Raw genomic sequence first — 56,469 nt, 5'->3', positions numbered from 1 at the left:
GTCGGTGCAGGTCGGTGTGCCGAGCAGGTCGTTCGACTCGGATCCGCGCTCGGCGCAGTACTCCGCGGCGAGGGCGACGGCACCGTCGGGGTCGTCGTGCACCTGCGTCACGTCGGGGTTGTAGAACGGGCTCTCGGGGATGAACATCTGCTCGGCCGGCCGGTTGACGCCCAGGCCGATCAGGTCGTTGTACAGGTCGACCGGCGTGGCCCGGGCGAGGGCTTCGCGGGCGCGAATGTCGTCGAAGGGAGGAGCCGCCGAGTTCATCATCGCGAACGACTCCTCGGACGCGTCGATCTCGACCCGCTGCAGCGACTCGTCGTCGCGCAGATCGAGGATCGATGCCTGGTTGGTCGTGTGCAGCGCGTCGAGCTCGTCGCCGAACAGCAGCTCGTTGCGGGCGTCGGGGTCGGGGACCGGGAAGAACTCGACGGCGTCGAGATAGACGTCGCCGCCCCACCAGCTCTCGTTGCGGACGAACCGGGTGACCGAGTCCTCGCTGCGGCTGTCGAACATGAACGGCCCGGTGCCGACCGGCGCCTGGTTGAGCGAGCCGTCCTCCGCCGCGGCGGTCAGCCACGCCGGCGAGGCCACCATGCCGAGCTGCGCGGTCTGGGCCGTCGGGAACTTGGCGTCGGGCTCGAGCAGGTTGAACTGCACGGTCAGGTCGTCGACGACCGTCGTCGCTCCCTCCTCGGGGAAGAACGGCTTGACGGCGAGGCCGACCAGCGGGTGCGCCCGCTGCGCCTCGAAGTTCACGACGACCGCATCGGCGTCGAGCGGCGTGCCGTCATGGAACGTGACGCCCTCGCGGAGCTTCATCGTCCACGAGGTGAAGTCCTCGTTCGGCGTGTACGACTCGGCGAGGTACGGCACCCACTGGCCGTCAGGCGTGAGGGCGGCGAGCGTGTCGAACACCGCGTTGCCCATCATGAGGCCCGACACCGCGAGGCTCGACTCGGCCGGGTTGAGGCCGTTGACGTCGGCTTCGAGGCCGTAGCGGAGCGTGCCGCCGAACACCGGATCGTCGGTCTCGGGCGGCAGCGTCTCCTCGGTCGGCGTGCCGTCGGACGGGTCCTCGTCGGTGGTGGCGGCGTCGTCGCCGGTGTCGCCGCCGTCGCCGCTCTCGGTGGTGTCACCGGTGTCGCCGTCGACCTCGTCGCCACCGCCCTCGTCCTCGGCGGCCTGATCGGTGTCGTCGTCGGATTCGGCGACGCTGTCGTCATCGTCGCCGCCGCAGCCGGCGGCGATCAGGCCGAAGAGCACCGGAATGGCGAGCCGTCGCATGGTTCGACGCGTGTGGGCTCGGCGTTGGGCAGTCATGTCGGAAGGGTCCCCCTTGGCAGGTGCGGCGACGGTCGCCGGTCAATTTGTGACGGACGTTACATGATGCTCGCGCGGAGCGTTGACTCATCCTCACGGTCTGTCGTCAGACTGTCACACCCGCGAGTACGGTCCCGATCATGGGAAACACGAGCACCGACCCCGTCGTCAAGCGCTGCCTCGCTCGGCACGACGTCGACCTCGACGACCACGATCCTCGCGAGACGTTCGGCTGGGAGAAGGATGCCGCGAGGGGAGCGTTCGAGGACGAGATCGCGATCGTCTCCGACCTGCAGAAGCGGCTCTTCGCCGAGGAGCGGACGGCGCTGCTCGTCGTGCTGCAGGCGATGGACGCCGGCGGCAAGGACGGCACGATCCGGTCGGTGCTCACCGGTGTCAACCCGGCGGGCGTCGACGTGAACTCCTTCGGGGTGCCGTCCGACGAGGAGCGCAAGCACGACTACCTCTGGCGCGTGCACGCCCATGCGCCCGAGAGGGGTCTGATCGGCATCTTCAACCGCAGCCACTACGAGGACGTGCTCGTCGTGCGCGTGAAGGGGCTCGTACCGCAGAAGGTCTGGAAGAAGCGGTACAGCCACATCCGCGACTTCGAGCGCATGCTCGGCGACGAAGGCACCCACATCGTCAAGATCTTCCTGAACGTCTCGAGCGCCGAGCAGCGCGAACGGCTGCAGGACCGGGTCGACGACCCCGACGAGCGCTGGAAGTTCAGGCTCGGCGACCTCGACGACCGTGCCCTGTGGGAGGACTACATGAAGGCGTTCCGGGACGCCATGCGGGAGACGACGACCGACGACGCGCCGTGGTACGTCGTGCCCGCCGACCGGAAGTGGGTGCGGAACCTGGTGGTGGCGAAGATCCTGCATCACCACCTCGAAGCGATCGACCCCCGGTACCCGCCTGCGGAGGAGGGGCTCGAGGGCGTCGTCGTGCCGTGATCGGTGGTGCCGGGGCACGGCACGGCCTCTTCTCCCGGTCGACGGTGCGCGGGTAGCGTGCACGCCCATGTCCGAAGAGCGCGAGATCTTGACCTGGGACCTGTTCGGCGAAGCGTCGCGAGCGCTCGCGCAGATGATCGCCGACGACGACTACGAACCCGACATGATCCTCTCGATCGCCCGCGGTGGTCTGTTGATCGGCGGTGCCATGGGCTACGCGCTCTCGGTCAAGAACACCTACACGATGAACGTCGAGTTCTACACCGGCGTGCACGAACGGCTCGAGGTGCCGCGCATCCTGCCGCCGGCACCCGACTTCGTCGACCTGCACGAAGCCAAGATCCTCATCGTCGACGACGTCGCGGACACCGGGCACACGCTCAAGAGCGTCGAGCAGTTCTGCGAGGGCAAGGTCGGCGAGGTCCGCACCGCGGTGATCTACGAGAAGTCGCACTCGGTGGTGAAGTGCGACTACGTCTGGAAGCGGACCGACCTGTGGATCAACTTCCCGTGGAGTGACAAGCCGCCGGTCGCCAAGCGCGACTGGAGCGTCGCCGATGCCTGATGGCGGGCTCGTCGTCCGCTGCGGGTCGAGGATCTAGAGGCCTGCGGCGCTGAGCTGTTCGCGGAGGCGCCTCGGCGGGACCATGCCGATCAGGCGGTCGTTCTCCCACACCGTGACGACCGGGCGTGCCGGGTTGAGACGGGGGAGCACGGTCGACAGGTCCTCGTCGGGCGAGGCCTTCGCGGTTCGGTCGAACGGCACCATCATCTGGGTGAGCATGACCCAGGGGCGCTCGTCGGCCGGGATCGACCAGAGCTCGTCTTCGAGCACGAGACCCTGCGGCCTGCCGCGTTCGTCGGTGACGGCGACGCCGCCCGCCAGGCCGAGGCGCGTGCGCTGCCACAGCATCGAATCGGCGTCCATGTCGGTGCCGGCCTCGGCGACACCGAACCAGGTCAGGTCACGCACCTTGATGCCGTCGAAGCGGCGGGCGATGCCGGCAGCCGTGATCTCGACGCGGGCGTTGACGGCGATGAAGGCACCGGTGATCATCAGCCAGATGCCCGACTGCTCGCGGAGGATCAGGCCCATGCCGAGCGCGGCGATCATCCAGCCGAGGACCATGCCGGCCCGTCCGGCCTCTTGTGCCGCCCGGTGACGGTCGCCGTGGCGGGCCCAGCGGACCGCCTTCAGGATGCGGCCACCGTCGAGGGGCGCGCCGGGCAGGAGGTTGAACACGGCCAGGAGTGCGTTGATGAGGCCGAGCCAGCCGAGCATCGCGCCGATCTCGCCGCCGGCGCCGTCGAGCAGCCACCAGGCGCCGAGCGCGAGGACCGAGACGGCCACGCTTCCGAGCGGGCCGGCGGCGGCGATCCACCCCTCGGCCTTGGCGGTCGGCGACTCGCGGCTGAGGCGGGCGACCCCGCCGAGCGCCCAGAGCTGGATCGACTCGGTGTCGACGCCGAATCGGCGAGCGGTCAACGCATGTGCGAACTCGTGGACGAGGATCGACGCGAGGAACGCCACGAGGCCGAGCGCTCCGGCGAACCAGCCGATGGCCTGCGCCAGGCTGGCGCCGAGGAGCACGGCGATCAGCCCCACGCTCCAGTGGATGTTGACGTCGATGCCGAGGATCTTGCCGAGCTTCAGTGAGCCGGTGTTCATGATGGGGTGGGTCTTTCTGGCACCGAACGGCCGGTGCCGTCATGAAGTTCAACCCCCGCTCACCAGCCGCTATTCCGGGGCCGTCGCCCGTGGCTACTGTCTCGGCTCGTGACCGACATCCCGGAGCTCCGCATCGACGCCGACCGCCTGGTCGCGCGGATCGAGGCGCTCGGCGAGATCGGAGCCGTGCTGGGCCCGAACGGCGAACGCGGTTCGTCGCGGCTGGCGCTCACCGACGACGACCGGCAGGGGCGCGACCTGGTGGTCACCTGGATGCGCGACCTCGGCCTGCGCGTCGAGATCGATCGGATCGGCAACGTGTTCGCGACTCGCGAGGGGAGCGATCCCACGCTCGCCCCCGTGATGACGGGATCGCACATCGACACCGTCGCCACCGGGGGCAGGTTCGACGGCAACCTCGGCGTGATCGCCGGCCTCGAGGTGATCGAGACGCTCATCACGCACGACGTCACCACCGAACGTGGGGTGACCGTGGCGTTCTTCACCGACGAGGAAGGCGCCCGCTTCCCGCCGGACATGCTCGGCAGCCTGGTGTACGTCGGCGGTCTCGGGGTCGAGGACGCGCTCGACGTGCGAGCCGTCGACGACGGCGCACGGCTCGGGGACGAGCTCGAGCGCATCGGCTACGCAGGCCCGCGCCCGGCGCCGGCGGCGGCGTTCCCGCACTGCTTCGTCGAGCTCCACATCGAGCAGGGCCCGATCCTCGAGGACGCCGGCGTCACGATCGGCGTCGTCACCGGCGTGCAGGGGATCTCCTGGACCGAGCTCATGATCTCGGGCCGCTCGGCACACGCCGGGACCACGCCGATGCGGCTGCGGCGCGACCCGATGCTGGTCGCAGCGCAGATCACGTCGTTCGTGCGCGATCTCACCGGCGAGCTGGGTGCGGACCAGGTCGGCACGGTCGGCCGGCTGGACGCCCATCCGAACCTGGTCAACGTCGTGCCGGCGTCGGTCACGCTGACCGTCGATCTCCGCAACACCGACGAGGAGGCGCTCCAGCTCGCCGAGGAACGGACCCGGGAGTTCGTCGCAGCCGCAGCCGGCGACGAAGTCGTCGAGGTCTCGCAGCGGAGCCTCGCTCGCTTCGCGCCGGTGGAGTTCGATCCGTCGATGGTCGACGCCGTCGAGCGCGTGGCACGGAGATTGGGCCACTCGACGCAGCGGCTGCCGAGTGGTGCAGGACACGACGCGCAGATGCTCGCCCGGGTCTGTCCCACGGCGATGATCTTCACGCCGAGCGTCGAGGGTCTGAGCCACAACATCGCCGAGCTGACGCACCCCGCCGACCTCGCGGCCGGCGCCGACGTCCTGCTGCACGTCCTGCTCGAACGCGCCGGCGCGTGAGCCGACTCGGCACAACGGGTGAGCCCCCCGATCCGGGCTCCACTACCGTCCGGGTCCGGAGGTGGGCATGACGGACGCGACGGTGCTGGTGGTGGGTGGTGGGCACAACGGCCTGATCTGCGGCGCCTATCTCGCGAGGGCCGGCGTCGACACCGTCCTGGTCGAGGCCCGCCCCGACGTCGGCGGTTGCGCATCGACTGTTCACGACCTCGACGCACGGTTCAACATCTGCAACTGCGACCACACGATGGTGCGCGGCATGCCGATCATCGACGAGCTCGATCTCACGGCGTACGGCCTGCGCTACCTCGAGTCCGAGGTGAGCGCCGTCCACCAGTTCCACGACGGGACCGAACCGTGGCTGTTCTTCCACGACGTCGAGCGCCACCTCGACGCGCTGCACCAGACCCATCCATCGCAGGTCGCCGGGTACCGCCGCTACCTCGACGACGCGCTGCCGGTCGCCCGCCTCGCGCTCGAGATGGCGAGGACGACGCCCTCGACGGGGCGGATGCTGCGTCGGGTGGCCGCCCACCGTGCCGCCGGCGCGGCACGCCTGCTCGATTGGAGCCGGCGCAGCGTCATCGACGTCATGGCGGAGTACTTCGACGACTGGCACCTCCCACTCCCCGGCATCAGTACCGGGCCGACGGTCTGGGGCGCGCCGCCAACCGCGCCCGGCACCGGCACCGCCGCGGCGCTGTACGCGACGCGCCACCTCCTCAAGACCGGGCGACCGGCCGGCGGGAGCGGCGCCCTCACCGATGCGACGCGTGCGAGCTTCGAGGCGGCGGGCGGGCGTGTCCGCTGCGACAGCCGCGTGTCGGCGCTCATGGTCAGCGACGGGGCCGTCCTCGGCGTGCAGCTCGAGAGTGGGGAACGTCTGACCGCCGACGTCGTCGTCGCCGCCTGCGACCCGCATCGGGTGTTCGTCGACTGGATCGACGACCCGCCACCAGCCGCGCGGCGACTGGTCGACGACTGGCGGGCGCGGCCCGTGCAGGACGGCTACGAGTCGAAGATCGACGCGGTGCTCACCCGGTTGCCGCGGTTCGCGGTGGCCGATCGACTCGACGCCGTTGCCCCGGGCGCCGACCTGCTCGCCCCGACGAGCGTCATCTCGCCCTCGCTGGAGCAGCTGGCCGAGGCCCACGAGCTGCGCGCTGCCGGTCGCGTCGCGCCGGCTCCGACGATGCTCGTCAACGTGCCGACCGTGCTCGACGCCGACATGCAGGTTCGCGAGGGGGAGCACGTGCTGTCGCTCGAAGTGCTGTTCACGCCGTATGCGCTCGAAGGCGGTTGGGCCGGGTCGAGCGAGCCCGAGCGCTGGCTCGCAGTGCTCGACACGTTCTACGAGCCCGGCACGCTGGAGATCGACCGGTGGCGGGCGATGACGCCCGATCGATACGAACGGGAGTTCTCGATGCACCGTGGTCACACGCCGTCCTTCGCGGCGGCACCGCTCGTGACGCTGCTCGGGCGCCAGCGCGAGACGACGCGGCACCGCACACCCATCGACGGCCTCTACCTGTCGGGTGCCGGCACCTTCCCCGGGGCCGGCGTCTTCGGAGCGCCGGGCCGCAACGCAGCCGACGCGGTGCTCGCTGACCTCCGGCGGTCCGGTCGGCCGGGCTCGTCCATCCGTCGACCGGGGAGGAGGGCGTCCTGATGCGGATGACGCTGAGCGCATCGGTGCAGGCCCGGTGGGGCCACCGCGTCGACGGCTTGATCCACACGCACGCCTGGACCGTGTCCGCCACCCTCGCCGGGGACCCCGGCGGCGACAAGGTGTACCCGGCCGACGACCTCGAGCATCTCCTGCTCCGGACCGTCGAACCGTGGCGCCACCACTACCTCACGAGCGAGGACGTGGGGGAGTGGAAGGGCTACACGCCGCTGTTGTGGGACCGCGAGCCGACCGTCGAAGAGATCGTCCGCCGGCTGTGGGACGCCCTCGTCGTCGAGCTCCCGACGCTGCACTCGGTCTCGCTCGAGGAGGCCAGCGAGTTCGACCGGTGCCGCATCGTCGAGCTGACCCGCGACTGAGTTGATCGGGCTTCGCCGTCCGGCCGAGCCGGATCGGCTCCACCTCCCGAGCTCACCGTCTCCGCAGCGGCGCCTCGGCCCCGCCGCTTCGACGCTCGCCCGAGTACACCCGCGACTGAGTTGATCTTGCTTCGCCGTCCGGCCGAGCCGGATCGGCCGAGTCGATACGCGAGCGGTTCAGTCGGCGGGCTGCTCGAGCGTGTGTGCGAGGGGGATCGTCGACAGGTCGGTCTCGGGGCCGACGATGTAGTTGCCGGCGATCACCGACTGCACGGCACGGGACTCGTCGAACTCCACCCCGGCCGGGTCGAGTCCGTCGGCCACACGTCGAACCTGCTCCTTGAACTGGCGGCGGACCATCGACACGCCGCGGTCGCTCGACGACAGTCGCTCCTCGGAGTGCAGCGTGATCGCGCCCTGTCCCACCTGCGCCTCGTAGTCGCCGGGGTAGCGCTGGTGCTCGTCGTCGGTCAGGTCGAACCAACTCTTGCCGTCGCCGTACACCGGAAGGCCCTGCGGCGGGCGGCCCCTCGGCTTGCGCACCATCGCGTACACCCGCGTGTTGGTGTCGTCGATCGGCAGGGCCCACGAGAGGTTGTTGGTCGTGCCGAGCACCGTCAGCGTCGGGGTCGGGATCACACGCATCGTCGGCATGCGGACTTCGGTGATGCGGTGCAGCGTCGTGCCGTCGGGGAGCTCGCGGTCCTGTGTCGCCGTGACCCCGATGTCGTTGCGCTGCCAGTCGATCTGCGGCCAGATCTCGAGCCTCGGGTCGAACTGCGGCCCGCTGATCGCGTTGTGCAGGATGAACACGTGATACGGGTCCATCGCGTTCTCGTGCGTCTGGAACCAGTTGCACGGCGCATCGGAGGGGCCGCCGAACGCGAAGTGATCGACGATCACGATCTCCTCCGTGTCGGGGTCGAGGCCCTCGAAGATGTCGTAGCGGGGGAACACCGGCTGCTTGTCGGCCGGCCCGAGGTAGGCGAAGACCAACCCGTGGTACTCGACGACCGGATACCAGGGCTGGCGGTACGAGTCACGGTTGCGGCCGCGGTCGGGTTCGCACGGCTGATCGAGACAGCGGCCGTCCTCGGCGAACAGCCAACCGTGGTACGGGCAGCGGATCCCTTCCGCTTCGACCTTGCCGTAGTACAGCGTCGTGCCGCGATGACAGCACCGCGGCGTGACCAGGCCGGGCGCGCCGTCGAGGGTGCGGAACAGGACGAGATCCTCGCCGAGCACCCGGACCTCCCGGGGCACCGCCGTGGCCTCACTCGACCGTGCAAACGGGTGCCAGTACCGCCGCAGCAGCTCGCCCGACGGGGTGCCGGCGCCGACCTCGACGAGCTCGCTGTCCCAGGACCCGGTGGCTCGCCCGTACGCCCGGCCGTCCCCGCTCGAGTTGCCCATCGGTGCAGTCTCCCAAATCGGCGATCGACCACATCACGCGGACCGGGGACCGGCGCGTGAGCGCCGGCCCCCGGTGCGGCACGGGATCGTGGTCAGGTCGCCGTCAGAATCCGATGCTGTCGTCGATGAACTCGTTGGTGATCAGGTCGTCGACGCCGAGGTCGTCGGGGATGTCGAGGCCGGCGTCGCGGACCTGGTCGATGACGGTCTGGACGCGGGCTTCTTCCATGTTGCCGACCGTCGAGTCGGGACCGTTGCCGACCAGGCCGAGCTCGGTCTGCTTGGCGATCGAGAAGTCGGCCAGCTCGGGGCTGTACACCCAGAAGTCGGCGTACTGCTCGACCGCGTCGACGATGATCGCGTTCGCCCGATCAGGCGACGCCGAGTAATCGACCACGGCCTGCTGCATGATCGGCACCACCTGCTCCAGACAGGGCCGCAGCGTCTCGAGGTCGGCGGGACGCACCCCGATCGTCTGTGAGTACACCTGGAACCCGGCATCGTGCAGGGTCTGGAACGCAACCGGCTTACCCCACTCCTCGAACTCGAACTCGTAGGTGTACACCTCCGCTGACGCGAAGCCCTGCTGGGCGATCGCGCCGCCCTCTGAGATGAACCGCGCCGGCGAACCGTCATAGGACGGATCGATCTGATCCTCCGACCAGATCCCCTGGGCGACGAACACGTCCGCGAACGTGCCACCCGCGAACAAGTTGATCGTCACCCCGGCCTCACCGAGATCCGCGATCGTCTCGACATCGGGGTACGTCTCGGGATCCCACATGATGATCTGCGGGTTCTGCTCCAACGGCGCCAACACCGACAACAACGGCGTCTCCTCGAACCGCAGGATCTGCCCATCGGTCGTCGCATAGCCGAGATGGATCGAATCATCGGTCGCCATGTACGACGCCACCGGCGCGAACCCGATCGCCGGACCACCCGTGCGGACCTCGAAATCGATCCCCAGATCCTGACCACCCAACACCATCGAACCCGACACGATCTTGTTGTCCGTATCGACCGTGTAATCGTCACCGATCAACTCGTACAGCATCCCGTGCTCAGCCTCGGGGAACCAATCCGTCTGCACCACCAACGGACTCGGACACACACCCGACAGATCAACACCCACCGCCGACTCACCACCACCATCACCGGCGTCCGCGTCGGCGTCTGCGTCGGTGCCGTCGGTGGTGTCGCCGTCCGCTCCGTCGTCGGCGTCGGTGGTCTCGGCTTCGGTCGTGTCGGTCGCGTCGTCGTCATCGTCGCCACATGCGGCGGCGATGACACCGAAGGCCAGCACGGTTGCAACGATCCGTGATCGTCTGTTCCTCTTCATGACCCCTCCCCAGGGTTCGTTCGATGCAGTGGGTGGTTGAGAATGTCGTGGCTCACGCGCCGGCCGCGTCGTACCACTTGCCGATCACACGGTTCTGGATCCAGCCGAAGAGCAGGAAGACGGCCACACCGAGCACCGAGGACATGATCACCGAGGCCAGCAGCTGCTCGCCGTCGAGGTTGTTGGCGTAGCGGCGGAGCAGCTGGCCGATGCCCACGTCGCCGCGGCCGAAGAAGAAGTCGCCGACGATCGCACCGATCACCGACAGGCCGGCCGAGATGCGGAGGCCGGCGAAGATGGCCGGCAGTGCGGCGGGGAACATGAGCTTGCGCAGCCGTGTGAGCCGCGACGCGCGGTGGAGGGTGAACAGGTCGTGCATGCCCCGCTCGGCCGACTGCAGCCCGAACAGCGTGTTCACGATGATCGGGAAGAGCGAGATGATGATGCACACCACGACGCGTGAGCGTTGCCCCGTGCCCCACCAGAAGCTGATCAGCGGCACGATCGCGAGGATCGGGATCGCTTGGAGCGTCACCATGTACGGGAAGATCGCCCGCTCGAACAGCTTCGACTGGCTCATGATGATCGCAAGCGAGAACCCGATCGCGATCGAGATGGTGAGGCCGATGACGGCGACCCTGGTGCTCGACCACAGGCCCTGGAGGATCTCGGAGAAGTTGTCCCAGTCGAGGAACCCGACCTCGAGCACGAGATGCGGCGGCTCGAGCAGGAAGCGGCGGGTGTCGTCGAGCATGACATACGAGACGAAGTACCAGCCCGCCAGCACCAGGATGCCGAGCACGACGGGCGGCAGGACGTTGAGCGCGATCGTCTTCGCGCGGCTGGGCCCGGCGGGGACGACGGGCACGTCGTCGAGCGACACGTTGGTGGGCGTCGCGCCGGTGCCGGCCTGCTGATCGGTGACCGTCATGCGTGGGATCCTCGCAGCTCGTGGGAGATCTCGCCGCTCAGCCGGGCGAAGTCGGCGTCGAACCGCAGCTCGGGCGATCGCGGGTACTCGAACGGCACCTCGAACTCGGCCACGATCCGGCCGGGCCGTGCCGACATCACCAGCACCCGGGTGCTCATGAACACCGCCTCGCTGATGCTGTGGGTGATGAACAGGCCGGCGAACCCCTCGCTCTGGAAGAGCTGCTGCGTCTCCTCGTTCAGGTGCTCTCGGGTGATCTCGTCCACCGCGCCGAACGGCTCGTCGAACAGGAACACCGGGGGGCTGAGCGTCAGCGTGCGGGCGAGCGATGCCCGCATCTTCATGCCGCCCGAGAGCGACTTCGGGTAGTGGTTCTCGAACCCCGACAGCCCGACGAGCTGGATCGCCTCGTGCGCCTTCCGTCGGCGCTCGTCCTTGGGGACGTCGTGGAGCTCGCCGAACAGCTCGACGTTGCCGAGCACGGTGCGCCAGTGGAGCAGCGTCGCGTCCTGGAACACGTAGCCGATCCGTTGTCGATCGACCTCGACGGTGCCGGAGGTCGGCTCGAGGAGACCCGAGGCGATCTTCAGCAGCGTCGACTTGCCGCAGCCGGAGGGGCCGACGATGGTGACGAACTCGCCCTTGCTGACGTCGAACGAGACGTCGCGCACGGCCTCGGTGCCGTCGGGGAAGACCATCCCGATGCCCTGGAACGACAGGGACTCGGTGCCCACGGCGCTGGTCACCGACACCGATCCCGACCCGTTCGCTCGCCCCTGTACCGCATCGCAGATGCACCGTAGCCCGCGCGATCCGGCGCCTCACCACGAAGCCCCGTCGCGGCGCGACGGTTCACGGGCCGTTCACACAACCGGAACATGCTCGCTCCAGCTCGGGATCCATCGGTCGTGGCCGCCCACCTCGACCGCGTGCGAACGGAGACCAGATCGCGCGTCCCAATCGTGGAGCGCGAACGCAGGCGGCGCATCGGTGTAGGCGACCGGCCCGTCGTCGAGCCCGAGGTGGAGCTGGGCCGCCGTCGCCGGCCAGCAACTCGCCACGGTGCCGCCGAATCGGGTGTGGATCGTCCGGTGCAGATGGCCGCACACGACCGCTTCGACGTGTGGGTGGCGCTGCACGACCGCCGCCTCCTCGGCGGATCCGGTCAGCCCGTACGCATCCATCCGTTCGAGGCCCGTGCGGAACGGCGGGTGGTGCTGGGCGATGATCGTCGGGTGGTCAGGTCGATCGGCGAGCGTGTCGTCGAGCCATGACAGCTGGTCGTCGCTGAGCATGCCCCGGTGCTCGCCCGGAATCGTGGTGTCGAGGACCACGATGCGCAGCGGGTGCTCGTCCACGGTGAAGTCGATCGGGTCCGCCGGGGTGCCGGCGGGAAGCACGTCGGGATGGCGAGCGCGCAGCTCGGATCGATCGTCGTGGTTGCCCATCACCGGCACCGCCGGCGGGTGCAGCCGGCCGAGGATCGTGTCCAGCCGGTCGTACTGGCTGCTCGTGCCGTCGTTCACGAGGTCACCGGTCAGCAGCACGAGATCGACCGCTGGGCGGAACGCGTTCACCACATCGACGACGTGCGTCAACCGATCGGCCGAGTCGACGCGATCCGCCATGAGCGCACCCTCGTCGACGATGTGGCAGTCGGTGATCTGTGCGATCCGCATCCCGGTCACAGTAGGAGATCCGTCCGGGAGGGTGGCACGGTGCCTCCGACTAGCGTCGCAGGCCATGGTGGTCGAGTTCCTCACGTTCAGCGTGCCGCCCGAGAGCCGCGACGAGTGGCTCCGCGTCGAGGAGCACCACTGGACCCGCTTCCTCGAACGCCAACCCGGGTTTGTGCGGAAGGAAGTGTGGTGCTGCCTCGACGATGTCCATCGTGTGCAGGCCGTCATCTGGTGGGAGTCGATGGAGGCCTGGAAGTCGATCCCACAGCACGAGCTCGACGAGGTGGCCAGGGCGATGGGGCCGTTCGAACGGATCGCGAGCTGCACGGCGTTCGAGCGGGTGCGCATCACCGAGCACGACAGGAGCGACTGACGACGTCGAGTCGACCGCGCATCGGGCGCCTTCTACAGTAGCGAGATGCGCACTGGGGTGTTCCTCTTCGGCGGTGTCGAGATGCCCGATGCGGGTGCCGGCCCGCCGGCGCCGACCGACCGCCGCTACGACCAGCACGAGGTGTGGCGGGCGACCGAGCAGATCCTCGACGTCGGCGTGCTCGCAGATCGCCTCGGGTTCGACTCGTTCTGGCTGACCGAGCACCACTTCCAGTACGAGGGCTACGAGGTGATCCCGAACGGCCTGCTGATCGGCGCGATCCTCGCCGAACGCACCGAGCGGCTTCGCATCGGCATGGCGTTCAACATCGTGCCGCAGTGGCACCCACTCAAGCTGGCCGAGGACTTCGCGACCCTCCACAACATCTCCGGCGGGCGGGGCATCCTCGGTGTGGGGCGAGGGACCGTGCCGCGCGAGGCCGAATCCCTCGGCACGAAGATCGGCAGCTTCGACAACCCCGACCAGGTCGCAGCCGACGAGCTGAACCGGAAGATGTTCGACGAGGCGATGGAGGTCATCACCCGGGCGCTGGACAACGAGTCGTTCTCGTTCCACGGCGAGGTGTTCGACTTCCCGCCGCCCGGCATCCCCGATCGTGGCGGCTTCGTCGAGACGCTCTCGTTGGTGCCGCGCCCGCTGTACCCGTACGAGATCTGGCAGGCGATCACGTCCCCGCCGACGCTCGAGCAGGTACCGGTGTCGGGATGGGGCGGTGTGTTCTGGAACAACCACCACTCGTTCGTGAAGATGCGATGGGAGCGCTTCGCCGAGATCTACGCCGACAAGCACGGGCGCGAGCTCGAGCGAGGGGAGAAGCGGATGCTGGTGCTGTGCACGTGCGTCGAGGACACGCGCGAGCAGGCGATCGAGTCGGTGCGCAACGGTCACGACGAGTTCTGGAAGTTCCTCGGCCCCTACGGCTGGAGCAAGGGCTACATGGGCGACGACGGCAAGCCGGCCAAGCCGGGCCTGATCCCGACGCTCGACGACTCGATGGACCGCCAGCGCACGTGGGTGGTCGGGTCTCCCGACGACGTTGCCGAGACCATCGCCTGGTACCGCGACGAGCTCGGCATCGAGAACCTGGCGCTGTTCCCTGCCATGCCCGGCGACCCCTACCGCAAGGTCGAGACGCAGCTCCACCGCCTCGCCGAGGAAGTCCTCCCGCAACTGGCCTGACCTCCACACCGGCCGCGTGCCATGGTGGCGCCATGCGCGACCCGCTCGAAGGGGTGACCACCGGTGGTCTGATCACGACCGGCACGGCGCGGTCGAACGTGCCGCCGGCGTTCGAGCCGGTCCTGGCGGCGGCAACGGACTGGGTGCTCGGGCGGTGCCCGTCAGCGATGCTCTACCTCTACGGATCGGTCGCGACCGGACAAGCCATCCTCCGGACCTCGGACGTCGATCTGCTGGCGATCGACCTCGGTGCCGACCTCGCCCGTGAGCTCTCCGACGGGCTGACGGTCCGGTTCGAATCGGTGTGCAGGTCGGTCGAGGTCGGCGCTGCCGAAGCGAGCGACCTCACAGGTGATGGCGACGAGGCGTACGGCTTCCGTGTTTTCCTCCGCCACTACTGCGTGCCGCTCGTCGGCGAGACGACGCATGCGGCGACGCCCGGCTATCCAGGCGACAGACGGGCGGCGCGGGGGTTCAACGGCGACATCGAACAGCACCTGGGCCGCTGGAGGGCGCGCCATCGGGCCGGCGACGACGCCGCGGTGCTCGGCACGCGGATCGCACGCAAGACCTTGCTGGCCGTGGCCGGCCTGGTGAGCGTGCACGACGGTACGTGGACGACCGATCGGGATCGAGCTGCGGTGCGGTGGGGCGAGATCGACCCGAACCTCGACGATGAGCTTCGAACGCTGGGCAGGTGGGCGCGGCGCGAGGAGCTGACCGACCGGGCCGACGTCGCCTGGGCGCTCGACGCCGTCGTGCCGCCGCTGGTGGACCGCTTCGAGCGCGAGATCGGACTCTGGCGATGACCGGCACCGGGTGCAGCGAGCACCTCGACCGCTGACCCCGAAGCGGCTCGGTGTTCAGCGGTCGCGTTCGATGTCCAACGCGAGGACGATGAACTGGGTGAACTGGCCGGCGTTGAAGTTGTTGTCGCTGACGATCACCAGCGTGTGACGGCCGTCGTCCAACTGCGGACCGAACGTCATGCCCTCGATGTTGTCGATCGGGATGCCGAGATCGTCGAAGGCGAACACCTCACGTTGCGAGACCGGTGTCAGCGGGATCGGTGCGCCACCGTCGTAGAGCGCGTCGACGCCGAGCACGTCGGTCGCTCCCGCCGTCGAGATCTCGTTGATCACCACGACGTTCCCGGTGCCGCCGCCCAGGATCCCGCCGACGGAGAACGAGCGCTCCATCACCAGCATCGTGCCGGCGTCGTCGATCGGGAGCACCTCGACGATCCCGTTGACGCCGAAGATGGTGGACGGTTCGGCCCACGGCCCGACCTCGTACACGTACTCGGTAACCGGCTCACGACCGCGGAGGTCGTAGACGAGGACCCGCGCCAGGCTCCCGTTGGTGAACGTCGACGCCGGGCCGTCCTGGAAGAGCGCACCCTCACCCGCCGTGACGAGCTCGCGCCGGTTCGGCGTGGGGTTCAGGCTCTCGAACGAGAGGTTGAACCTGACCCCGCGGTCGACGCCATTCGAGAAGTAGTAGTCGGGGATCGGCAACTCGGCCGTGACCTTGCCGCGACGGTTGTAGCGGCGGACGAACGGGTCGATGATCGGATCGGCGAGCGAGTTGCCCTCCGACGACAGGTAGAGCTGTCCGCCGCGGGCGAGTGCGAAGCCCTCGGGGTCGACACCGCCCGGGGCGAACGGCACCTTCCCCCGATCGAAGAGCTGCGTGACGTCCTCGAACTCGAGCTCCAGACCGGCGTCAGGGGTGCCACCGTCGCTGCTGTCGTCGTCGCTGCTGTCGTCGTCACTGCTCGCGTCGTCGCTGCGATCGTCGCCGCGACTGCTACTCACGTCGTCGATGTCCAGCTCGACGGTGTAGTAGCGGACCGGATCGCCGGTGGGGCGGTTGCCCTGGTCGTCGGAGACGACGTAGTAGACGTCACGGCCCCGGTCGTAGGTGATGCTGGACAGACCACCGATCTCGGTGCCGTCGAACAGCGTGCCGGTGGGCACCACCACCTCGCCGAGGAACTCGACGCCGACGACGGTCCGTGCCTCGGCGTGGTGTCCGCCGGATGCCGCCGACGACGGTGAGACGAGCGGAACCCCCACCGCCAGCGAAGCGCTGACCGCGACGAGAACTCGAGTACGTGGGCGCATGGTCGTCCCCTCTCAGGTACGGAGTGTCGCCGCCCAACGTACTCCAGTCGCAGGTAGCGGCACCGAAGAGCGGACTCACGAGCACCGCTGCGCCACCTCGAGGAACTCGTCGCCACCCTCCTCGAAGTCGAGGAGGTTCGCCAGGCCCGTCGAGACCCGCTCGATGAAGCCCCACTCCCAGACGGCTTGCTCGTCGGCACCGCATCGTTCGGCGAGCTCGTTCGCACGTGCCCGCGTCAGTGCGACGGTGTCGCCCTGCAGCAGTGGCTCGTTGTACTCGCGCATCGGGACACCGAGGTCGTGGGCACGATCGGAGATGAGACCCTCGGGGTCCACGAGCTTGTACCCGTGCTCGTCCGCCTGCAGTGTGTTCCAACCGTGGGCGTCACCGTGGACGAGCACGGCATCCGACCGCTCGAACGCGTCGATCCGTGACTGGCAGAGGTCGAGCGCACGGTCGACCACGATGCGCGGGCACGGGCGGCCGAGCTCGTCCCAGGCCGAGGTGATGAACTCACCGAGCGCCCTCGCCTGATCGGCGCCGGTCGGCAGGGGAGCGTCCGACGCGACCGGCCGCCAGAACTCGCGCAGCGTGTCGGCAACGGTGGTCAGGATGTCGGGGACCCCGAAGCCGAGCCGGTCGAGGTTCGGGCCGAGCCGTTCGAGGAGCAGCGCGCGCGGCTCGACGTCGTGGCGCAACAGCCGAGGGCAGCCCCTCCCGTCGGCCACCTGGTGGACGTAGACGGCTCGATCGAACGTGTCGAACGCGGCGTCGTCGAACGGCATCGCGACCTTGAGCACGCACGCCGTGTCGTCCGAGGCGTTCGCCGCGACGACCAGCGACGCCGTGCCTCCCTCGTACACGTCGCCGATCCGGAGGTCCCAGCGTTCGGCCACCGCTCGCACGATCTCGGGCAGCTCGGCGAGCCAGGTCGTCCCGAGGTCGCCCATCGAGGCCGCTCGCTGGCGTACGAGGTCGGGGACGACGACCGGGTCCACGTGCAGCTGATCAGCGGCCGAAGTCGAACGTCTTGATCTCTGCGAGCTGCTCGCAGAGGTGAGCGACGTTCGCCTCGAAGAGCTCCTGACCGAGCTCGGCGGTGGCACCGGTCGGGTCGCCGATGTAGCCCTCGGGATCGAAGTCGTTCGACAGCCAACCGAACATCACCGAGCCACCGAACTTCACGAAGCGGTTCTGCGCCAGCGCCTCGGGCACCTTGCGTTCGACCGCCGACAGGTCGACCTGATCGGGGCGCAGGTGCATGAACACCGACGTCTCGTGGAGGCCGCCGTGGATCCCCATGCCGAGCTCGGACTCGGTCGACGTGCCGCCGTACGCGGGCGGAACCGACGGGTGGACGAGGAACGTCTTGAAGCCGAACTCCAGCCGGAGCTCGCGGAGCGCCGTGTTGAGCAAGGTCGTGTTGCCACCGTGGCCGTTGAGGAGCACGAGCCGCTCGGCGCCGGTAGTCGCGAGGCACCGGCCGAGGTCGCGGAGCACGGCCAGCAGCGTCTCGGCCCTCAGCCAGAGCGTGCCGGCAGCCCAGGCGTGCTCGTTCGACTTGCTGACCGACAGTGTCGGCAGCTGCCAGACGTCGAGCTCGTCGCCGACCCGCTCGACGACGGCGGTCGCAGTCTCGTGGGCGATCACGTGGTCGACGGACATCGGCAGGTGCGGCCCGTGCTGCTCGACGGCACCGACGGGCAGCAGCAGGATCGACTCGGGGCCGATCACCTCGGCGACCTGCGGCCCGGTGAGATCCTCGTAGCGACGCGACATGCAGCGATCGTAGGTGGAGTCAGCGGCCGAGCACGCGGCCGATCCGCTCGAAGAAGCGCGCAAACGTGCCGACCGCTTGCTGGGACGTCGGCCGCTCGGCGCGGTGCGCCTCCACGCACGCCGAGTGGAACCGGCGGCCGCCCACGGTCACGACCGTGTCGTCGTACGCGATCTCGTGTCGGCACGCCGAACACACCAGCGACCGCATCTCCGCCACGCGCCGAGCGTACGCCTCGGCGAAGGCGCCTGCGCTCTCGGGGTGTGCCTACGCTGCTGTCGATGTCGACGATCCGGAACGCCCGCCTCACAGACGGTCGCAGGGTCGACATTCGCATCGAGGCCGGCCGTATCGCCGAGATCGTCGACCATCGACCGGTCGAACCTGCGGCATCCGGCGGCGCAGCCGGTTCGGAGGCGGTCGACGTCGATGGTTGGCTGCTGCTCCCGGCGATGGTCGAACCGCACGCCCACCTCGACAAGGCCCTGACCGCCGAACGGGTGCCGAATCCGACCGGTGACCTGCCGGGTGCGATCGACGCGTGGATCGCAGCCGCACAGACCGGCATGTTCACGCACGACGACATGGTGATGCGGATCCGGGCGGCCCTCGAGAAGCTGCTGGTCAGCGGCGTCACGGCGGTCCGCAGCCACGTCAACACGGGGGCGACGGCCGGCATCGCGCACCTCGTCGCCGCGCAGGAGGCGGTCGAGCCGTTCGCCGGGTTGGTGGACGTGCAGCTCGTGGCGCTCACGAACTCGCCGATCGTGGGCCCGGGCTCGGAGGCCAACGCCTCGGCGATGACCGCCGCCATCGAAGCGGGCGTCGACCTCGTCGGCGGGTGCCCTGCGCTCGAGCCGGCCGGCGCCGCATCGATCGCCGACGCGCTGGCGCGGGCCGACGCCGCCGGCATCGGGGTCGACCTGCACGTCGACGAGACGCTCGACATCACGTCGCTGACCCTGCGCGAGCTCGCCCGCCAGGTCACCGACTCCGGCTTCGGCGGCCGCGTCGCGGCGAGCCACTGCGTCAGCCTCGGCATGCAGCCGCCCGAGGTGCAGGCCGAGGTGGCCCGCGAGGTGGCCGGCGCCGGCATCGCCGTCATCCCGCTCCCGCAGACGAACCTCTTCCTCCAGGGGCGCGATCACCCCGTGGCCCCGCCCCGTGGGCTGACTGCGCTGCACGCGCTCGGTGACGCCGGCGTGCTGCTGGCAGCGGGCGCCGACAACGTGCAGGACCCGTTCAACCTGGTCGGCCGGTCGGACCCGCTGGAGACGGCGGCGCTGATGGTGATGGCCGGTCACGTGCTGCCCGACGAGGCCTACGACATGGTCAGCAACAACGGGCGCCGAGCGCTCGGTCTCGACCCCGTGCGCTTCGAGCGCGGCGACCCGGCCGACTTCGTCGCGATCGATGCGCCGTCCATCCGAGGCGCCATCGCCGACGCACCGGCGAACCGCAAGACGTTCAGGGGCGGGCGCCTGGTCGCCGAGTCATCGACGTCGGCGACCGTTCACACACAGGCTTCGTCGGGATAGCGGAACCAGCGCAGGTGCTCGAAGTCCTCGGTGGTGCCGGGCACTCCGATCGGCTCGGGCACCGAGGTGGTCAACTCGCCGATCAGCGCCTTCGCCTGGTCGAGGTACTCGCTCAGTCCGCCGGCCGGCAGCGGGTGCGGGCGGCGCTGGTAGTGCATCGAACCAGCCAGGTAGTCCACGTCGTGGAGCGAGAGAGGTGGCTCGCCGAGGCCGTCCCGGTGGCGCCACAACCCGGTGTCGGGCTCGAACCGGTAGTAGGGGAGCAGCGCACGTCCCTCGTCGGCCACCAGGGCGACGGCGCCGACGATGTAGTCGAAGGTCTCGTCGTCGATGAAGTAGTTGAAGTTGACGCGGACCCAGCCCGGCTTGATCCCCTCGCAGCCGCGGTTGACCTCGCGCTCGAACTCGTGTGAGCGATCGATGTCGATGCCGAGGAGGCGGTGACCGTACGGGCCGGCACACGAGCAGCCGCCGCGTGACTGGATGCCGAAGAGGTCGTTGAGCACGGCGACCACGAAGTTGTGGTGCAGGAAGCGGGCGGCGCCCGCCTCGGTCGGGTGATCGCGCACCACGAACGAGACGATCGAGAGCCGGTCGGCCTCGCGGCTGCCGAGGATCGACAGGTTGTCGTGTCGGCTCCACGCATCGATCGCCCGTCGCACGAACCGCTCCTCGCGACGCACGATCGTGTCGATGCCCACGGCCTCCTTGAGCTGGAAGATCAGCCCGGCGCGGATCGACCCGACGATGTCGGGCGTGCCGCCCTCCTCACGGTGCTCGACCTCGGGTAGGTAGTCGTGCTCGGTGGGGTTGACGTAGGCCACCGTGCCGCCACCCGGGACGTCGGGCACACGGTTTCGGAACAGATCACGGCGGGCGACCAGGAGTCCGGGCGTGCCAGGCCCGCCGATCATCTTGTGCGGCGACACGAAGATCGCGTCGAGGTAGCCGTCGCCGTCGGCCGGTGACCCCATCCCGATGCCCACGTACGGCGCGGCCGCGGCGTAGTCCCAGAGCGCGATGGCGCCGTACCGGTGCAGCAGGCTCGAGACGGCGCGGACGTCGGTCATGATGCCGGTGACGTTCGAGGCCGCCGAGAACGAGCCGATCAGCTGCGGCCGGTCGCGGTGCCGTTCGAGCTCGGCCTCGAGGTGCATCAGGTCGACGTGGCCGTCCTCGTCCTCGTCGATCGTCACGACGTCGGCGATCGACTCACGCCACGGCAGCTCGTTCGAGTGGTGCTCGAACGGTCCGATGAAGACGACCGGTCGTTCGTCGGGCGGGATGTGCGACGTGAGGTGGTGCCGATCCTCGAGCACCGAGGGCACGCGCAGCCCGAGGACGCCGACCATCTTCGCGATGGCCGCCGTCGAGCCACTGCCGCAGAAGATCACCGCATGCTCGTCACCCGCACCGACGCATCGCCCGATGATCTCGCGTGCGTCCTCCCGGAACCGGCTGGTCTGCAGCCCGGTGCCCGACGACTCGGTGTGGGTGTTGGCGTAGAGCGGCAGGACGACGTCGCAGATGTAGTCCTCGATGAACGACAGCGACCGGCCCGAGGCCGTGTAGTCGGCGTACACGACGGGCCGCGGCCCGAACGGCCCGGTCACCATCTCGTCGCGCCCGATCACCGACGACCGGATCAGGTCGATCAATCCCTCGCCAGCCACGTACAGCAGCGTACCGATCGGCGCTCCTCGGGCCGGGCTCGGTCGCGGCCGCAAGTCCCGGCGGTCGTGTGTTCCGCGCCCAGGTCGGTTCGATGCCACGGTGGCGCACGACCGGACGGGCCGGTTGCCGGCGTCTCCGATGCCATAGTCTCCGATGCCATGGCGCAGCGGATGGCCCTGTACCTGCAGGACAAGCATCCGATCGCGTACGAGATCGAGATGGCGAAGTACGCCGAGTCGCGGGGCTTCTCCGAGATCTGGCAGGCCGACACCCGTCTCGCTCGCGACTGCGTCGTGCTGATGTCGGCACTGCTGACCGAGACGAGCCAGCTGCGGATCGGGTCGGGCGTGCTGCCGATCTGGACCCGCAACCCTGCCGTGATCGCCGCCACGTGGAGCACGATGTGGGAGCTCGGTGGGCTCACCGAGGCCGGCGAGAGCCGCGTGATGTGCGGGATCGGCGCCTGGTGGGAACCGATCGCATCGAGGGTCGGCGCCGACCGTCGCACGCCGCTGCGGGCGATGCGAGAGCACGTCGAGGCCCTGCGGGCGCTGTTCACGATGGAGGAGGTCAGCTACGACGGCGAGTTCGTCCGCCTCGATCGGGTCCGCCTCGACGTCGCCTACGGCGACACGGGCCCACGCGACATCCCGATCTACATCGGTGCGACGGGGCCGAAGATGCTCGAGCTGACCGGCGAGATCTGCGACGGCGTCGTGCTCAACTACGTCGTCTCGGTCGACTACATCCGCGACGCCGTCACCAAGGTCGAGGCCGGCGCCAGCCGGGGTGGCAAGAAGATCGACGACGTCGACCGGCCCGAACTGCTCGTGTGCTCGCTGAGCGACGACGACCCGGCCGAAGCGGTGATGACCGGCAAGTCGCTGGTCGCCTACTACCTGGGCACCGAGCCGCACATCATGGAGGCGAGCGGCGCCGATCCGGAGCTGGTGGATCGGGTGCAGGCGGTCGTCGGTTGGCCGGCCACCGAGGCGGACTACCGCAAGGCCGCCCATCTCATCCCCGACGACCTCGTCCGCTCGCTGATGGCGGTCGGCACCTCCGACGAATGCCGTCGCAAGGTCGCCGAGTACGTCGAGGCCGGGGTGACATGCCCGGTCCTCTACCCGATGATGGACGACATCAAGCCGGTCATCGACGCGTTCGCGCACTGGGAGCCGTCGTGAGCGGCGCGTCATGATGGTTCCATGAACGACGCCGCCACAACCCTGGTCACCGGTGGGGCCGTCGTCACGGTCGACGACGAGTTCACCATCCACGACCCTGGCTGGGTGGCGATCGACGGCCGCCGCATCGCCGCAGTCGGCGCCGGTGAGCCTCCGCCCGAGCTCGCCGCCACCGCCGGCGAGGTGGTCGACGCCACCGGCTGCGCGGTCATGCCCGGCATGGTCAACGCCCACACGCACCTGTTCCAGACGTTCTTCCGCGGGCTCGGCGACGACAAGCCGCTGCTCGACTGGCTGCGCGACTACATCTGGCCGGGCGCCCAGCACTTCGACCCCGAGATCGCCTACCACGCGGCGAAGGTCGGCATCGTCGAGAACCTGCGCGGTGGTGCGACGACGGTCATCGATCACCAGTACGTGCACACCGGCGAGCGGGCCGGTGAGATCGACGATGCCGTGTGCCGGGCCGCCGACGAGCTCGGCGTGCGCTTCCTGCTCGCGCACGGCTGGGCCGACAGCCGCTATCCCGATGCGATGATCGAGTCGGCAGACGTCGCGATCGAGCGGGCCGGCGAGATGCACGCCAAGTGGGACGGTCACGACGACGGCCGGATGCGGGTCGAGATGGCGCCGCTGATCCCGTGGGGCTGCTCCGACGATGCCATGCGGGCGACGGTGGCCGCCTCGAGATCGTGGGGGAGGGGGACGCACATCCACTGTGCCGAGACCAAGGCCGAGGTCGACATGAGCCTCGAGGATCGTGGGTTGCGTCACATCCCGTGGCTGTACGGGCTCGGCGTGCTCGGCCCCGACATGCAGCTCGCCCACAGCATCTGGCTCGACGACGACGAGCTCGACGTCATCGCCGAGACCGGCTCGATCGTCGTGCACTGCCCGGTGTCGAACATGTACCTCGCTTCCGGCGTCGCACGCATCGTCGAGATGCGCGAGCGGGGGATCACGATCGCGCTCGCGAGCGACGGCCCGGGCTCGAACAACCGCCAGGACATGTTCGAGGTGCTCAAGTCGACGGTGCTGCTGCAGAAGGTGCACCGGCTCGACGCGATGGCACTTCAGCCCGAGGACGCGCTGCACATGGCCTGCCGCGGTGGGGCGGCGGCGTTCGGGACCCCGGACGACCTCGGGTCGATCGAACCCGGGCGACGGGCCGACCTGCTCGTGGTCGAGCTGACGTCCCCGTTCGTCGCTCCGGTACACCGCGTGCCGAGCGCTCTCGTGTTCAACGCCATGCCGCACGACGTCCGCCACGTCGTAGTCGACGGACGCTTCCGGCTGCGCGACGGCGTGGTGCCCGGCATCGACGACGCCGTGCTCGCCGACGAGGGGCGCCAGCACGCGCGGGCGTTGTTCGGGCGGGCGGGTCTCCCGCTGCCCCGCTGAGCAGCGAGCGTCGCACTCAGATCCTCCGGCCGGTCTGCAGATCGAAGAAGTAGAGGCGCGACGTGTCGGGCTGCAGCCGCAGCGGCGCCCACATCCCGATCGAGTCGTGCGAGTCGGTGATCAACCGCACCGTGGCGTGGTTGGGGATCCCCTCGCCGGGTTCGGCATCGTCCTCGACCTCGACACGCGATCCGCGCTGGTGCACCGCGACGGCCTCGATGGTGCCGTGGACCAGTTGGTCGGGGCCGAGGGTCTCGGTGAACGTGACGCTCGCCACGATCGGCCCGTCAGGAGCGCGCTCGAGGTCTTCGGGCCGGATGCCGACCGCCACCTCGCGGCCGACCGAGTCGTGCAGCCACGGGTGGCGGTCGAGCACTGAACGGTCGAGCGGGATGTCGAACGATGCGAACCGGAGCTCGAGGGCGTCGTCGGTGCTGCCGTCACCTCGCTCGACCGAGGCGAGGTAGACGTTCATCATCGGCGAGCCGATGAACTGGGCGACGAACAGGTCGACCGGTTCGGTGTAGATGTCCATCGGCAGGCCGCGTTGCACGATGACGCCGTCGCGCATCACCGCGATGCGATCGCCCATCGCCATCGCCTCGACCTGGTCGTGCGTGACGTACATGGTCGTGGCGCCGAGGCGGTGCTGGATCTTGAGGATCTCGAAGCGGGCCTCGGTGCGCAGCTTGGCATCGAGGTTCGACATCGGCTCGTCCATCAGCAGCAGACGCGGGCCGCGGATGATCGCCCGTCCCATCGCGACGCGCTGCTGTTGGCCGCCAGACAGCCGTCGCGGCTTCTCGTCGAGCACGTCGACGAGGTCGAGCGTGCGGGCGACCTCGGCGACGCGCTCGTCGATCTTGGCCTTGGGGACGTGGTGCACCCGCAGCGAGAAGCCGATGTTCTCCGCCACGGTCATGTGCGGGTAGAGCGCGTGCTGCTGGAAGGCCATCGCGACGTCGCGGTCCTGGGGCGTCTCGTCGTTGACACGCTCGCCGTCGATCAGGATGTCGCCGGCGGTCGCCTCTTCGAGCCCCGCGACCATGCGCAGCACGCTGGTCTTGCCGCAGCCCGAGGGGCCGACGAGCACGAAGAACTCGCCGTCGTCGATCGCGAGGTCGAGGTCGGACACGGCAACGTGGCCACCCGGGTAGACCTTCGAGACTCGTTTCAGCTCCAGTATCGACATCGATCTCCACTCGGCTCGTTGCGGTTCATGGTGGCAGACCGCTCGCGACCGGCACCAGGGCCGACCGGCCCGCGTGGACGGGAGCCCACTCTGCCGTCGCCGACGGCCTGGTGTAGCGTCGATCGCGAGACAAGCATCGTCCGCTCGACCGCCTGGCGGGCGAGCCCGATCTGAAACCGGAGTGCTTCGCGTGCCGTTGGTCGCTGCATATCACCGGCCCGACACCCTCGACGAGGCGTTGTCACTGCTGGCCGAATCGAATCGGATCCCGCTCGCGGGCGGCACGGTCGTCAACGCCGATCGGGCGCGGCCGCTCGTCGAGGTCGTCGATCTGCAGGCGCTCGGTCTGGCCGGCGTCGACGACGCCGGTGGCCGGCTCCGGATCGGGGCGATGACCACGCTCGACGCGCTCGCCGACGACCCCGTCACACCCGACCTGGTCGCCCGCACCGCTCGGGCCGAGCTGCCCTCGACGCTGCGCACGCTGGCCACTGTGGGTGGAACCGTCGCCGAGGGCGACGCCGACAGCACGTTGCTCGCGGCGCTGCTCGTGCACGACGCCGAGGCCCACCTGGCCGGCGCCGAGGACGTGCCGCTCGCGGTCGTGCTCGCGGTCGGCGTGCCGCCCGGTGCTCTCGTCACGGGCGTCTCGATCGACGCGAGCGGGCAGGGCAGCCTGGCCGTGACGGGCCGAACCCCGGCCGACACGCCGATCGTGGCGGCCGTCGGACGGCGCGCAGCCGACGGCATCCACCTCGCGCTCACCGGTGTCGCCGGCCGACCGGTGCTGGTCGACGCCGCGCAGCCGACCGCCGACCTCAGCCCCGACGGCGACTTCCGCGGGAGCTCGGTGTACCGGCTCGAGCTCGCCCGCGTACTGGCGGCCCGCGTCGTGGAGGAGCTCGGCTGATGGATGTCACGTTCGAGCTCAACGGAACCTCGACCACCGTGGCGTGCGAGCCGTGGGAGTCGCTGCGCACCGTGCTGCGGCGCCTGGGCATGTTCAGCGTGAAGTACGGGTCGCCGTCCGGCGAGACCGGCGCTGCCGCCGTCCTCCTCGACGGCCGGCTGGCCAGCAGCGACGTCGTCCTCGCCGCCCAGGCCGGCGGTCACCGGGTGACGACCGTCGAGGCGCTGAACACCGAGCGCGACCTGCACCCCGTGCAGGCGGCGTTCACGGCCGTCGGCGCGTTCCAGTCGGGCTATTCGGCGGGCGCGATGGTCCTCGGCACCATCGCCCTGCTCGAACGCGATCCCGATCCGTCCGAGCCCGTGATCCGCGACATGCTCTCGGGCATCCTCGACCGCGAGACGGCGTACGTGAAGCCCGTCGAGGCGGTGCAACGGGCTGCCGCGACGCTCCGCGGCGAGGCGCCGCCGCCGTTTGCGCCCGAGATCGTGCCGCCACTCACCGACGGCACGCACGCCGCGCCCTACGACCCCGACGACCACCCGCCGGTCGCGAGCCGCGCCGTTCCCCGGCTGATCCCGTCGAGGGACGTTCCCGACATGGCAGTGGTGGGGAAGCCCGAGGTCAAGGTCGACGCCGTCAAGCTCGCCAAGGGCAACCCGGCGTTCACCGACGACATCGACCTGCGGGGGATGCTCGTCGCCAGGCTGCTCACCAGCCCGCACGCTCATGCCCGCATCCTCGACATCGACGACTCGAAGGCACTCGCCCTCCCGGGCGTCCATGCGGTGCTGTCCTACAAGAACGTCGCACGCGTGAAGTACGCATCGGGCGGCCAGAGCTGGCCGAACCCGCACCCTCACGACCAGGTCAGCTTCGACACCAAGGTCCGCTACGTCGGCGACCGGGTCGCAGTCGTGGCCGCCGAGACCGAGGAGATCGCCGAGGAAGCCGTCGCCCTCATCGACGTGCTCTACGAGGTGTTGCCGGCCGTCTACGACGAACGTGATGCGATGCTGCCCGAGGCGCCGGTCATCCACGACGAAGACGACACCGAGGAGATCTTCGACGCCTCGCGCAACGTCGTCCATCAGATCGCCGCGCAGCGCGGCGACGTCGATGCGGCCCTTGCAGGCGCCGACCACGTCTTCGAGCAGACGTTCCGCGTGCATCAGGTGCAGCAGTGCCCGATCGAGCCGCACATCTCGATCGCCTGGATCGACGAGGACGAGCGGATCGTCATCCGCACCGCTACGCAGGTGCCGTTCCACACGCGGCGCATGGTCGCCCCGCTGCTGGGCCGCGACGTCAAGGACATCCGGGTCATCAAGCCGCGCATCGGCGGCGGCTTCGGAGCCAAGCAGGAGATGTTGATCGAGGACATCGTCGGGCACCTGACGATCGCGACGCGCCGTCCGTGCCGGCTCGAGCTCACCCGCGAGGAGGAGTTCGTGTCGAGCCGCACGCGGCATCCGCAGACGCTGACGTACCGGACCGGCGTCTCCGCCGACGGCACGATCGTCGCGCAGGACCTGCACATCATCGGCAACACCGGCCCCTACGGCACGCACGGCTACACCGTGCAGACCGTCTCGGGCATGCGGGGTCTGAGCCAGTACAACAGCCCCAACAAGCGCTTCCACTGCGACGTCGTGTACACGAACATCCCGGTTCCCGGCGCCTATCGCGGCTACGGCGCCCCGCAGGCCGAGTTCGCGCTCGAAGCTCATCTCGAAGACGTCGCCCGCGAGCTCGGCCGCGACCCGATCGAGTTCAAGCGGCAGAACTGGGTCACGACCGGGTCCGAGATGGACATCGCACCGCACCTGGGCGAACGGGCAGTGGTCGAGGGCGAGCTCGACGAGTACCCGAAGATCATGTCCGACGGCATCGAGGAGTGCGTCGCGCAAGCCAAGCGCGAGATCGGCTGGCACCGGCGCGACGATCCCGACTGGGTGGCACCGCCCGATCGGCCGAACATCCGGCGCGGGATCGGCTTCGCCTTCTGCATGCACGGCACCGCGATCCCGTTCCTCGACATGGGCGGTTGCTCGATCAAGCTCAACGACGACGGTTCGTTCAACATGCTGGTCGGTGCGACCGACCTCGGCACGGGCGCCGACACGGTGCTCGGCCAGATCGCCGCCGAGGTGCTCGGCGTCCCGCTCGACGACATCAAGGTCTACTCCAGCGACACCGACATGACGCCGTTCGACACCGGCGCCTACGCCAGCTCGACCACCTACATCTCGGGCACCGCGGCGATGCGAGCCGCCGAAGCGGTCCGCAAGCGGCTCAAGGAGCGGGCGGCGATGCTGCTCGGCGTCGACGAGCCCTGCACGATCGAGCTGCGCGACCGCCGTGCCCACGCGCCCGACGGGCGGTCGGTGTCGCTCGAGGAGATCGCCCTCGACTCGCTGCACTGGCAGGAGCAGGAGCAGATCATGGGCACCGCGTCGTACGTGTCGCCCGACTGCCCGCCGCCGTTCGCGGCCCAGATGGCGGAGATCGAGGTCGACGTCGAGACCGGGCAGGTCACGGTGGTGAAGCTGGTGATGGCCGTCGACTGCGGCGTCGCGATCAACCCGATCACGGCGAGCGGCCAGGTCGAGGGCGGCATGATCCAAGCGCTCGGCTACGCCCACTGCGAGGAGTTCGCCTTCGACGACGAGGGGCGGGTGTCGAACGCGTCGTTCGGTCCCTACAAGATCTACCGCGCCGACGAGGTGCCCGAGACGGTGGTCTACCTCGTGCAGACGATGGAGGACTCGGGCCCGTTCGGTGCCAAGGCGGTCGCCGAGATCCCCAAGGACGGCGTCGCACCGGCCTTGCGCAACGCGATCCTCCACGCAACGGGTGTCGCCATCAACGACCTGCCGTTCACGCCCGAACGGGTCTGGCAGGCCCTCCACCCGGCATGACGATCGTCGCGCCGACCTGGCTGGTCACGTCGGCCGGCGAGGAGCCGCGACGAGACTGGGGCGTCAGGGTCGCCGGCGAGACGATCGACGCGGTGGGCCCGACGGTCGACCTGCGCGAGGCGCACCCCGCCGACGAGGTGGTCGACGCGGCCGACCATGTGGTGCTGCCAGGCTTCGTCAACGCCCACGTCCACCTCTACGGCGTCCTGGCCCACGGCATCCCGGCGGATGCGCAGCCCGACGGGTTCTGGAGCTTCCTCGAGGACTATTGGTGGCCGCAGGTCGAGGATCGACTCGACCACGAGATGATCCGGGTCGCCGCCGAATGGGCGTGCCTCGAGATGCTGCGATCGGGTACGACCGGGTTCTTCGACATCCTCGAGGCGCCACACGCGCCCCCCGACGCGCTGTTCGTCGAGCGGACTGCTGTCGAGCGGTTCGGGTTGCGCGGCCTGCTGTCGTTCGAGGCGACCGAACGGGCGGGACCCGAGGTTGCGCGACTCGGCCTCGACGAGAACGTGCGGCTGATCGACGACGACAGCGGTGCGGGGCTCGTGCAGGGTGCGATGAGCTGGCACACCGTCTTCACGTGCACCGAGGCGTTCATCCGGGAGGCCGTCGATCTCGCCGGCGAGCGTGGAGCGATCTACCACGCGCACTGCAACGAGGGAACGCACGAAGGGGAGTGGAGCCAGCTGCATCACGGCATGCGCACCGTCGAGTTCTACGACTCGATCGGCGTGGCCGGACCGAGCTTCCTCGCGAGCCAGTGCGTCCAGGTGTCGGATCGGGAGCGGGAGCTGATCGCGGAGCGCGGGATGCGTGTCAGCCACATGCCGCTCGCCAACTGCGAGGTCGGGGGTGGCATCGCCCCCGTTCCCGAGCTGCACGACGCCGGGGTCACCATCGGTCTCGGCAGCGACGGCTACATCAACGACGTCTTCGAGGTGATGCGGGGCGCCTTCTTGTTGCACAAGGCGCGGCTGCGCGACCCTGGCGCCATGCCGGCGGCAACGGTCCTCGGGCTCGCGACCGAAGGCGGCGCACAGGCACTCGGCTTCGAGCGCGTCGGGCGGCTCGAGCCCGGCTGGGCGGCCGACCTCCAGGTCGTCGACGCACGGTTCCCGACGCCGGCGCACGCGCACAACCTCGTCGAGCAGCTGGTGCTGTGGCGCAACCACACCCACGTGCGCGACGTCATGGTCGCCGGATCGTGGCGGGTGCGCGGCGGCGAGGTCATCGGCGCAGACGCGCCTCGCCTGCGAGCCGCCCTCCACGAGCAAGCGGAGCGTCTGTGGGCGGGCTAGACGTCTACGCCGAGTTGGCGGCCGCCATCGGCGCGGGCGAGCCGGTGGTGCTGGCGACCGTCGTGCGGACCAACCGGTCGGTGCCCCGTCATGCGGGCGCCAAGATGTTGATCTACCAGGACGGGCGGACGAACGGCACCGTCGGCGGCGGCGAGATGGAGGCCCGGGTCCGCGCCGAGGCGCTCGCATCACTCGGCGACGGCCGCCCCCGCTACCTGACCTTCCCGCTCGTCGATCCGGCCTCGGGTGACCCCGGCGTGTGCGGCGGCGAGGTCGAACTCTACGTGGAGCCACAGATGCCACCTGCAACCCTGTTCGTCATCGGAGCCGGCCACGTCGGCAAGGCGGTCGTCGAGCTCGCCGACTGGATGGGCTACCGGACCGCGGTCTGGGACGATCGCCCCGACGTCCTGGGCGAGATCGATCGGGCCGACACGGCGCTGGGCGGCACGATCGACGACGCGATCGCTACGGTCGGCGTCGACGCGCGGACCTCGATCGTGCTCGTCACGAGGAACGTCGCGCTCGACCTCGAGCTGCTGCCCGAGCTGCTAGCCACGCCCGCTGACTACATCGGCGTGATGGGCAGCCGGCGGCGCTGGGCGACGACTCGCGAGGCGCTCCTCGACGCAGGGGTGTCGGCCGAGGCGCTCGGTCGTGTGACGTCGCCGATCGGCATCGACATCGCGGCGGAGACCCCCGAGGAGATCGCCGTCAGCATCATGGCCGAAGTGGTCGAGCGCTCGCGTGCCAGCTGACCTGTGCCTGATCCGCGGCGGGGGCGACCTCGCGACCGGCGTCGCCTGGCGTCTGAGTCGTTGCGGCTTCCCGGTGATCGTCACCGAGCTGGCCGAGCCGCTGTCGATCCGGCGCACGGTGGCGCTGTCCAGCGCAGTCCAGCACGGTGTCGTCGACGTCGAGGGCCTCGTGGGGCGGCGGGCATCCTCGACGAGCGAGGCGTGCGAGATCGCCGAGAGGGGTGACGTCGCCGTGCTCGTCAGCGCGTCACTGCCCGACGTCGCCGCGCCGATCGTGGTCGACGCGCGGCTCGCCAAGGAGCCGCTCGACACGACGATCGACGATGCCCCGTTGGTGGTGGCGCTCGGACCCGGCTTCGTCGTCGGCACGCACTGCCACGCCGTCGTCGAGACCCAGCGCGGCCACCACCTCGGCCGCGTGCTGTGGGAGGGGTCGGCCCAGCCCGACACCGGCACGCCCGGCGTCATCGGCGGGCGCGGCACCGAGCGGGTCGTGCGCGCCCCCGGTGAGGGGCTCGTGAGCTGGCACGTGGCGATCGGTGACCTGGTCGCCGAGGGCGAGGTGCTCGGGCTCGTGGGCTCGGCACCGATCCGAACCTCCATCGACGGTGTCGTACGGGGGACGTTGGCGCCGGGCATGCATGCGACGGCAGGCCTGAAGATCGCCGACATCGACCCGCGCAGCGACCCGGTGCTGTGCCGTGAGATCTCCGACAAGGCGCTGGCGATCGGCGGCGGCGTCGTCGAGGCGGTGTTCACGTGGTCCCCGTCCCGCTGAACCACCTCGCTGCGTCCCTCCGACTCGGACCGCGCGAGCTGATCTCGATCGTCGGGGGAGGTGGCAAGACGACGACGCTGTTCGCGCTCGGCTCGCAGCTGACCGGACGCGTGCTGCTGACGACGACGACGAAGATGGGCGCTGCGCAGACGGGGAGGCTGATGACGCTCGACTCGCCCGAGGACGGAGACCTGCGGGCGGCACTCGCGAGCGGCACGGTGCTGGTCCGCAATGGCGCGGACGGCCACAAGGCGCACGGTGTCGACCCGGTGGTCTGCGACCGGTGGTTCGCCGACGCCTCGCTCGTCGATCACGTCGTCGTCGAGGCCGACGGCGCCCGGCGACAGCCGTTCAAGGCGCCGCGCCCGTTCGAACCGGTCATCCCTGCCACCACGACGACCGTGCTCGCCTGCATCGGCGCCGACGCACTCGGGCGCGTGATCATGGACCAGTGCTTCCGGCCGATGCGCGTCGCCGCCGTGGCGGGCTGCCGTCCCGCTGACCGCCTCACGCCGCAACGGGCGGCGGCCGTGCTGTCGAGCGAGCGGGGGAGCAGGAAGGGCGTCGCTCCGGCCATGCGATTCGTCGTGGTCGTGACGAAGGTCGAGCCGGCCAACCGCACCCTGGTCGACGAGCTCTCGGCGGAACTGGGCGGCAGCGCCGAGATCATCGCGATCGAATACGCTCCGGGCGCATGATCGAGCTCGGTGTCAACCTGATCCCCGACACCGACATCGACTCGATCGTGACGCTCGCCGCCGAGGCCGAGCAGCTGGGCTTCTCCCGCTGCCGGGTCTACGACGAAGGCCTCGTGACCCGCGACGTGCACGTCGTGATGAGCGCCATCGCCAGCGCAACCGAGCGGATGACGGTCGGGCCGGGGATCACGAACCCGTACACGCGCCATCCCGCCCAGACCGCGGCGGCGATCGCGAGCCTCGACGAGCTGTCGGGCGGTCGCGCCTCGCTGGGCATCGGCGCGGGTGGCAGCCTGACCCTCGACCCGATCGGTCTACGGCGCGTCCGCGCGCTGCGGGCGATCCGCGAGACGATCGAGATCAGCCGGGCACTCTTCTCGGGCGAGCGCGTCAGCTACGACGGTGACTTCGCCGCGTTGCACGACGCACAGCTCGACTACGCCCGTCACGACATCGAGATCTGGCTCGCCGGTCGGGGCCCGAAGGTGCTCCAACTGGGTGCCGAGCTCGCCGACGGTGTGATGCTCGACTTCCTCCACGAGGACGTGCTGGCCGATGCCGTCGCGTCGATCGAGCAGGCCGCGAGCTCGGCGGGTCGGCGCTGCGAGCTGGGGTACTCGACGGTCGTCGTGACCGAGGACGACGACCTCGAGTTCGTCCGCCCGCACATGACGTACCGGCTGGTCGATGCACCGCCGGCGATCAAGCAGCGCATCGGGCTCGGCGACGACGACGCGGCTCGCATCAGGTCGGCGATGAGCGGCGGGCTCGAGGCTGCGGCAGAGCACGTGCGGGACGAGTGGGTGCTGCCGTTCATCATCCACGGCTCGCGCAGCGAGTGCCGGCGGCAGCTCGATCGACTGATCGATCGGCACGGCTTCTCCGAGTTCGTCCTCCCGATGTTCGACATGCCCGACCCGTCGAGCTACCTGCGGCGCGTCGCGACGACGTTCGAGGGTTGACGTCAGCGGGCGATCACCGCCCCGACTCGTGTCCTCGGATCCGCGGCACCGGCCAAGGTGCCGTCGTCGGCCACGACGATCGCATGCGCATGACCGAACGTGCTGTCGAACGCTGCGACGTCGTTGACGCGGTGTCCGCGCTCGCCGAGCGCTGCGCCCCAGGGGGCGTGGCCCTCGACATCGAGCACCGGGCCGTCGCCAGAGGTCCAGGTGTCGAACCCGGTCACCGGCCCGGAGAGCGCCCAGCGCGGCGCGTTGATCGCTCGTGCGGGTGAGTGGCCGTGATGGAAGAGACGCGCCGCGAGCTGCAGCAGGATCTGCGGCTGCGCATCGCCGCCCATCGTACCGAGGACGCTCACGAACTCGCCGGCCCGCGTCGCGAGCGCCGGCGAGAGCGTGTGCGGCGGGCGTCGACCTGGACCGAACTCGGCGGGGTGACCCGCGACCAGGCTGAACCCGAGGCCGCGGTTGTGCAGGTTGATCCCGGTGTTCGGCTCGGCGAGCCAGGAGCCGAACCCGGACGCGTTCGACTGGATCAGCGAGACGGCGAGCCCGCCGGCCTCGGCGGTGCACAGGTAGGTGGTGTCCCCGGCGCCATGCGGGGTGCGGTAGTCCGAGCTGCGTTCCATGTCGAGCAGGTGGTGACGTGCGTCGATCGTGCGCAGCAACGCCCGCCCGTCGGCGTGCTCGTGCAGCACGTCGGGCCGGTCGAAGCCGGCGAGCTTGGCGCACTCGACCAGCAGGTGGACCGAGTGCGCGATGTCGGGGTCGCCGGGGAGGTCGAGCCGATCCGCCAGCAGCGCCCCGCCGAGCGTGAGGTAGCCCTGCGAGTTCGGGCCGATCGTGTGCAGCTCGACACCGAAGCACGAGGCCGTCAGCGGCGCCACCCACTCGGCCTGTGCGGTCCGCAGGTCCTCGGAGCTGAAGTAGCCGGCAGCGATGCCGAGCAATCCCTCGCCGAACTCGCCCTCGTAGAAGCCGGAGCGGCCACGCGCCACGATCGATCGCAGCGCGCGTGCGACACCTGGCAGCCGCACGGGTGCACCGACCGCCGTCGCCTGGTGGGCGAGCTCGCCGAGCTGGTCGCGGCCGGCGCCGTCGAGGTGGGCGGAGGCACCGGCGAGCAGCGGGCTGGCCGGGAAGCCGTGCTCGGCCAGGTCGATCGCCGGCGCGAGGACCTCATCGAGCTCGAGCGAGCCGAACCGCTGGTGGAGCGCGAGCCAGCCGTCGACGCAACCGGGCATCGTGACCGATCGGACGTCATGGCGGAACGGCATCGTGTCGTGGCCGGTGTCACGGAGCACGGCGGCGTCGGCGCCCGAACCGGCTCGCCCGCTGGCGTTGAGCGCGACCACCTCGTCACCGGTGTGCACCAATGCGAACAGGTCACCGCCCATCCCACAGAGATGGGGTCCGGTGACGGCGATCGCGGCATTCGTCGCGATCGCAGCGTCGACCGCGTTGCCACCGCGTTCGAAGGTGAGCGACCCGGCCCGGCTGGCCAACTGATCGGCGGAGGCCACCATGTGCCGCGTGCCCCGGATGCTGCTGTGCGGAACGTGGGTCATGAGGCAGACCGTAGGCTCGGCGTACGCTCCGGACGTGATCGATCGGCCGCACGTCGCGCCGACGCTCGTGACGGTCGCCGGGATCGTCACGATCGTCGGGACGTTCCTCCCGTGGGTGCGGTCCGGCTCGGCCGATCGGTCGAGCTATGCGACGTTCGACATCGTCGATCGCCTCGGCTTCTCGCCGGACGGACCGGTCGGCTGGGCCCTCCGCCTGTGGCCCCTGGTGCCGTTGCTGGTCGTGCTCAGCGTCGTCGCCGTCTGGTGGTCGCACGAGACCCCGCAGGTCATGATCGTGCGGCGCCTGCTGCTGCCGGGTGCTGCGCTCTACGCCGGCGGCACGGCGTTCGCGATCCGGCTGGCACCCGATGTCGGACTGCTGCGGATCGGCGTCGGTCCGACCGTCACCCTGGTGGGCGCGCTCGGCCTGATCGTCGCCGAGGTGTGGTGGCTGGCCGCCACCCGGCGTCGCTCTGCGTGACCGGCGCCGTCAGTGCCACTCGCCGCGTTCGACCAGCACCTGCTTGAGGACCGCCGGTCGATCGGTCATCAGCCCGTCGACACCGAGGTCGAGCAGCCGGCGCATCTCGGCCGGGTCGTCGATCGTCCACACGTGGACCTGGAGTCCACCGCGGTGCGCGCGGTCGACGAAGCGCTCGTTGACGATCGTGACCGGGCCCTGTCGCACCGGCACCTGTGCGGCCTGCCCGCCCCAGGGGACACGCCCGGTGTACCGGAGCGCGGCGATCTGCGCCGGCCCGAAGCTCGAGCAGAGACCGTCACCGAGCAGCGAGCGCAACCGCCGCAGCCTGCGGTCGCTGAACCCCCCGATGCAGACGCGGTCGAGGCAGTCGAGCCGGCGGAGCGATGCGACCAGGGCGTCGACTGCGCTGTCGGCCTTGCAGTCCACGTTCACCCGGGCGTCGGGGAACTGCTCCATCAGATCCTCGAACAAGGGGATCGGCTCGCGTCCGTCGACCCGCGCGGTCGACACCTCGCTCCATGGAAGTCGGTCGATGACGCCGGGGCGACCGCAGGTGCGGGTGAGGTCGGCGTCATGGAACGCGACGAGCACGCCGTCGCTGGTCACGTGCACGTCGGTCTCGAGATACGTGTACCCGAGATCGACGGCGTGCCCGAACGCCGGCATCGTGTTCTCGGGATGCTCGCTGGTGCCACCGCGGTGGGCGAACGCGATCGGCCCCGGCCAGTCGAGAAACGGATGCACCGCCACCAACGGATCATGACAGATATCGACGTGATCGCGGCGTCCGGGACCGTCGCCCGTCGGCGGCGTCCCCACGCTGACGAGGATTCAGATCGCTCGGCCGGCGGCCTGCCAGTACTCGTCCTTGAGCAGGCGCTTGTAGAGCTTGCCGGTGGGATGGCGGGGGAGCTCTTCACGGAAGTCGACCGAGCGCGGGCACTTGACGTCGGCGAGCTGGGTGCGGCAGTACTGGATCAGCTCGGCTGCCAGGATCTGCGCCGCCTCGTCGTCGATCGGCATCTCGCGGGGTTGCACGACCGCCTTGACCTCCTCACCGAACTCGTCGTGCGGCACGCCGAACACGGCGACGTCGACCACGGCGGGGTGCATCGTCAGCACGTTCTCGGCCTCCTGCGGGTAGATGTTCACGCCGCCCGAGATGATCATGTACGCCTTGCGGTCGGTGAGGTAGAGGAAGTTGTCGGCGTCGAGGTAGCCGACGTCACCGAGCGTCGACCATCCCTTGGGATGTCGTGAGCTCGCCGTCTTCTCGGGGTCGTTGTGGTACTCGAAGGTGCTACCGCCCTCGAAGTACACGGTGCCGACGTCGCCCTGCGGCACCTCTTCGCCGTCCTCGCCGACGATGTGCACGACACAGTTGATCGGGGTGCCGACCGTGCCCTCGTGCGCCAGCCACATCTCGCTGTTGCAGTAGACGAACCCGTTCCCCTCGGTCCCCGCGTAGTACTCGTGGATAACGGGGCCCCACCACTCGATGATCTGCTTCTTGACCGGGATCGGGCAGGGAGCCGCGGCATGGATGACGCACTCGAGCGACGACACGTCGTACCTCTCGCGGACGTCCGCGTCGAGCTTCAGCATGCGGACGAACATCGTCGGTACGACCTGGCTGTGGGTGGCTCGGTACCGCTCGACGTACTTCAGGTAGAGCTCGGCGTCGAACCGCTCCATGATCACCAGCGTGGCGCCGACCGCCACGGTCGCCATGCAGAACCGGAGCGGCGCCGCGTGGTACATGGGCGCAGGGGAGAGGTAGGTCTTCGTGCCGTCGAGCGCGAACAGGATCTGCATCAGACCGGCGACGCCGGTCACCCGCTCCTCGAGCGGCTCGGGTTCGAACGCCGGCAACACGCCCTTCGGTCGACCGGTGGTGCCGGACGAGTAGAGCATGTCGGTGCCGGCGATACGTTCCTCGAGCGGTTCCGCCGACTGTGCCTCGACCGCCGACTCGTAGCTCTCGTACCCGTCGATCGTGGCGTCGAGCATCAATCGCAGCTCGACCTTCGGGGTCTGGTCGACGATCGCGGCAGCCTGGTCGGACTTGTACCTCGAGGTGATGAAGACCCGAGCCTCGCAGTCGTTGACGATGTAGGCGAGCTCGTCGGTGGTGAGACGTGACGAGGCGGCGGTGTAGATCAGGCCGGCGTACTCGCAACCCCAGAGGATCTCGATGTAGCGGGGGTGGTTCTCCATGCACAGCGCGACGTGGTCGCCGGGCTGGAGCCCGACTGCCCTGAACAGCCGGCTGAGCCGGTTCGCGGCGGCGTCGAGCTCGGCGAACGTCTGCGTCCAACCCGAGTCGGCGATGACGACGGCGGGCTTGTCGGGCTGGGTCTCCAGGTGTGAGCCGGGGTACATGGCCGCGGACGGTAGCCGACGGTACGGTCCGGGCATGGGTCGGGACCCGCAGTCCGAGGTCGTCCGCCGCGTCGAGCCGTTCCGCATCGCGATGGACGACGCGGGCGCCACCCTCGACGAGCAGGCGCTGGCGCTGTCGTCGGCGCTGCAACCCGGCCTCGACGTCCTCGGGGCACTGACCGAGCTCGACGTCCTGGCGGGCGAGTGCCCGACGCCGACCCGCCACGGCGTGATGGACTTCCTGTTCGGCGGCGGTGCGTTCGCAGGCGATCGCTCCGACTACCACCGCTGGCAGAACTCGTGCCTCGACCACGTCCTGGCGAGCCGCAGGGGCATCCCGATCACCCTCTCGGTCATCGGGGTCGAAGTCGCCCGCCGGTTGGGCGTCGAGCTCGCCGGCGTCGGCATGCCGGGCCACTTCCTGATCGGCGACCCGGACGACGCCGACTGGTTCGTCGACCCGTTCCGCGGCACGGTCGGCCTCGATCGCGAGAGCTGTCGCGGCATCCTGGCCCAGCTCGGTGTGGCCCAGTGGTCCGAGCACTTCCTCGACCCGACACCACATCGGCAGATCATCGCCCGCATGCTCAACAACCTGCGCAGGACCTGCGAATCCCGCGGCGACGCGGTCCGCCTGGCGATCGTCATGCAGGCACGGCAGGTCCTCCCCGAGTTCGCCGACGAGCGCGTGGAGGCACAGCAGGCGCTCGCCGTCCTCAACTGAGCATCCTCAACCGAGCATCGGGCGGTTCGCTGCCGGCCTTGGCGGAGGCGTCCGCACGCTGGTCTACTGACGCGATGATCGATCGAACGATCAAGCGCTCGCTCGGGCAGATGATGAAGGGCGTCGAGGTCGTCGGCGCCCGCCACGAGGGCGTGGCACGCGCCTACACCAGCCACTGGGTGACGCAGGTCAGCTTCGACGAGCCGATCGTGCTCGCCAGCGTGTCCCCGAAACACGACACGTTTCCGCTGATGGTCGCGAGCGGGGAGTTCTCGGTGTCGATCCTCGCCGGAGACCAGATCACCGAAGGTCAGTACTTCAGCTATCCGGGCCGCAAGTTCCGCCGGCTGTTCACCGAGTACCTGGACGACTGGCCGGACGACCCTGCGGGGCCGCCGATCGTGCCGAACTCGATCGCCTGGTTGCGGTGCCGGATCTTCGAGCGCACGACGATGGAGGACCACGAGCTGATCTTCGCTCGCGTCGAGGAAGTCGTCGAGGGCCGCCTCAAGGAGCCGCCGCTGCTCTACTCGAGCCGGCTCGGCTGGCGCGTGGCCGGCGACCGTGCCCGCGAGCCCGGCGTCAGCATCCGCGACCAGCTACTCGAACGCCTCGACTGAGCCGGGCGCTTCGCACCTGGCGCCACGGGCGGAGCCCCCTCTACGGCTGGCCGTAGGCCTCGAACAGCCGGCTGACCCTGTCGACCTCGTCGTCGGCCAGCACGAGCGGCTCGCCGAGCTGACGTGCCCTGCGGTGCACACCGCAGAACCACTCCACGTCGAGTGCGAGCGCGACCGCCGACTCGAGACTGAGGCCGAGCGCAACGGCACCGTGGTTGGCCATCAGGCACGCCGTCCCGCGGGCGCCGAGCGCCTCGGCGACGTTGGCGGCGAGCTCGGCCGACCCGTACGTCGCGTACGGCGCGCACGGCAGCTCCCGGCCGCCGAATCGGGCGACGACGTAGTGCACGGCCGGGACCGGCCGGCCCACCGCCGCCGCCGCCGTCGCCTCCGGCGAATGGGTGTGCACGACCGCTGCGATCTCGGGGCGCCGACGGTGCAGCTCGAGGTGCAATCGCCACTCGCTGGTCGGCACCCGCCCCTCGACCGGCGCACCGTCGGGGGCGAGGACGACGCCGTCGCCGGGCACCATCTCATCCGGTGGGATTCCCGACGGCGTCACCAGCACGCCTCGCGCGGTTCGCACGCTCAGGTTGCCGGAGGCGTTCACGTTGAGACCGGCGGCATCGAGGCGTCGCGCTGCGTCGACGAGCATCCCGCGGGCCTCCGACTCGTCGAGTGCGTCAGCCACGCAACCACCCCGTGATCTCGCTCGCCTCCAGCACGCCGCGGTCGGTCACGTAGCGGTCGACGAGGCGGGCCGCGGTCACGTCGAACGCCCAGTTGCGGGCTCGCGTCCCGGGCGGCGCGATCGGACGGCCGTTGACGGTGAGGATCTCGTCGTCGTCACGCTCCTCGATCGGGATCGCGTCGCCGTCGGCGGTCTGCGGGTCGAAGGTGGACCGCGGTGCGGCGACGAGGAAGGGCACGCCGGCGTCGCGGGCGGCGAGCGCCTTGAGCGCCGTACCGATCTTGTTCGCGACGTCGCCGTTGCGGGCGATCCGGTCCGCCCCGACGACGACCAGGTCGACCATCCCCGTGCGGAGGAGGTGGCCCGCCGCGTTGTCGACCACCAGCGTGTGCGGCACGCCGCGGTGGCCGAGCTCCCACGCGGTCAGCGCCGCGCCCTGGTTGCGCGGTCTCGTCTCCGAGACCCAGACGTGCACCGGGATGCCGCGTTCATGGGCGACGTAGACGGGTGCCGTCGCCGTGCCCCACTCGACGCATGCCAGCCAGCCTGCGTTGCAGTGGGTCAGCACCTGGACCGGCCGCGCCGTCCGTTCGTGGACGTCGGCGAGTAGACCGACCCCCGCCTCGCCGATTGCCCGGCACGCGTCGGCGTCCTCGTCGGCCATCTCCGTCGAGAGTCGGCGGGCGACCTCGGGCCGGTCGTCCGGCGCGAGCGGTTCGAGGACCGCCCGGCCGCGTTCCAGCGCCCACCGCAGGTTGACCGCCGTCGGCCGGGTCGCCGCCAGCAGCTCGATCGCGCCGTCGAGCGAGCGCGGATCGTCGTGCATCGCCAGGGCGAGACCGTGTGCGGCAGCGACCCCGATCAGGGGAGCGCCGCGCACCTGCATCGTGCGAATGCCCGCCGCCGCATCGTCGAGGCAACGCCAGCGGGCGACGGCCGCCTCGTGCGGGAGACGGGTCTGGTCGACGACGACGACCGTGGACGCCTCGTCGGCGGCCCACCAGATCGTGCGTTCGAACACGCGGGTGATGTTACGCAGCCGTGCGCCCGGGCCGCTGCGCCGGTGCGCTCTCAGCCGGCCGTCGTCTCGGGGATCTCCTGCAGCGGCTGGGTCGCCGGCGGGCCGGGGTTGTTCTGGCTGTCGCGGCACGTGAACTGGACGTAGTCGTTGACCCGTTCGACGGGCGACTCGTCGGACACCCGGCCCTCGGCGTCGAACGCGGTCAGCGAGCCGTCGGCCACCGTCGTCCCCGTGCCAGGGGCCGCCGGCGACGTGGGCGACGTAGCCGGTGCGGATGTCGAGGTCGGCGAGCTGTCTCCCCGGAGGCCGTCGAGGACGGCCCGGAAGTCGTCGGCGATGACCTCGGGCACCTCGTCCAGGATGGCGACGTACGCGTCGATGATCAGTTGGCGGGCGTCGCCGGGCTCGTCGGCGAGGCGGTCCGCCAGGTCGATCATCGCCTGGCAGAACGGCGTGAGCCGCTCGGCCGGCACGGTGACGCTCGGCACGACGGCGATCTCGTCGGCCTGCGTGTCGCCGGTCTCGTCGGCATCGGACCGGCATGCTGCGGTCACGAGCAGGCACAGCGCGATGATCGTCGGGGCGGTGCGTCGTGCCATCACCGTCGATTGTGACAGGCGACGGTGCGCCCCACCCGCACCGCCTCGCCCGGCGGGCCGGCCACAAGTTACCGTCGGGTTCATGGCCGTGATCGATGCACCCTTGACGTCCGACGAGCAGCGGATCAGCGATCTCACCGAGGAGCTGCTCGAGGCGTTCCCACCCGCAACGACACCGGCGCGCGAGTTCCTCGGCGAGCAGTACGACCGCGGTCTCGCATGGGTGCACTTCGACGAGGGGTTCGGCGGGTTGGGTCTGTCGCCGAAGCTCCAGCGGATCGTCAACGAGAAGATCTCGGCGGCGGGTGGCCCGTTCTGCATGGCGCGCAACCCGATCGGGTACGGCATGTGCGGGCCGACCGTCCACGTGTGGGGGAGCGACGACCAGAAGCAGCGCTACCTCCGTCCGCTCTTCACGTGCGAGGAGATCTGGTGCCAGCTGTTCTCCGAACCCGGCTCGGGGTCCGACTTCGCCGGCCTGTCGTCGCGGGGTGTCCGCGACGGCGACGAGTGGGTCGTCAACGGGCAGAAGGTGTGGACGACGCTCGCGCACGTGTCGAGATGGGGCCTGCTGGTGGTTCGCACCGACCCCGAGGCGGTCAAGCACGCCGGCCTGACGGCCATGGTGGTCGACATGGAGGCACCGACCGTCGAGACGCGACCCCTCCGCCAGATGACGGGCGAGGCCGAGTTCAACGAGGTCTACTTCACCGACACCCGGATTCCGAACGACGAGTTGCTCGGCAACCCGGGTGATGGCTGGCGGGTCTCGCTCACGACGCTCATGAACGAGCGCACGTCGATCGGCGGCGGCATCCCGCAGCGCGGCTCGGGCACGATCGCCCACCTGATGCAGGTCTGGGGTGAGCTCCCCGACGAGCGCCGTGACGCGAGCACTCGCGACGAGGTCATGCGCCTGTGGATCAGGGCCGAGGTGCACCGGCTCACCAACATCAGGGCCAACCAGAACCGGCGGATGGGTGACCCGGGGCCCGAGGGCTCGATCGGCAAGATGGAGTCGGCCAACCTCAACAAGGCGATCTTCGAGCAGGTGATGGCGTTGCTGGGCGCCGACGGCATGCTGTACGGCAGCTACGCGATGCACCGCCCCGAGATGACGATGTCGTCCGACTCGCTGCAGAAGTCGTTCCTCCGGTCGCGTGCGAACTCGATCGAGGGCGGCACGACCGAGGTCATGCAGAACATCCTCGGCGAACGCGTCCTCGGCCTCCCCGGCGACGTCCGCGTCGACCGGGACGTTCCCTGGTCCGAGGTCCCCCGCAACTGACCCCCGTCGCGAGTTGTGTCAGACACAACTCGCGACGGTTACGTGCCGGTGGTCAGCAGGTAGCCGAGGAACATCGCGCCGAGGCCGAGGAGCAGGCCGAGCGCGCCGCCGAGCGCGAGCGCGAGACGGGACCGGCCGACGGTGTGCACGGCGGCGGCACCGCCGCTCGCCATCGCCAGCAGGATCTTCAGGAACAACGTGACCTGGTACTCGGTACTGGTGTCGGCGACGTCGACCTCGACGAGGCTCCAGAAGCCGGTGACGACGACCACGGCGAAGGCCGGCCACGCCACAACGCCGAAGGCCTGCGCGGCGACGCGGGGAATCTCGGCGCGAGCGCGTCGCAGCCGGGGCACCAGGCCCACCATCACGATCTGACCGCCGACCCACACCGCTGCCGCGAGCACGTGGAGGAACAGCCGCAGCGTGTCGATCGACGGGCTCAGCATCGTCAGCCCGCAAGAGCGGCCAGCACCTCGCTGGCCGGCAGGTTGCGGTCGTCGAGCGCTGGCCGCGACAGCAGGGAGCCACCGAGCATCGCCGTGCTGGCCTGCTCGATCGATGCCTGCAGCTCGCGGATGGCGCGCGGCGGCGGGAAGTACTCGTCCTCGTCGGTGATGCGCACGGCCTCGACGCCTGCCACGGGCGCGAGCCGGGCGACCACCGCCTCGACGAGCTCTTCTGGCGCCGACGCACCGGCGGTGACACCGACGACGCCGCTGAGGTCGTCGGGCACCTGGTCGGCGACGTTGACCCGGAAGACGCGCTCGCAACCGGCCTCCTTCGCCAGCTTCTCGAGCGCTCGCGTGTTGGACGAATTCTGCGAGCCGATCACGACGATCGCGTCGCACCGATCGGCCATGGCCAGCAGCGACGCCTGGCGGTTGGTCGTGGCGAAGCACAGGTCGCTGCGGCCCGGCGTCCAGACGTCGGGGTACCGCTCGCGCACCCGCACGGCGACGTCTTCCCAGTCGCGGTGGGACAGCGTGGTCTGGGCGAGCAGCGCAACGGGCTCGTCGAACGCGGGGAGCGCGTCGACCTCGGAGATCGACTCGACCCGGCTGATGGCATCGGGCGCCACGGCCATCGTGCCCACCGCTTCCTCGTGCCCCTCGTGGCCGATGTACACGATCCGGTAGCCCTTGCCGGACCGCACCTTGACTTCGTGGTGCACCTTCGTCACGAGCGGGCAGACCGAATCGACGACGAAGCTGCCGCGCTCGCTCGCCGCGGCGACGACCTCGGGTGCCGAGCCGTGGGCCGAGAGCATGATCGGACTGCCCTCGGGGACGTCGGCGACGTCGTCGACGAAGATCACGCCCTCCTGCTCGAAGCGCTCGACCACGATCCGGTTGTGGACGATCTCGTGGTAGCAGTACACGGGGCCGTCATGGGCACGGACCATCCAGGCGAGCGCCTTGATCGCCATCTCGACGCCTGCGCAGAACCCGCGCGGGTCGGCGAGCAGCACACGGTCGACCGTCATCGTCGGTCTGCGGGCTCGGTGGACGGCGACATCCGGGCCCAGAGTACTGCCGCCGCCGACCGACCCGACCGATAGCCTGAATCGGCCATGTCGGCACCCGTCATCGTCACGATCGCACCCGGCTCACCAGCCGCGATCGCCGGTCTCCAGCCCGGCGACGAGATCGCGCGCATCGACGGTCAGGTACCCCGCGACGTCATCGAGTGGCAGATGTACACCGACGCCGCCGACGTCGAGCTCGACGTCGTACGAGGGGCGCTCGAACTCGAAGTCGGCATCCCCAAACGCGCCGGCGAGCCGCTGGGCGTCGAGGTGCAGTCGGCGGTGTTCGACCGCGTCCGCACGTGCGACAACCACTGCGAGTTCTGCTTCATCTACCAACTCCCCAAGGGGATGAGGCGCAGCCTCTACCTGAAGGACGACGACTACCGGCTGAGCTTCCTCTACGGCAACTTCACCACCCTGACCCGGTTCACCGAGGCCGACCTCGAGCGGGTGGTGACCGAGCGGCTGTCGCCGCTCCACGTGTCGATCCACGCCGTCGACGGCGAGGTCCGGAACCGGATGCTCAAGAACCGGCGCGGCGCGATGAGCCTGCGCTGGTTGCGGGCGCTCCTCGACCACGGCATCGAGGTGCGCGGACAGGTCGTCGTCTGCCCGGGCATCAACGACGGCGACGTGCTGGACGACACGCTGCTCGGGATCCTCGACCGCTTTCCCGAGCTGTCGAGCGTTGCCGTCGTGCCGCTCGGCCTGTCGAAGTTCAACGCCGAGCCGGCGATGCGGCTGCACACCACCGACGAGGCCCGGCGCGTGGTCGACATCGTCGAGTCGTGGCAGCAGACCTTCCAGGGGGTGCTCGGCAGGCGAATGGTCTTCGCAGCCGACGAGTACTACCTGATGACCGGCCGACCGTTCCCCCCTGCCGACTCGTACGAGGGCTTCCCGATGCACGAGGACGGCATCGGCATGGCACGGACGTTCGAACGCGAGTTCACCGGCGAAGCCGCCGAGGTGACCGGCGTCCGTCGCGGCTTCTTCGCGGCGGCCGACCTGCCCGAGAATCCGGCGGCCTACACCGGCCTGCGAGCGCGACATGCCGACGATGCCCCGACAGCGCCCGTGGCCGTGTCGCTGCCGACTCGCCGCGACGCCCCGATCGGCGTGCTCACCGGTACGTTCGGGGCCAAGGTGATCGAGCCGCTTCTCACGCCCTACGACCACGTCCGTGTGGTCCCGGTCCAGAACGAGTTCTTCGGCGGCAACACCGGTGTCACCGGGCTCATGACCGGCGACGACCTCACTCGCGTGCTCGCCGATCAGCCCGACGGCCACCGCTACCTGCTGCCCGACGTGTGCCTGAGCGACGACGGCCGCTTCCTCGACGGGCTGACCGTCGACGAGCTGCCGCGTCGCGTCGAGGTCGTGCAGACCAACGGTGCCGCACTGCGCGCTGCAGTGGAGGCGGCATGAGCGCCGTCGACGCCGATCCGACCGAACTGCCGACGGTGGTCATCGTCGGGCGGCCCAACGTCGGCAAGAGCACGCTGTTCAATCGATTCCTCGGCGAGCAGGCTGCCATCGTCGAGAACCGCCCGGGGGTCACCCGTGACCGCAAGGAGCTCGAGGCGGAGTGGCTCGGCGTGCCGTTCCGCGTGATCGACACCGGCGGCTGGATGCCGAGGGGCAGCGATCTCGACGAGAAGGTCAGTCGCCAGGTCGAGGCCGCCGTCGCCGCGGCCGATCTGGTCGTGCTCGTGGTCGACGCGAGCGTCGGCGTGCTCGAGGACGACGAGGCGGTCGCCGACTGGCTGCGGCGCGGCGAGCACGACGTGCTCGTCGTGGCCAACAAGGCCGACAACAACCGGCGCGAGGAGGACACGTGGCAGTTCCTGTCGCTCGGGTTGGGTGATGCCCTACCGGTCAGCGCGCTGCACGGCCGACGGGCCGGTGATCTGCTCGACGTGGTGATCGACCGCCTCGGCGACAAGGCCGCGCCGCTCGCGATCGACGCCGATGACGAGCTCGACGGTCACGACTGGGGCGACGAGGACCGTCCGCCCCCGCGGATCGCCATCGTCGGCCGCCCCAACGTCGGCAAGAGCACGCTGTTCAACCGGCTCGTCGGCGAGGACCGGTCGGTCGTCCACGACATGGCCGGCACGACCCGCGATGCGATCGACACGCTGGTGGAGACCGATGACGGGCCGATCGTGTTCGTCGACACGGCCGGCATGCGGCGGCGGGCGAAGATCGACGACTCGGCCGAGTACTACTCGCTGGTGCGAGCGCTGCGGGCGATCGACGACGCCGACATCGCGCTGCTCGTCGTCGATGCATCGGAGGGTGTCACCGGGCAGGACCAGCGCCTCGCCGAGCGCGTCGAGGCGTCGGGGTGCCCGATCGTGATCCTGCTCAACAAGTGGGAGCTGGTCACCGACACCGATCGCCGGCGCGAGATCGAGGCGGAGGTGCAACGCAAGCTGGCCTTCGTCGGCGACGTTCCCGTGCTCAAGATGTCGGCCCTGACGGGCAAGGGGGTGCACAAGCTGGCGCCGCGTCTGCAGGACGCGATCGAGCAGTACCACCGCCGCGTGCCGACCCGCGACGTCAACCGCATCATCGCCGCTGCCCAGCAGCAGCAGCCCGCCGGCAAGGGGGCGAAGGTGCTCTACGCCGTGCAGGGGGCGACGGACCCGCCGACCTTCACGCTGTTCGTGAACCGCGAGCTGCCCCAGCACCACGTCCGCTTCCTCGAACGGCGGATCAAGGAGGAGTTCGGGTTCGGCTCGACGCCGATCAAGCTGCGGATCCGGAAGAAGTCCGACTGATGCCGGGACGCGCCTGATGCCGTACTGCGAGGAGTGCTCCCGGTACTTCGCTCCGAGCGCGCTCCGGACCGACGGTACCTGCCCGACCTGCGGGCGTCCCGTGGGCGACGTCGAACAACGTGCGTCGGAGGTCGTGGCCGAGGAGGGCACGCCCTGGCACTTCAAGCTGCTGGTCGCAGCCCTGATCGGCTACCTGGGCTGGCGCTTCGTCGACATCTTCGTCTGAACGGGGCTTGCCGACCAGCCGAGGTGGATCGGCGGCACCTGCCGTGCTCGCCGCCGCCGCTTCGCTGTGGCGCTCGCCCATGACTCTGGACGATCCCGCGATCCAGCCGTCTGATCGGCCGGGGCCGGGCGGTAGGCTCGTCAGCCGAGTGATCAACGATCGCTCGACGGGCTGTGGCGCAGTTTGGTTAGCGCACTTGTCTGGGGGACAAGGGGTCGGAGGTTCGAATCCTCTCAGCCCGACTCTGCACACCGACGCGCTGGACTCCAGATTGGCTGCCGACGGTGCTGCGGGGGCGGCGATCGGCGGGCCGGCGCAGTGTGCGATCCGCCGCGCGGCGCGCGCTACGGTGTGCTCGCCATCCGCGACGAAAGGGACCATGACATGGCTGGGAAGTTCGAGCTCTACACGGACAAGGCCGGCAAGTACCGCTTCCGCCTCAAGGCCGGCAACGGCCAGGTGATCGCCAGCGGCGAGGCCTACGAGAGCAAGGCGTCCGCCCTGAACGGCATCGAGTCGATTCGCAAGAACGCACCCGACGCCAAGCTCGACGACCAGACCGACTGACCGGGGTACCCCAGCGTGTGCGGGCGCTTCGTGTCGTCGTCGACACCCGAGCGCATCGCCGCGTACTTCGGCGCCGACACCTCCGTCGAGACCCTCGGCGAGAACTACAACGTCGCGCCGACCAACGACATCTACGGCGTCGTCGCCGATGCTGACGGCAACCTCGACCTCCAGGTGTTCCACTGGGGGTTGATCCCCGTCTGGGCGAAGGAGCGCAAGATCGGCCAGCGCATGATCAACGCGCGTGCCGAGACGCTGGCCGAGAAGGCCGCCTTCAAGGGCGTGTTCAAGAAGTACCGGTGCATCATCCCGATGGACGGGTTCTACGAATGGGCACCGGGAATCGAGGGTGGCCCGGTCACCAAGAAGGGTGCGCTCGCCAAGCGGCCGCACTTCGTCCACCGCGTCGACGGCGAGCCGCTCGCCGTGGCCGGCCTGTGGTCGGCATGGCGTGACAAGTCCGAGGGCCCCGATGCGCCCTGGCTGCACAGCGCCACGGTGGTGACGACATCGGCCAACGGCACGATGGAGCCGATCCACGACCGCATGCCGGTGATCCTGCCGAAGGCGATGTGGGGCATGTGGCTCGACCCGGCGAACCAGAACATCGACATGCTCGCCAAGCTGCTCGTCCCCGCTCCGGACGACCTGCTCGAGATGCACGAGGTGCCGACCGACGTCAACAACGTCCGCAACAAGGGCCCCCACCTCATCGACCCCGCACCGCCAACCTGACGAAATCCGACCCGTCGTGGCAGGCCTCCGGCGGCGGGCCCTGCGGGTGTGTGATGCATGCGTCGACCCGGCCGTCGGAGCAGCCGCGCGACCACCGCCCGGATCGACGGATCCAGGCGGCGGTCGAGAGCGGGTCACCGGTTCAGGCAAGCAGTCACTCGCCCCGGACCCGGTTCGTCAGCAGACCCCGACGTCACCCGGGTCGACTGCGCAGCCGTCGATGCCGGCCCCGCCGTCGTAGGTGTCGTTCCCCGCTCCGTCGTTGGTCAGCACACGGTCGTTGCCGTCGTTGCCGAACGCCGCGTCGGGCAATCCGTCGTCGCCCACGGCGGCGTTGACGACGTCGTTGCCCGCTCGGCCGGACAGGTGGTCGCGGCCGGCGTGCCCGGCGACGAAGTCGTTGCCGGGACCGCCGTCGACGACGTCGTTGCCGTCGTTGCCGAACACGCGATCGTCGCCGCTGCTGCCGAACACCCGGTCGCTGCCGTCGTTCCCCCAGGCGATGTCGGCACCGTCGCCGCCGTTCAGGTAATCGTTGCCGGCCTCGCCGAACAGATCGTCGTCGCCGTCGCCGCCGTGCACGCGGTCGTTGCCGCGATTGCCGTTGACGACGTCGTCGCCGGACCCGCCGGTCATGCGGTCGTTGTCGCTGTCGCCGCGCAGCCAGTCGTCGTGGCGGCCGCCGTAGATCGCGTCGCGGCCGGGCCCGCCGTGGATCTCGTCGTCGCCGTTGTTGCCGTAGATACGGTCCGCGCCGGCGTGCCCGCAGATCAGGTCGTCGCCGCCGCGCCCGCGGATCAGGTCGTCGCCGGCGAGCCCGGCGATGACGTCGGGACCCGGCGTCCCCACGATGACGTCGTCGCCGACGGTGCCGACGATCGTGGCCACCTGACCGTCGCAGGTGGCCGGCGGGTTCTCGAACACCGGGGGGATGGTCGGCACGGGGGTGGCGTGGGCCGCAGTGCCCGTCGCCGTGACGAGGCCGAGGCCGCCGACGGCGAGGCCGAGGCAGCCGGCGGCGATGCCGAATCGGCGAACCCGGCTCACCGAGGTCGTGCCGTCGGTCGTGGCGAGTCGACCGTCGACATGGTCGAAGCGGCGGTGCTGGTGAGTGCTCATGGCGATGTCTCCTTGTTCGGGCCGGTGCCGATCACCGACCGTGCCGCCATCGTGAGAGCACCCCCGCCGCGACGTCGACGCGGCTGTCCGCACTTCGAGGTCCGGTGATGGGGTACGGCGATCCCTACCCCATCCGCTGAGCGCCCACCGGCAGGTGAACGGGACGGAACGCAGATCGCGGGTGTATCTGACGGCCCCCGGCATGCATCCATGTAGCGAGCCGAGCGAGCAAGGAGGTGGCGGGTGTCCACGATCGTCGGCACGATGTCGGGTGAGGGGCCGCACCGGCTCGTCGCGGCCGACGACAACCTGCTGGTGCGCGAGGGCCTGGCCGGACTCCTCGGAAGGCGTGACGACGTCGACCTGCGAGCGATGTGCGCCTCGGTCCCCGAGCTGCTGGCGGCGATCGACCGGGAGCACCCCGACGTGGTGCTGACCGACATCCGGATGCCACCCGACCACGATCGCGAGGGCATCGCCGTCGCCCGCCGGCTCCGAGACACGCACCCCGACGTCGGCGTGCTGGTGCTGTCCGCGCACGTCGACCCGGGCTACGCCCTGGGTCTGCTCGACGACGGCTCGAACGGCCGCGGCTACCTGGTGAAGGACCGGCTCGCCGACGTCGACCACCTCACACGGGCCCTCACGACCGTGGCCAACGGAGGGACGTTTGTCGACGAGGACGTGGTCGACGCGCTCGTCGGGCGCCGCCGCGGGGGTCGGTCCGCGCCGATGACCCCGCTGACCGGACGTGAGCTCGACGTCCTCGAGCGGCTCGCGACCGGCCGGACGAACGACGCCATCGCCCGCGACCTGTGCGTGTCCCGGCACGCCATCGAGAAGCACTGCAACTCGATCTTCGCCAAGCTCGGGTTGAGCGAGGAGATCGACGTGAACCGGCGCGTAGCAGCCGTGCTGATGTACCTCGACGACGCTTCGAGAGCCGCTTGACATGCAGACCGTCACGCGGACGCCGCTCGCGAGGCCTATCTCGCCACTGCGCGTCGTCGACGGGCGCTGGCTGCGACGGATCGTGGCGATCGACCTCGCGGCCGCCCTCGTCGGTGTGACGATGCTGCTGCTCATCCGGCTGCTCGTCGTCCGTGACGACGCCGTCCTCGCTGCGGCGGCAGTGGTGGGGGTCGCCGGGGTGGTGATGTACGGCGCCCTCCGACCGGCTCGCGAGCTCCGCTCCGAGGCGGTGGTGTGCCGCCTTGCCCTCGCCAACTGGGCGACGGCGCTGCCGATGAGCGGGATCGCCCCGTTCTCGTGGCCGCTCATGGTCCCGGCGGCGCTGATCCCGGCGGTGCTGGCGGCCTCGTACACGTCGGGCCTCCGGCTGTGGACGTACGTCTCGACGTCGATGGCGGTCGCCGTGGCGGCGGCGTCGCTCGGCGAGCTGCGGGCGGGGGGCGGAGTCGACCCGGCGGTGCCGACCTGGCTCCGGCAGTCGATCTTGGTGGGCTGGACGCCGGTGCTGGGCCTCGTCGTCGCACTCATCGCGCACCAGAACAGCGCCAGGCTGCACGCCGTCCTCGCCGAGACGATGGCCTCCAACCACCGCCTCGATGCGTCCCGACGCGAACTGCGCCGCCGGGCCGACGCGCTGCAGCGGTCCCGCAGCCGGATCGTCGCGGCGACCGAGCGGGCGCGCCGGCAGATCCAGCGCGACCTGCACGACGGTGCCCAGCAACGCTTGGTCGCTCTCTCGATGCGGGTCGGCGCGCTTCGAGATGACCCGCCGACCTCGCCCGAGGCGACCAGTCGGTACCTCGCCGACATCGTGGCCGGGCTGCGCACCGTGCAGGTCGAGCTCCGGGCCTTGGCGGCCGGCGTCTACCCGGCCGCACTCACGGACGCCGGGCCGGCGGTCGCCCTGGAAGCGGCCGTCGAGGACTCGCCGCTCCCCGTGCGGGTCCGATCCGGTCCGTCGGTCCGGCACGACCCAGACGTCGAGGCGGCGGTCTACTTCTGCTGCCTCGAAGCGGTGCAGAACGCGACCAAGCATGCGGGTACGGGCTCGCAGGTCGAGCTCGCAATCGCGGCCACGACGTCCGGCATCTGCTTCGAGGTGGTCGACGACGGCATCGGGTTCGATCCTGACGGCGAGCCTGCTGGGCTCGGGATGGACGACATGCACGATCGCATCGCCGACGTGGGCGGGCGGCTGGAGATCGCCAGCTCGCCGTCGCATGGCACGATCGTCCGGGGGCGGGTACCGGCCGGCGCCGGGCACACCCGACCGACGGTGCTGCGCGGCGACGTTCCACCGAACCCCGCCCGGCCGACGCGGCAGGTCTCTCGCACGGCTGCGGCGGACCAAGCGTGCCCTGCGTGACGTCGGGTGGCGCTGCAGGTACCCCTCCAGACCGCCGCCCCCTGCAGGGGATCCGCGCTCGGCGATCCAGTCGACCGGGCCTGATCAGTCGATCAGGGCCTGGTAGACGAGCTGTTTGAGCTGGGGCCTGATCGGGTGCGTGCTCGACGGCAGCAGCTGGGTCAGGAAGACGACGGCGAGATCCTCGACCGGGTCGCACCAGAACGCCGTGCTCGCCGCCCCACCCCAGGCGAACTCGCCCGGGGAGCTCATCACACGATTGGCCACCGGGTCGAGGCTCACCGAGAATCCGAGCCCGAACCCGACGCCGTCGAAGCTGGTCTCGGCGAACAGCGGCCGTCCGAACGCCTCGAGATCGGCGTTGCCCGGCAGGTGGTTGCGGGTCATGTAGTCGAGCGTGCGGGAACCGAGCAGCCGGACCCCGTCGAGCTCGCCCCGGTTCAGGAGGAAGTGGCAGAAGCGGAGGTAGTCCTGCGCCGTGCCCCACAGACCGCCACCACCTGACAGGAACGTCGGTCGCTCGGTCGGGGTCAGCTCGAGCGGGCTGATCATCGCCTCGCCGGTGGCCGGATTCGGGCTGTACAGGCGGGCGGCCCGGTCGCGCTGATCGTCGCGGACCCAGAACCCGGTCTCGGCCATCTTGAGCGGCTCGAAGATGCGTGTGCGGAAGAACTCGTCGAGCGACTGCCCGCTGATCACCTCGACGACGCGGCCGAGCACGTCGGTGGAGACGCCGTAATTCCATTCGGATCCGGGTTGGAATGCGAGGGGCAGCGCCGCCCACCGGTCGCAGCACTCGGCCAGGTCGAGGCCCTTCGGGGCGCCCCATTCGAAGCCGGCATTGCGGTACAGCGCGTCGGTGACGTGTTGGGAGTGGAACCCGTAGGTCAGGCCCGCCGTGTGGGTGAGCAGGTGCCACATGCGGATCGGCTCGGTGAGCGGCTCGGTCACCGGGTTGTACGCCGACCCGCTGCGGTAGACGCGGGCCTCGCCGAACGACGGGATGAACCGCTCGACCGGGTCCTTCAGTTCGAACGCGCCTTCCTCGTGGAGCATCATCGCCGCCACCGACGTGATCGGCTTCGTCATCGAGAACAACCGCACGACGGTGTCGTCCGACCACGCGATCTCGGCGTCGCGATCGCGGTGACCGGCGGTGCTGTGGTGCACGAGCTGACCGCGCCGGCTCACCGCGACCTGCCAGCCGGTCAGGCGTCGATCGTCGATGTACCGCTGGAAGTGGCGGTCGATGCGGGCCAGCCGGTCGGCGTCGAAGCCGACCTCGGCGGGGTCACTGGTGGATGTGCTCATGCCGGCCAGTGTGGCCGCCGTTCCCGATCAGGAGAGAAGCCGGCGGCGCCGGGCCATCACCAGGAAGACACCGCCGACGAGCACCAGTGCGAACGCCGTTCGCAGCAGCGCCTCGGACTCGGATCCGGTGTCCGGAATCGGGACTGCCGTCACCGAGATGTTGCCGCCGGCCGCTGCGGTGACGGGACGATCGGGGGTTCCCGCCCGGGCGGCGGCTGCATCGGGCGTGGCGCTGCTGACACTGACCTCGTTGCGTTGGGTGCCGGCCGATTCGAGCTCGGTGCGGATCTCTAGCGTCGCAGTCGCGCCGGCGGCGAGGGCGTCGACCGTCCAGATCTTCGACGCGGTGTCGTAGCGGCCGACGCTGGCGTTCACGGAGACGATCGTGAGGCCGTCGCTCGGGTCCTCGACGAGGCGGACGTCGCGGGCGGCCGACGGCCCTGCGTTCGTGATCTCGACGGTCCACGTGATCGTGTCGCCGACCGAGCCGACCGTGCTCGATGGCGTCTTGGTGACGGTCAGCTCGGCTGCGTTCTCGACGGTCACGCTGGCACACGCCTCGTTGTTGGTCAGGTCGATGTCACCGTCGTTCCTGACCGCCTCGACCAGCGTGGCCTCGACGCCGCCGATGATGCTCCGCCCCGTGCCGGTCGCACAGTTCTCAAGGTCTCCCGGTGTCTCACCCCGGACCTCGAGCTCGAACGTGGCTGATTCGCCCGGCTCGAGGTCGGGGGCCTCGCAGAAGATCTCCGCACCCGCCGCGGTGCAGTCGGTGCTGCTGGTGACGAGGCCGAACCCCGCCGGGAGCTCGTCACGGACGATCACCTGGCGGGCCACCGAGGGCCCGAGGTTGGTGACCTCGACGGTGAAGGTCGTCGTGGCGAAGTAGGGGATCGAGGCGTCGCCGGCGACCTTGGTGACGGCGAGGTCGTACTCGCCGTTGGTCTCGCTCGTGGCCGTCGAGCCGTTGTTCGTGGTGTCCGGGTCGGGTGTCGCCGAGGTCACCGACGCGGTGTTGGCGAGGGTCTCCTCGTCGTAGGTGGTCGTGATCAGTGCCTCGATCGTGACCTGCTTCGTCTCGGACGGTGCCAGCGTCGCCCAGTCGCACGTCGCGACGGAGCCGGCGAGCGTGCATGCGAGATCGTCGTCGCTGACCGCGATGTCGGCCAGACCGGCCGGCAGCGTGTCGGTGAGCACGACGTCGACGGCCGTCGACGGGCCGTTGTTCGTGACCGTCAGCGTCCAGGTCCCCGTCGTTCCCGCGACGAGCGGGGTCTGGCCGACCTTCGCGACCGACAGGTCGGCTGACGGTGAGAGGGGAATCGTGGCCGAGGCCGAGTCCTTGCCGTCGTCGGGGTCGGCTGTGGTCGTGGTGACGCCCGCCTCGACGACGAGCGAGCCGGTCGCGTCCGCCGCGATCTCACCACTGAACGTGAGCGCTTCGGCTGCGCCGGCCGCCAGCGTGGCGATGGAACAGGTGATGACGCCCTGTGCGAGCACGCAGGGGCCCTGCGGGTCGAGCGGCGTCAGGGTCACCCCGGCCGGCACCGGGACGGTGACGACCACGTCCTGGGCGTCCGACGGACCCAGGTTCTCGAGGTCGACGGTCCATGTGAACGGCGTCCCCGGCGTCGCGTCGGCGGGTGCGGTCACGGCGACCGCGAGGTCGGCCGAGGTGGTGACCGGGGCGTCGGGGGTGGTGATGGTGTCGTTGCCCGGCGTCGGATCCGCCGTGTCCGAGCTCACCGCAGCGGTGTTGGCGATCGTCGACCCGTCAGCAGCGTCGGCGGCGAGCAGCCCGGTGACGGTGTAGCTCGCCGAGGCGCCGGCAGCGATCGTGCCCAGGCTGCAGGTCGGATTGCCCACCGGGTCCTCCGCACACCCTGCGGTGGACACGAAGGTGACGTTGGCGGGCAGGGTGTCGGTGACGGTGACGTTCTGGGCGTCCGACGGCCCGTTGTTGGTCACCGTGACGGTCCAGGCCACGTTCTCACCCGCGACCACCGGATCGGTGTCGAGCACCTTCGCGATCGAGACGTCGGCCGAGGTGGTGACCGGGGCGCCGGGGGTGGTGATGGTGTCGTTGCCCGGCGTCGGATCCGCCGTGTCCGAGCTCACCGCAGCGGTGTTCGCGATCGTCGACCCATCAGCAGCGTCGGCGGCGAGCAGCCCGGTGATCGTGTAGCTGGCGGTGCCGCCGGAGGCGATCGTGCCCAGGCTGCAGGTCGGGTTGCCGGCCGGGTCCTCCGCACACCCGGCAGTCGACACGAAGGTCACGTTGGCGGGCAGCGTGTCGGCGACGCTGACGTTCTGGGCGTCGGAGGGGCCGTTGTTGTTCACTGTCACCGTCCACGTGACGTTCTCGCCCGCCACCACCGGATCGGTGTCGGTGGTCTTGGTGACGGCGAGGTCCGCCGACGTCGTCACAGATGCCGGCGTGGATGAGATCGTGTTGTTGAACCCGTCGGGATCCGCCGTCGTCGACGCAACCGTCGCCTGATTGCTGATCGTCGAACCATCAGCCGCATCCGCCGCGAGCAGCCCGGTGATCGAGTAGCTGGCGGTGGCGCCGGCCGCGATCGAGCCCAACGAACACGTCGGGTTGCCAGTGGGGTCCTCCGCGCAGCCGGCGGTCGCAACGAAGGTGACGTTGGCCGGCAACGTGTCGGCGACGCTGACGTTCTGGGCATCCGACGGGCCGTCGTTGGTCACCGTCACCGTCCACGTCACGTTCTCACCGGCCACCACCGGATCGGTGTCGAGCACCTTCGCCACCGCCAGGTCAGCCGAGGTGGTCACCGGCGCGTCAGGGGTGGTGATGGTGTCGTTGCCCGGCGTCGGATCGGCGGTGTCGGAGGTGACCGTCGCGGTGTTGGCGACCGTGGAGGCGTCAGCGGTGTCGGCGGCGAGCAGCCCGGTGACGGTGTAGCTCGCCGAGGCGCCGGC

52 protein-coding genes, 1 tRNA gene and 1 pseudogene (1 of these 54 only partly in view) are annotated in these 56,469 nt (G+C 70.0%); 30 read left to right on the top strand and 24 right to left on the bottom strand.

The window, feature by feature from the left end; all coding sequences use genetic code 11:
- On the bottom strand, positions 1-1,323 hold the 5' portion of the coding sequence (locus tag QNJ12_RS00865) for an ABC transporter substrate-binding protein (protein ID WP_300617640.1). It extends 516 nt beyond the left edge of the window; the window shows 1,323 of its 1,839 coding nt (coding positions 1-1,323); it begins with the start codon at positions 1,321-1,323; the stop codon falls past the left edge of the window.
- A gap of 140 nt (positions 1,324-1,463) precedes the next feature.
- Here QNJ12_RS00865 and QNJ12_RS00860 point away from each other — a divergent pair, with 140 nt between their 5' ends.
- Together QNJ12_RS00860 and QNJ12_RS00855 are read left to right on the top strand one after the other, a co-directional pair.
- Complete coding sequence (locus tag QNJ12_RS00860) at positions 1,464-2,282, top strand: PPK2 family polyphosphate kinase (RefSeq protein WP_300617638.1); 819 nt, start codon at positions 1,464-1,466, stop codon at positions 2,280-2,282.
- 67 nt (positions 2,283-2,349) lie between these two features.
- Positions 2,350-2,847, top strand: coding sequence for a phosphoribosyltransferase (locus QNJ12_RS00855; protein ID WP_300617636.1), 498 nt, complete (start codon positions 2,350-2,352; stop codon positions 2,845-2,847).
- Positions 2,848-2,880: 33 nt separating this feature from the next.
- Here QNJ12_RS00855 and QNJ12_RS00850 read toward each other — a convergent pair whose 3' ends face one another.
- The gene (locus QNJ12_RS00850; RefSeq protein WP_300617634.1) at positions 2,881-3,951 is read right to left on the bottom strand and encodes a site-2 protease family protein; all 1,071 of its coding nucleotides are present in this window, start codon (positions 3,949-3,951) and stop codon (positions 2,881-2,883) included.
- Between the two features lie 108 nt (positions 3,952-4,059).
- Here QNJ12_RS00850 and QNJ12_RS00845 point away from each other — a divergent pair, with 108 nt between their 5' ends.
- From QNJ12_RS00845 to QNJ12_RS00835, 3 genes are all read left to right on the top strand, one after another.
- Positions 4,060-5,319, top strand: a complete 1,260-nt coding sequence (locus tag QNJ12_RS00845; RefSeq protein ID WP_300617632.1) for a Zn-dependent hydrolase — start codon at positions 4,060-4,062, stop codon at positions 5,317-5,319.
- A gap of 67 nt (positions 5,320-5,386) precedes the next feature.
- Positions 5,387-6,988, top strand: coding sequence for an NAD(P)/FAD-dependent oxidoreductase (locus tag QNJ12_RS00840; protein ID WP_300617630.1), 1,602 nt, complete (start codon positions 5,387-5,389; stop codon positions 6,986-6,988).
- Positions 6,988-7,365: a 6-carboxytetrahydropterin synthase gene (locus QNJ12_RS00835; protein ID WP_300617627.1), complete on the top strand. Its 378-nt coding sequence runs from the start codon at positions 6,988-6,990 to the stop codon at positions 7,363-7,365. Before QNJ12_RS00840 ends, QNJ12_RS00835 begins: the two co-directional genes overlap by 1 nt.
- Before the next feature lie 177 nt (positions 7,366-7,542).
- On the opposite strand, the gene QNJ12_RS00830 is transcribed toward QNJ12_RS00835, so the two are convergent.
- The 5 genes from QNJ12_RS00830 to QNJ12_RS00810 all read right to left on the bottom strand — a co-directional run bounded on the left by QNJ12_RS00830 (position 7,543) and on the right by QNJ12_RS00810 (position 12,730).
- Positions 7,543-8,778: a Rieske 2Fe-2S domain-containing protein gene (locus tag QNJ12_RS00830; RefSeq protein WP_300617624.1), complete on the bottom strand. Its 1,236-nt coding sequence runs from the start codon at positions 8,776-8,778 to the stop codon at positions 7,543-7,545.
- A 103-nt stretch (positions 8,779-8,881) separates the two neighbouring features.
- The gene (locus QNJ12_RS00825; RefSeq protein WP_300617621.1) at positions 8,882-10,120 is read right to left on the bottom strand and encodes a hypothetical protein; all 1,239 of its coding nucleotides are present in this window, start codon (positions 10,118-10,120) and stop codon (positions 8,882-8,884) included.
- A 52-nt stretch (positions 10,121-10,172) separates the two neighbouring features.
- Positions 10,173-11,051: an ABC transporter permease gene (locus QNJ12_RS00820; RefSeq protein WP_300617618.1), complete on the bottom strand. Its 879-nt coding sequence runs from the start codon at positions 11,049-11,051 to the stop codon at positions 10,173-10,175.
- Positions 11,048-11,749: an ABC transporter ATP-binding protein gene (locus tag QNJ12_RS00815; RefSeq protein ID WP_367281735.1), complete on the bottom strand. Its 702-nt coding sequence runs from the start codon at positions 11,747-11,749 to the stop codon at positions 11,048-11,050. Before QNJ12_RS00815 ends, QNJ12_RS00820 begins: the two co-directional genes overlap by 4 nt.
- 165 nt (positions 11,750-11,914) lie before the next feature.
- Positions 11,915-12,730 carry a phosphodiesterase gene (locus tag QNJ12_RS00810; protein ID WP_300617610.1) on the bottom strand — a complete coding sequence of 272 codons (816 nt, stop codon included), beginning with the start codon at positions 12,728-12,730 and terminating at the stop codon, positions 11,915-11,917.
- 64 nt (positions 12,731-12,794) lie between these two features.
- Here QNJ12_RS00810 and QNJ12_RS00805 point away from each other — a divergent pair, with 64 nt between their 5' ends.
- The 3 genes from QNJ12_RS00805 to QNJ12_RS00795 are packed head-to-tail and all read left to right on the top strand — an operon-like array spanning position 12,795 to position 15,112.
- Entirely contained in the window at positions 12,795-13,103 is a 309-nt protein-coding gene (locus QNJ12_RS00805) for a TIGR03792 family protein (RefSeq protein WP_300617607.1), read from the top strand.
- 45 nt (positions 13,104-13,148) lie between these two features.
- Positions 13,149-14,303, top strand: a complete 1,155-nt coding sequence (locus QNJ12_RS00800) for an LLM class flavin-dependent oxidoreductase (RefSeq protein ID WP_300617604.1) — start codon at positions 13,149-13,151, stop codon at positions 14,301-14,303.
- A 32-nt stretch (positions 14,304-14,335) separates the two neighbouring features.
- Entirely contained in the window at positions 14,336-15,112 is a 777-nt protein-coding gene (locus QNJ12_RS00795; RefSeq protein ID WP_300617601.1) for a hypothetical protein, read from the top strand.
- A 54-nt stretch (positions 15,113-15,166) separates the two neighbouring features.
- Here QNJ12_RS00795 and QNJ12_RS00790 read toward each other — a convergent pair whose 3' ends face one another.
- The 4 genes from QNJ12_RS00790 to QNJ12_RS00775 all read right to left on the bottom strand — a co-directional run bounded on the left by QNJ12_RS00790 (position 15,167) and on the right by QNJ12_RS00775 (position 18,426).
- A complete protein-coding gene (locus tag QNJ12_RS00790; RefSeq protein ID WP_300617598.1) occupies positions 15,167-16,381 on the bottom strand; it encodes an esterase-like activity of phytase family protein in 1,215 nt (404 codons plus the stop codon).
- A 123-nt stretch (positions 16,382-16,504) separates the two neighbouring features.
- Positions 16,505-17,380, bottom strand: a complete 876-nt coding sequence (locus QNJ12_RS00785; RefSeq protein WP_300617594.1) for an aminoglycoside phosphotransferase family protein — start codon at positions 17,378-17,380, stop codon at positions 16,505-16,507.
- A gap of 58 nt (positions 17,381-17,438) precedes the next feature.
- Positions 17,439-18,209 carry a creatininase family protein gene (locus tag QNJ12_RS00780; RefSeq protein WP_300617591.1) on the bottom strand — a complete coding sequence of 257 codons (771 nt, stop codon included), beginning with the start codon at positions 18,207-18,209 and terminating at the stop codon, positions 17,439-17,441.
- A 19-nt stretch (positions 18,210-18,228) separates the two neighbouring features.
- The gene (locus tag QNJ12_RS00775) at positions 18,229-18,426 is read right to left on the bottom strand and encodes a hypothetical protein (protein WP_300617588.1); all 198 of its coding nucleotides are present in this window, start codon (positions 18,424-18,426) and stop codon (positions 18,229-18,231) included.
- 62 nt (positions 18,427-18,488) lie between these two features.
- On the opposite strand from QNJ12_RS00775, the gene QNJ12_RS00770 reads away from it, so the two are divergent.
- Positions 18,489-19,745: an amidohydrolase family protein gene (locus tag QNJ12_RS00770; RefSeq protein WP_300617585.1), complete on the top strand. Its 1,257-nt coding sequence runs from the start codon at positions 18,489-18,491 to the stop codon at positions 19,743-19,745.
- Here the strand turns inward: QNJ12_RS00770 and QNJ12_RS00765 are convergent.
- Positions 19,721-21,361, bottom strand: a complete 1,641-nt coding sequence (locus tag QNJ12_RS00765; RefSeq protein WP_367281734.1) for an aminotransferase class V-fold PLP-dependent enzyme — start codon at positions 21,359-21,361, stop codon at positions 19,721-19,723. The two genes, QNJ12_RS00770 and QNJ12_RS00765, sit on opposite strands and share 25 nt — an antisense overlap.
- 216 nt (positions 21,362-21,577) lie before the next feature.
- Between QNJ12_RS00765 and QNJ12_RS00760 the strand changes: the two genes are divergently transcribed.
- Positions 21,578-22,606: an LLM class flavin-dependent oxidoreductase gene (locus tag QNJ12_RS00760; protein WP_300617579.1), complete on the top strand. Its 1,029-nt coding sequence runs from the start codon at positions 21,578-21,580 to the stop codon at positions 22,604-22,606.
- 21 nt (positions 22,607-22,627) lie between these two features.
- Positions 22,628-24,007, top strand: a complete 1,380-nt coding sequence (locus tag QNJ12_RS00755; protein WP_300617576.1) for an amidohydrolase — start codon at positions 22,628-22,630, stop codon at positions 24,005-24,007.
- 16 nt (positions 24,008-24,023) lie between these two features.
- On the opposite strand, the gene QNJ12_RS00750 is transcribed toward QNJ12_RS00755, so the two are convergent.
- The gene (locus QNJ12_RS00750) at positions 24,024-25,199 is read right to left on the bottom strand and encodes an ABC transporter ATP-binding protein (protein WP_300617573.1); all 1,176 of its coding nucleotides are present in this window, start codon (positions 25,197-25,199) and stop codon (positions 24,024-24,026) included.
- Between the two features lie 190 nt (positions 25,200-25,389).
- On the opposite strand from QNJ12_RS00750, the gene QNJ12_RS00745 reads away from it, so the two are divergent.
- Genes QNJ12_RS00745 through QNJ12_RS00715 form a run of 7 tightly spaced genes read left to right on the top strand, consistent with a single transcriptional unit; the run spans position 25,390 to position 33,533 of the window.
- The gene (locus tag QNJ12_RS00745) at positions 25,390-26,109 is read left to right on the top strand and encodes an FAD binding domain-containing protein (protein WP_300617570.1); all 720 of its coding nucleotides are present in this window, start codon (positions 25,390-25,392) and stop codon (positions 26,107-26,109) included.
- Positions 26,109-29,030 carry a molybdopterin cofactor-binding domain-containing protein gene (locus QNJ12_RS00740; protein WP_300617567.1) on the top strand — a complete coding sequence of 974 codons (2,922 nt, stop codon included), beginning with the start codon at positions 26,109-26,111 and terminating at the stop codon, positions 29,028-29,030. The genes QNJ12_RS00745 and QNJ12_RS00740 overlap by 1 nt, the downstream gene beginning before the upstream one ends.
- Positions 29,027-30,337, top strand: a complete 1,311-nt coding sequence (locus QNJ12_RS00735; RefSeq protein WP_300617565.1) for an amidohydrolase — start codon at positions 29,027-29,029, stop codon at positions 30,335-30,337. Before QNJ12_RS00740 ends, QNJ12_RS00735 begins: the two co-directional genes overlap by 4 nt.
- Positions 30,325-31,095, top strand: a complete 771-nt coding sequence (locus QNJ12_RS00730; RefSeq protein ID WP_300617563.1) for an XdhC family protein — start codon at positions 30,325-30,327, stop codon at positions 31,093-31,095. Before QNJ12_RS00735 ends, QNJ12_RS00730 begins: the two co-directional genes overlap by 13 nt.
- The gene (yqeB, locus tag QNJ12_RS00725; RefSeq protein WP_300617560.1) at positions 31,085-31,873 is read left to right on the top strand and encodes a selenium-dependent molybdenum cofactor biosynthesis protein YqeB; all 789 of its coding nucleotides are present in this window, start codon (positions 31,085-31,087) and stop codon (positions 31,871-31,873) included. The genes QNJ12_RS00730 and yqeB overlap by 11 nt, the downstream gene beginning before the upstream one ends.
- Positions 31,855-32,571 carry a selenium cofactor biosynthesis protein YqeC gene (gene yqeC / locus QNJ12_RS00720; RefSeq protein ID WP_300617558.1) on the top strand — a complete coding sequence of 239 codons (717 nt, stop codon included), beginning with the start codon at positions 31,855-31,857 and terminating at the stop codon, positions 32,569-32,571. Before yqeB ends, yqeC begins: the two co-directional genes overlap by 19 nt.
- Complete coding sequence (locus QNJ12_RS00715) at positions 32,568-33,533, top strand: LLM class flavin-dependent oxidoreductase (protein ID WP_300617556.1); 966 nt, start codon at positions 32,568-32,570, stop codon at positions 33,531-33,533. Before yqeC ends, QNJ12_RS00715 begins: the two co-directional genes overlap by 4 nt.
- A gap of 2 nt (positions 33,534-33,535) precedes the next feature.
- On the opposite strand, the gene QNJ12_RS00710 is transcribed toward QNJ12_RS00715, so the two are convergent.
- On the bottom strand, positions 33,536-35,101 hold the full coding sequence (locus tag QNJ12_RS00710; protein WP_300617553.1) for a gamma-glutamyltransferase family protein: 1,566 nt from the start codon (positions 35,099-35,101) through the stop codon (positions 33,536-33,538).
- A 34-nt stretch (positions 35,102-35,135) separates the two neighbouring features.
- On the opposite strand from QNJ12_RS00710, the gene QNJ12_RS00705 reads away from it, so the two are divergent.
- A complete protein-coding gene (locus QNJ12_RS00705) occupies positions 35,136-35,582 on the top strand; it encodes a hypothetical protein (RefSeq protein ID WP_300617548.1) in 447 nt (148 codons plus the stop codon).
- Between the two features lie 9 nt (positions 35,583-35,591).
- Here the strand turns inward: QNJ12_RS00705 and QNJ12_RS00700 are convergent, their stop codons facing one another.
- Together QNJ12_RS00700 and QNJ12_RS00695 are read right to left on the bottom strand one after the other, a co-directional pair.
- Entirely contained in the window at positions 35,592-36,338 is a 747-nt protein-coding gene (locus tag QNJ12_RS00700; RefSeq protein WP_367281733.1) for a glycerophosphodiester phosphodiesterase, read from the bottom strand.
- A gap of 78 nt (positions 36,339-36,416) precedes the next feature.
- On the bottom strand, positions 36,417-37,967 hold the full coding sequence (locus tag QNJ12_RS00695) for an acyl-CoA synthetase (RefSeq protein WP_300617542.1): 1,551 nt from the start codon (positions 37,965-37,967) through the stop codon (positions 36,417-36,419).
- 34 nt (positions 37,968-38,001) lie between these two features.
- Between QNJ12_RS00695 and QNJ12_RS00690 the strand changes: the two genes are divergently transcribed.
- The gene (locus QNJ12_RS00690; protein WP_300617539.1) at positions 38,002-38,691 is read left to right on the top strand and encodes a transglutaminase-like domain-containing protein; all 690 of its coding nucleotides are present in this window, start codon (positions 38,002-38,004) and stop codon (positions 38,689-38,691) included.
- A gap of 74 nt (positions 38,692-38,765) precedes the next feature.
- A complete protein-coding gene (locus QNJ12_RS00685; protein ID WP_300617536.1) occupies positions 38,766-39,311 on the top strand; it encodes a flavin reductase family protein in 546 nt (181 codons plus the stop codon).
- 40 nt (positions 39,312-39,351) lie between these two features.
- On the opposite strand, the gene QNJ12_RS00680 is transcribed toward QNJ12_RS00685, so the two are convergent.
- The 3 genes from QNJ12_RS00680 to QNJ12_RS00670 are packed head-to-tail and all read right to left on the bottom strand — an operon-like array spanning position 39,352 to position 41,622.
- On the bottom strand, positions 39,352-40,002 hold the full coding sequence (locus QNJ12_RS00680; protein WP_300617533.1) for a class II aldolase/adducin family protein: 651 nt from the start codon (positions 40,000-40,002) through the stop codon (positions 39,352-39,354).
- Entirely contained in the window at positions 39,995-41,023 is a 1,029-nt protein-coding gene (gene mtnA, locus QNJ12_RS00675; RefSeq protein WP_300617530.1) for an S-methyl-5-thioribose-1-phosphate isomerase, read from the bottom strand. Before mtnA ends, QNJ12_RS00680 begins: the two co-directional genes overlap by 8 nt.
- Before the next feature lie 50 nt (positions 41,024-41,073).
- A complete protein-coding gene (locus QNJ12_RS00670; protein WP_300617527.1) occupies positions 41,074-41,622 on the bottom strand; it encodes a hypothetical protein in 549 nt (182 codons plus the stop codon).
- A gap of 82 nt (positions 41,623-41,704) precedes the next feature.
- Between QNJ12_RS00670 and QNJ12_RS00665 the strand changes: the two genes are divergently transcribed.
- Complete coding sequence (locus QNJ12_RS00665) at positions 41,705-42,910, top strand: acyl-CoA dehydrogenase family protein (RefSeq protein ID WP_300617524.1); 1,206 nt, start codon at positions 41,705-41,707, stop codon at positions 42,908-42,910.
- 38 nt (positions 42,911-42,948) lie between these two features.
- On the opposite strand, the gene QNJ12_RS00660 is transcribed toward QNJ12_RS00665, so the two are convergent.
- Positions 42,949-43,359 carry a hypothetical protein gene (locus tag QNJ12_RS00660; RefSeq protein WP_300617521.1) on the bottom strand — a complete coding sequence of 137 codons (411 nt, stop codon included), beginning with the start codon at positions 43,357-43,359 and terminating at the stop codon, positions 42,949-42,951.
- A gap of 2 nt (positions 43,360-43,361) precedes the next feature.
- On the bottom strand, positions 43,362-44,396 hold the full coding sequence (ispH, locus tag QNJ12_RS00655; RefSeq protein ID WP_300617519.1) for a 4-hydroxy-3-methylbut-2-enyl diphosphate reductase: 1,035 nt from the start codon (positions 44,394-44,396) through the stop codon (positions 43,362-43,364).
- Between the two features lie 87 nt (positions 44,397-44,483).
- On the opposite strand from ispH, the gene QNJ12_RS00650 reads away from it, so the two are divergent.
- The 6 genes from QNJ12_RS00650 to QNJ12_RS00625 all read left to right on the top strand — a co-directional run bounded on the left by QNJ12_RS00650 (position 44,484) and on the right by QNJ12_RS00625 (position 48,755).
- Entirely contained in the window at positions 44,484-45,869 is a 1,386-nt protein-coding gene (locus tag QNJ12_RS00650; RefSeq protein WP_300617517.1) for a DUF512 domain-containing protein, read from the top strand.
- A complete protein-coding gene (der, locus tag QNJ12_RS00645; RefSeq protein WP_300617515.1) occupies positions 45,866-47,227 on the top strand; it encodes a ribosome biogenesis GTPase Der in 1,362 nt (453 codons plus the stop codon). Before QNJ12_RS00650 ends, der begins: the two co-directional genes overlap by 4 nt.
- A gap of 100 nt (positions 47,228-47,327) precedes the next feature.
- On the top strand, positions 47,328-47,453 hold the full coding sequence (locus QNJ12_RS00640; protein ID WP_300617513.1) for a hypothetical protein: 126 nt from the start codon (positions 47,328-47,330) through the stop codon (positions 47,451-47,453).
- Positions 47,454-47,620: 167 nt separating this feature from the next.
- A tRNA-Pro gene (locus tag QNJ12_RS00635) sits at positions 47,621-47,695 on the top strand.
- Between the two features lie 142 nt (positions 47,696-47,837).
- Positions 47,838-48,020 (top strand): YegP family protein, encoded by a 183-nt coding sequence (locus tag QNJ12_RS00630; protein WP_300617511.1) that lies wholly within the window; start codon positions 47,838-47,840, stop codon positions 48,018-48,020.
- A 15-nt stretch (positions 48,021-48,035) separates the two neighbouring features.
- Positions 48,036-48,755 (top strand): SOS response-associated peptidase, encoded by a 720-nt coding sequence (locus tag QNJ12_RS00625; protein ID WP_367281732.1) that lies wholly within the window; start codon positions 48,036-48,038, stop codon positions 48,753-48,755.
- A gap of 177 nt (positions 48,756-48,932) precedes the next feature.
- On the opposite strand, the gene QNJ12_RS00620 is transcribed toward QNJ12_RS00625, so the two are convergent.
- Entirely contained in the window at positions 48,933-49,874 is a 942-nt protein-coding gene (locus QNJ12_RS00620; protein WP_300617507.1) for a calcium-binding protein, read from the bottom strand.
- 243 nt (positions 49,875-50,117) lie between these two features.
- Between QNJ12_RS00620 and QNJ12_RS00615 the strand changes: the two genes are divergently transcribed.
- Both QNJ12_RS00615 and QNJ12_RS00610 read left to right on the top strand, forming a co-directional pair.
- Positions 50,118-50,825 (top strand): response regulator transcription factor, encoded by a 708-nt coding sequence (locus tag QNJ12_RS00615; RefSeq protein ID WP_300617505.1) that lies wholly within the window; start codon positions 50,118-50,120, stop codon positions 50,823-50,825.
- Between the two features lies 1 nt (position 50,826).
- A complete protein-coding gene (locus QNJ12_RS00610; RefSeq protein WP_300617502.1) occupies positions 50,827-52,212 on the top strand; it encodes an ATP-binding protein in 1,386 nt (461 codons plus the stop codon).
- Positions 52,213-52,296: 84 nt separating this feature from the next.
- On the opposite strand, the gene QNJ12_RS00605 is transcribed toward QNJ12_RS00610, so the two are convergent.
- Together QNJ12_RS00605 and QNJ12_RS00600 are read right to left on the bottom strand one after the other, a co-directional pair.
- Positions 52,297-53,523: a serine hydrolase gene (locus QNJ12_RS00605; RefSeq protein ID WP_300617499.1), complete on the bottom strand. Its 1,227-nt coding sequence runs from the start codon at positions 53,521-53,523 to the stop codon at positions 52,297-52,299.
- A gap of 27 nt (positions 53,524-53,550) precedes the next feature.
- Positions 53,551-56,469, bottom strand: a pseudogene (locus QNJ12_RS00600) (hypothetical protein); the annotation flags it as partial.

The organism is Ilumatobacter sp. (assembly GCF_030065885.1).
GTDB lineage: Bacteria > Actinomycetota > Acidimicrobiia > Acidimicrobiales > Ilumatobacteraceae > Ilumatobacter.
The sequence above is the reverse complement of the archived record's forward strand: the minus strand, read 5'-3'. Positions and strand labels throughout refer to the sequence as shown.

What these genes read in the sequence shown, in the direction of transcription:
- QNJ12_RS00670 (WP_300617527.1), bottom strand. Translation starts at nt 41,622, where the DNA reads ATGGCACGACGCACCGCCCCGACGATCATCGCGCTGTGCCTGCTCGTG.
- QNJ12_RS00605 (WP_300617499.1), bottom strand. Translation starts at nt 53,523, where the DNA reads ATGAGCACATCCACCAGTGACCCCGCCGAGGTCGGCTTCGACGCCGAC.
- QNJ12_RS00815 (WP_367281735.1), bottom strand. Translation starts at nt 11,749, where the DNA reads ATGGTCTTCCCCGACGGCACCGAGGCCGTGCGCGACGTCTCGTTCGAC.
- QNJ12_RS00750 (WP_300617573.1), bottom strand. Translation starts at nt 25,199, where the DNA reads ATGTCGATACTGGAGCTGAAACGAGTCTCGAAGGTCTACCCGGGTGGC.
- QNJ12_RS00825 (WP_300617621.1), bottom strand. Translation starts at nt 10,120, where the DNA reads ATGAAGAGGAACAGACGATCACGGATCGTTGCAACCGTGCTGGCCTTC.
- QNJ12_RS00630 (WP_300617511.1), top strand. Translation starts at nt 47,838, where the DNA reads ATGGCTGGGAAGTTCGAGCTCTACACGGACAAGGCCGGCAAGTACCGC.
- QNJ12_RS00830 (WP_300617624.1), bottom strand. Translation starts at nt 8,778, where the DNA reads ATGGGCAACTCGAGCGGGGACGGCCGGGCGTACGGGCGAGCCACCGGG.
- QNJ12_RS00760 (WP_300617579.1), top strand. Translation starts at nt 21,578, where the DNA reads ATGGCGCAGCGGATGGCCCTGTACCTGCAGGACAAGCATCCGATCGCG.
- ispH (WP_300617519.1), bottom strand. Translation starts at nt 44,396, where the DNA reads ATGACGGTCGACCGTGTGCTGCTCGCCGACCCGCGCGGGTTCTGCGCA.
- QNJ12_RS00850 (WP_300617634.1), bottom strand. Translation starts at nt 3,951, where the DNA reads ATGAACACCGGCTCACTGAAGCTCGGCAAGATCCTCGGCATCGACGTC.
- QNJ12_RS00780 (WP_300617591.1), bottom strand. Translation starts at nt 18,209, where the DNA reads ATGTCGCGTCGCTACGAGGATCTCACCGGGCCGCAGGTCGCCGAGGTG.
- QNJ12_RS00620 (WP_300617507.1), bottom strand. Translation starts at nt 49,874, where the DNA reads ATGAGCACTCACCAGCACCGCCGCTTCGACCATGTCGACGGTCGACTC.
- QNJ12_RS00805 (WP_300617607.1), top strand. Translation starts at nt 12,795, where the DNA reads ATGGTGGTCGAGTTCCTCACGTTCAGCGTGCCGCCCGAGAGCCGCGAC.
- der (WP_300617515.1), top strand. Translation starts at nt 45,866, where the DNA reads ATGAGCGCCGTCGACGCCGATCCGACCGAACTGCCGACGGTGGTCATC.
- QNJ12_RS00785 (WP_300617594.1), bottom strand. Translation starts at nt 17,380, where the DNA reads ATGGGCGACCTCGGGACGACCTGGCTCGCCGAGCTGCCCGAGATCGTG.
- QNJ12_RS00840 (WP_300617630.1), top strand. Translation starts at nt 5,387, where the DNA reads ATGACGGACGCGACGGTGCTGGTGGTGGGTGGTGGGCACAACGGCCTG.
- QNJ12_RS00795 (WP_300617601.1), top strand. Translation starts at nt 14,336, where the DNA reads ATGCGCGACCCGCTCGAAGGGGTGACCACCGGTGGTCTGATCACGACC.
- QNJ12_RS00650 (WP_300617517.1), top strand. Translation starts at nt 44,484, where the DNA reads ATGTCGGCACCCGTCATCGTCACGATCGCACCCGGCTCACCAGCCGCG.
- QNJ12_RS00855 (WP_300617636.1), top strand. Translation starts at nt 2,350, where the DNA reads ATGTCCGAAGAGCGCGAGATCTTGACCTGGGACCTGTTCGGCGAAGCG.
- QNJ12_RS00740 (WP_300617567.1), top strand. Translation starts at nt 26,109, where the DNA reads ATGGATGTCACGTTCGAGCTCAACGGAACCTCGACCACCGTGGCGTGC.
- QNJ12_RS00695 (WP_300617542.1), bottom strand. Translation starts at nt 37,967, where the DNA reads ATGTACCCCGGCTCACACCTGGAGACCCAGCCCGACAAGCCCGCCGTC.
- QNJ12_RS00770 (WP_300617585.1), top strand. Translation starts at nt 18,489, where the DNA reads ATGTCGACGATCCGGAACGCCCGCCTCACAGACGGTCGCAGGGTCGAC.
- QNJ12_RS00860 (WP_300617638.1), top strand. Translation starts at nt 1,464, where the DNA reads ATGGGAAACACGAGCACCGACCCCGTCGTCAAGCGCTGCCTCGCTCGG.
- QNJ12_RS00610 (WP_300617502.1), top strand. Translation starts at nt 50,827, where the DNA reads ATGCAGACCGTCACGCGGACGCCGCTCGCGAGGCCTATCTCGCCACTG.
- QNJ12_RS00715 (WP_300617556.1), top strand. Translation starts at nt 32,568, where the DNA reads ATGATCGAGCTCGGTGTCAACCTGATCCCCGACACCGACATCGACTCG.
- QNJ12_RS00765 (WP_367281734.1), bottom strand. Translation starts at nt 21,361, where the DNA reads ATGGTGACCGGGCCGTTCGGGCCGCGGCCCGTCGTGTACGCCGACTAC.
- QNJ12_RS00835 (WP_300617627.1), top strand. Translation starts at nt 6,988, where the DNA reads ATGCGGATGACGCTGAGCGCATCGGTGCAGGCCCGGTGGGGCCACCGC.
- QNJ12_RS00735 (WP_300617565.1), top strand. Translation starts at nt 29,027, where the DNA reads ATGACGATCGTCGCGCCGACCTGGCTGGTCACGTCGGCCGGCGAGGAG.
- QNJ12_RS00755 (WP_300617576.1), top strand. Translation starts at nt 22,628, where the DNA reads ATGAACGACGCCGCCACAACCCTGGTCACCGGTGGGGCCGTCGTCACG.
- QNJ12_RS00800 (WP_300617604.1), top strand. Translation starts at nt 13,149, where the DNA reads ATGCGCACTGGGGTGTTCCTCTTCGGCGGTGTCGAGATGCCCGATGCG.
- QNJ12_RS00690 (WP_300617539.1), top strand. Translation starts at nt 38,002, where the DNA reads ATGGGTCGGGACCCGCAGTCCGAGGTCGTCCGCCGCGTCGAGCCGTTC.
- QNJ12_RS00810 (WP_300617610.1), bottom strand. Translation starts at nt 12,730, where the DNA reads ATGCGGATCGCACAGATCACCGACTGCCACATCGTCGACGAGGGTGCG.
- QNJ12_RS00685 (WP_300617536.1), top strand. Translation starts at nt 38,766, where the DNA reads ATGATCGATCGAACGATCAAGCGCTCGCTCGGGCAGATGATGAAGGGC.
- QNJ12_RS00665 (WP_300617524.1), top strand. Translation starts at nt 41,705, where the DNA reads ATGGCCGTGATCGATGCACCCTTGACGTCCGACGAGCAGCGGATCAGC.
- QNJ12_RS00710 (WP_300617553.1), bottom strand. Translation starts at nt 35,101, where the DNA reads ATGACCCACGTTCCGCACAGCAGCATCCGGGGCACGCGGCACATGGTG.
- QNJ12_RS00820 (WP_300617618.1), bottom strand. Translation starts at nt 11,051, where the DNA reads ATGACGGTCACCGATCAGCAGGCCGGCACCGGCGCGACGCCCACCAAC.
- QNJ12_RS00660 (WP_300617521.1), bottom strand. Translation starts at nt 43,359, where the DNA reads ATGCTGAGCCCGTCGATCGACACGCTGCGGCTGTTCCTCCACGTGCTC.